This is a genomic window from Streptococcus sp. 2018WUSS126, from assembly GCF_044427425.1.
In the GTDB taxonomy this organism is placed as follows: Bacteria; Bacillota; Bacilli; order Lactobacillales; family Streptococcaceae; genus Streptococcus; species Streptococcus hashimotonensis.
On sequence record NZ_JAOTGB010000017.1, the window covers coordinates 1 to 57,671 of the forward strand.

The 57,671-nt window shown below is 37.7% G+C and carries 45 protein-coding genes, 1 tRNA gene, 1 other RNA gene and 2 pseudogenes (1 of these 49 running past the window's edge); 39 read left to right on the top strand and 10 right to left on the bottom strand.

The annotated features are described in order from the left end of the window. Positions 1-153 precede the first annotated feature (153 nt). Positions 154-617, top strand: a pseudogene (gene tnpA / locus ODU34_RS07300) (IS200/IS605 family transposase). A gap of 139 nt (positions 618-756) precedes the next feature. On the opposite strand, the gene ODU34_RS07305 reads toward tnpA, so the two are convergent. Continuing rightward, positions 757-1,350 carry a TVP38/TMEM64 family protein gene (locus tag ODU34_RS07305; protein ID WP_024385388.1) on the bottom strand — a complete coding sequence of 198 codons (594 nt, stop codon included), beginning with the start codon at positions 1,348-1,350 and terminating at the stop codon, positions 757-759. A gap of 109 nt (positions 1,351-1,459) precedes the next feature. Between ODU34_RS07305 and ssrA the strand changes: the two genes are divergently transcribed. The 3 genes from ssrA to add all read left to right on the top strand — a co-directional run bounded on the left by ssrA (position 1,460) and on the right by add (position 3,056). Beyond that, positions 1,460-1,807, top strand: a transfer-messenger RNA (tmRNA) gene (gene ssrA, locus ODU34_RS07310). Positions 1,808-1,809: 2 nt separating this feature from the next. Then, a tRNA-Ser gene (locus tag ODU34_RS07315) sits at positions 1,810-1,897 on the top strand. 157 nt (positions 1,898-2,054) lie between these two features. Next, complete coding sequence (gene add / locus ODU34_RS07320; RefSeq protein WP_192874233.1) at positions 2,055-3,056, top strand: adenosine deaminase; 1,002 nt, start codon at positions 2,055-2,057, stop codon at positions 3,054-3,056. Positions 3,057-3,100: 44 nt separating this feature from the next. Here add and ODU34_RS07325 read toward each other — a convergent pair whose 3' ends face one another. The 3 genes from ODU34_RS07325 to ODU34_RS07335 are packed head-to-tail and all read right to left on the bottom strand — an operon-like array spanning position 3,101 to position 4,974. Continuing rightward, on the bottom strand, positions 3,101-3,883 hold the full coding sequence (locus tag ODU34_RS07325; RefSeq protein ID WP_105179092.1) for an ABC transporter permease: 783 nt from the start codon (positions 3,881-3,883) through the stop codon (positions 3,101-3,103). A gap of 16 nt (positions 3,884-3,899) precedes the next feature. After that, positions 3,900-4,607, bottom strand: coding sequence for an ABC transporter ATP-binding protein (locus ODU34_RS07330; RefSeq protein ID WP_398578432.1), 708 nt, complete (start codon positions 4,605-4,607; stop codon positions 3,900-3,902). Then, positions 4,600-4,974, bottom strand: a complete 375-nt coding sequence (locus ODU34_RS07335; protein ID WP_002935537.1) for a GntR family transcriptional regulator — start codon at positions 4,972-4,974, stop codon at positions 4,600-4,602. The genes ODU34_RS07330 and ODU34_RS07335 overlap by 8 nt, the downstream gene beginning before the upstream one ends. A 157-nt stretch (positions 4,975-5,131) precedes the next feature. Between ODU34_RS07335 and ODU34_RS07340 the strand changes: the two genes are divergently transcribed. From ODU34_RS07340 to ide-Ssuis, 4 genes are all read left to right on the top strand, one after another. Further along, positions 5,132-8,242 carry a DNA polymerase III subunit alpha gene (locus ODU34_RS07340; RefSeq protein ID WP_205015092.1) on the top strand — a complete coding sequence of 1,037 codons (3,111 nt, stop codon included), beginning with the start codon at positions 5,132-5,134 and terminating at the stop codon, positions 8,240-8,242. An 84-nt stretch (positions 8,243-8,326) separates the two neighbouring features. Further along, positions 8,327-9,337 (top strand): 6-phosphofructokinase, encoded by a 1,011-nt coding sequence (gene pfkA, locus ODU34_RS07345; protein WP_024381452.1) that lies wholly within the window; start codon positions 8,327-8,329, stop codon positions 9,335-9,337. A gap of 66 nt (positions 9,338-9,403) precedes the next feature. After that, complete coding sequence (gene pyk / locus ODU34_RS07350) at positions 9,404-10,909, top strand: pyruvate kinase (protein WP_044754844.1); 1,506 nt, start codon at positions 9,404-9,406, stop codon at positions 10,907-10,909. A 160-nt stretch (positions 10,910-11,069) separates the two neighbouring features. Then, positions 11,070-14,252, top strand: coding sequence for a host-specific IgM cysteine endopeptidase Ide-Ssuis (gene ide-Ssuis, locus ODU34_RS07355; protein WP_398578433.1), 3,183 nt, complete (start codon positions 11,070-11,072; stop codon positions 14,250-14,252). Positions 14,253-14,470: 218 nt separating this feature from the next. Here ide-Ssuis and ODU34_RS07360 read toward each other — a convergent pair whose 3' ends face one another. Beyond that, positions 14,471-15,580, bottom strand: a complete 1,110-nt coding sequence (locus ODU34_RS07360) for an FAD-binding oxidoreductase (RefSeq protein WP_105179088.1) — start codon at positions 15,578-15,580, stop codon at positions 14,471-14,473. Positions 15,581-15,664: 84 nt separating this feature from the next. On the opposite strand from ODU34_RS07360, the gene ODU34_RS07365 reads away from it, so the two are divergent. The 7 genes and pseudogenes from ODU34_RS07365 to ODU34_RS07395 all read left to right on the top strand — a co-directional run. Beyond that, positions 15,665-16,282, top strand: a complete 618-nt coding sequence (locus ODU34_RS07365; RefSeq protein WP_205015094.1) for a GDSL-type esterase/lipase family protein — start codon at positions 15,665-15,667, stop codon at positions 16,280-16,282. Positions 16,283-16,324: 42 nt separating this feature from the next. Next, positions 16,325-16,867, top strand: a complete 543-nt coding sequence (gene lepB / locus ODU34_RS07370) for a signal peptidase I (protein WP_024401810.1) — start codon at positions 16,325-16,327, stop codon at positions 16,865-16,867. Between the two features lie 293 nt (positions 16,868-17,160). Further along, entirely contained in the window at positions 17,161-18,972 is a 1,812-nt protein-coding gene (glmS, locus tag ODU34_RS07375; RefSeq protein ID WP_024381447.1) for a glutamine--fructose-6-phosphate transaminase (isomerizing), read from the top strand. A 153-nt stretch (positions 18,973-19,125) separates the two neighbouring features. Continuing rightward, on the top strand, positions 19,126-19,767 hold the full coding sequence (locus tag ODU34_RS07380) for an amino acid ABC transporter permease (protein ID WP_002940990.1): 642 nt from the start codon (positions 19,126-19,128) through the stop codon (positions 19,765-19,767). A 9-nt stretch (positions 19,768-19,776) separates the two neighbouring features. Next, complete coding sequence (locus tag ODU34_RS07385) at positions 19,777-20,409, top strand: amino acid ABC transporter ATP-binding protein (protein WP_009909533.1); 633 nt, start codon at positions 19,777-19,779, stop codon at positions 20,407-20,409. Positions 20,410-20,435: 26 nt separating this feature from the next. Then, positions 20,436-21,266, top strand: coding sequence for an amino acid ABC transporter substrate-binding protein (locus tag ODU34_RS07390; RefSeq protein ID WP_192874232.1), 831 nt, complete (start codon positions 20,436-20,438; stop codon positions 21,264-21,266). A 442-nt stretch (positions 21,267-21,708) separates the two neighbouring features. After that, positions 21,709-21,996, top strand: a pseudogene (locus ODU34_RS07395) (ISL3 family transposase); the annotation flags it as partial. Positions 21,997-22,523: 527 nt separating this feature from the next. Here ODU34_RS07395 and ODU34_RS07400 read toward each other — a convergent pair. Next, entirely contained in the window at positions 22,524-23,159 is a 636-nt protein-coding gene (locus ODU34_RS07400; protein WP_053867146.1) for an MBL fold metallo-hydrolase, read from the bottom strand. 107 nt (positions 23,160-23,266) lie between these two features. On the opposite strand from ODU34_RS07400, the gene ODU34_RS07405 reads away from it, so the two are divergent. The 4 genes from ODU34_RS07405 to proC all read left to right on the top strand — a co-directional run bounded on the left by ODU34_RS07405 (position 23,267) and on the right by proC (position 29,328). After that, positions 23,267-25,735, top strand: a complete 2,469-nt coding sequence (locus ODU34_RS07405; protein ID WP_105179086.1) for a bifunctional DnaQ family exonuclease/ATP-dependent helicase — start codon at positions 23,267-23,269, stop codon at positions 25,733-25,735. 418 nt (positions 25,736-26,153) lie between these two features. Continuing rightward, the gene (gene proB, locus ODU34_RS07410; RefSeq protein WP_105178706.1) at positions 26,154-27,230 is read left to right on the top strand and encodes a glutamate 5-kinase; all 1,077 of its coding nucleotides are present in this window, start codon (positions 26,154-26,156) and stop codon (positions 27,228-27,230) included. Between the two features lie 64 nt (positions 27,231-27,294). Continuing rightward, positions 27,295-28,533: a glutamate-5-semialdehyde dehydrogenase gene (locus ODU34_RS07415; protein WP_105178705.1), complete on the top strand. Its 1,239-nt coding sequence runs from the start codon at positions 27,295-27,297 to the stop codon at positions 28,531-28,533. Between the two features lie 9 nt (positions 28,534-28,542). Further along, entirely contained in the window at positions 28,543-29,328 is a 786-nt protein-coding gene (gene proC, locus ODU34_RS07420) for a pyrroline-5-carboxylate reductase (RefSeq protein ID WP_105178704.1), read from the top strand. A 159-nt stretch (positions 29,329-29,487) separates the two neighbouring features. Here proC and ODU34_RS07425 read toward each other — a convergent pair whose 3' ends face one another. Then, positions 29,488-29,892 (bottom strand): TetR/AcrR family transcriptional regulator, encoded by a 405-nt coding sequence (locus tag ODU34_RS07425; protein WP_024411748.1) that lies wholly within the window; start codon positions 29,890-29,892, stop codon positions 29,488-29,490. A gap of 126 nt (positions 29,893-30,018) precedes the next feature. On the opposite strand from ODU34_RS07425, the gene ODU34_RS07430 reads away from it, so the two are divergent. Next, on the top strand, positions 30,019-30,870 hold the full coding sequence (locus ODU34_RS07430; protein ID WP_105150398.1) for a DegV family protein: 852 nt from the start codon (positions 30,019-30,021) through the stop codon (positions 30,868-30,870). Positions 30,871-30,968: 98 nt separating this feature from the next. Here ODU34_RS07430 and ODU34_RS07435 read toward each other — a convergent pair whose 3' ends face one another. Beyond that, on the bottom strand, positions 30,969-32,228 hold the full coding sequence (locus ODU34_RS07435; protein ID WP_172026680.1) for a PLP-dependent aminotransferase family protein: 1,260 nt from the start codon (positions 32,226-32,228) through the stop codon (positions 30,969-30,971). A 122-nt stretch (positions 32,229-32,350) separates the two neighbouring features. Between ODU34_RS07435 and yaaA the strand changes: the two genes are divergently transcribed. The 17 genes from yaaA (at position 32,351) to ODU34_RS07520 (ending at position 51,051) form a co-directional block, all read left to right on the top strand. Beyond that, a complete protein-coding gene (yaaA, locus tag ODU34_RS07440) occupies positions 32,351-33,085 on the top strand; it encodes a peroxide stress protein YaaA (RefSeq protein ID WP_105095317.1) in 735 nt (244 codons plus the stop codon). Between the two features lie 118 nt (positions 33,086-33,203). Continuing rightward, entirely contained in the window at positions 33,204-34,643 is a 1,440-nt protein-coding gene (locus ODU34_RS07445; RefSeq protein ID WP_105178702.1) for an LCP family protein, read from the top strand. Between the two features lie 16 nt (positions 34,644-34,659). Continuing rightward, positions 34,660-35,349 (top strand): YveK family protein, encoded by a 690-nt coding sequence (locus ODU34_RS07450; RefSeq protein WP_105140343.1) that lies wholly within the window; start codon positions 34,660-34,662, stop codon positions 35,347-35,349. Positions 35,350-35,358: 9 nt separating this feature from the next. Then, positions 35,359-36,054 carry a tyrosine-protein kinase gene (locus tag ODU34_RS07455; RefSeq protein WP_024402810.1) on the top strand — a complete coding sequence of 232 codons (696 nt, stop codon included), beginning with the start codon at positions 35,359-35,361 and terminating at the stop codon, positions 36,052-36,054. Between the two features lie 37 nt (positions 36,055-36,091). Beyond that, positions 36,092-36,823, top strand: a complete 732-nt coding sequence (gene cps4B / locus ODU34_RS07460; protein WP_105139285.1) for a capsular polysaccharide biosynthesis protein Cps4B — start codon at positions 36,092-36,094, stop codon at positions 36,821-36,823. Between the two features lie 29 nt (positions 36,824-36,852). Then, the gene (locus ODU34_RS07465; RefSeq protein WP_398578434.1) at positions 36,853-38,679 is read left to right on the top strand and encodes a polysaccharide biosynthesis protein; all 1,827 of its coding nucleotides are present in this window, start codon (positions 36,853-36,855) and stop codon (positions 38,677-38,679) included. 218 nt (positions 38,680-38,897) lie between these two features. After that, positions 38,898-39,497 carry a sugar transferase gene (locus ODU34_RS07470; protein ID WP_105178700.1) on the top strand — a complete coding sequence of 200 codons (600 nt, stop codon included), beginning with the start codon at positions 38,898-38,900 and terminating at the stop codon, positions 39,495-39,497. A gap of 1 nt (position 39,498) precedes the next feature. Then, positions 39,499-40,356: an NAD-dependent epimerase/dehydratase family protein gene (locus tag ODU34_RS07475; protein ID WP_105178699.1), complete on the top strand. Its 858-nt coding sequence runs from the start codon at positions 39,499-39,501 to the stop codon at positions 40,354-40,356. After that, positions 40,353-41,555, top strand: coding sequence for a glycosyltransferase family 4 protein (locus ODU34_RS07480; protein WP_105178698.1), 1,203 nt, complete (start codon positions 40,353-40,355; stop codon positions 41,553-41,555). Before ODU34_RS07475 ends, ODU34_RS07480 begins: the two co-directional genes overlap by 4 nt. A 342-nt stretch (positions 41,556-41,897) precedes the next feature. Continuing rightward, positions 41,898-43,088 (top strand): glycosyltransferase, encoded by a 1,191-nt coding sequence (locus ODU34_RS07485; RefSeq protein ID WP_105178697.1) that lies wholly within the window; start codon positions 41,898-41,900, stop codon positions 43,086-43,088. A 20-nt stretch (positions 43,089-43,108) separates the two neighbouring features. Further along, positions 43,109-43,936: a glycosyltransferase gene (locus ODU34_RS07490; RefSeq protein ID WP_161498315.1), complete on the top strand. Its 828-nt coding sequence runs from the start codon at positions 43,109-43,111 to the stop codon at positions 43,934-43,936. After that, positions 43,937-44,941, top strand: a complete 1,005-nt coding sequence (locus ODU34_RS07495) for a glycosyltransferase family 2 protein (RefSeq protein ID WP_105178695.1) — start codon at positions 43,937-43,939, stop codon at positions 44,939-44,941. A 23-nt stretch (positions 44,942-44,964) separates the two neighbouring features. Continuing rightward, the gene (locus ODU34_RS07500; protein WP_205015097.1) at positions 44,965-46,320 is read left to right on the top strand and encodes a lipopolysaccharide biosynthesis protein; all 1,356 of its coding nucleotides are present in this window, start codon (positions 44,965-44,967) and stop codon (positions 46,318-46,320) included. Between the two features lies 1 nt (position 46,321). Then, complete coding sequence (locus ODU34_RS07505) at positions 46,322-47,614, top strand: hypothetical protein (protein WP_105178693.1); 1,293 nt, start codon at positions 46,322-46,324, stop codon at positions 47,612-47,614. 10 nt (positions 47,615-47,624) lie between these two features. Beyond that, entirely contained in the window at positions 47,625-48,665 is a 1,041-nt protein-coding gene (locus ODU34_RS07510) for a polysaccharide biosynthesis protein (protein WP_105139273.1), read from the top strand. A gap of 2 nt (positions 48,666-48,667) precedes the next feature. Beyond that, positions 48,668-49,843 (top strand): non-hydrolyzing UDP-N-acetylglucosamine 2-epimerase, encoded by a 1,176-nt coding sequence (gene wecB, locus ODU34_RS07515; protein ID WP_105139272.1) that lies wholly within the window; start codon positions 48,668-48,670, stop codon positions 49,841-49,843. An 11-nt stretch (positions 49,844-49,854) separates the two neighbouring features. Beyond that, positions 49,855-51,051, top strand: coding sequence for an NAD-dependent epimerase/dehydratase family protein (locus tag ODU34_RS07520; protein WP_024399709.1), 1,197 nt, complete (start codon positions 49,855-49,857; stop codon positions 51,049-51,051). 678 nt (positions 51,052-51,729) lie between these two features. Here the strand turns inward: ODU34_RS07520 and ODU34_RS07525 are convergent. Next, positions 51,730-52,626, bottom strand: coding sequence for a tyrosine-type recombinase/integrase (locus tag ODU34_RS07525; RefSeq protein ID WP_105178692.1), 897 nt, complete (start codon positions 52,624-52,626; stop codon positions 51,730-51,732). A 95-nt stretch (positions 52,627-52,721) separates the two neighbouring features. On the opposite strand from ODU34_RS07525, the gene ODU34_RS07530 reads away from it, so the two are divergent. Beyond that, complete coding sequence (locus ODU34_RS07530) at positions 52,722-53,984, top strand: PLP-dependent transferase (RefSeq protein WP_105178732.1); 1,263 nt, start codon at positions 52,722-52,724, stop codon at positions 53,982-53,984. Here the strand turns inward: ODU34_RS07530 and ODU34_RS07535 are convergent. Continuing rightward, on the bottom strand, positions 53,970-56,216 hold the full coding sequence (locus ODU34_RS07535) for a hypothetical protein (RefSeq protein WP_238145899.1): 2,247 nt from the start codon (positions 56,214-56,216) through the stop codon (positions 53,970-53,972). The two genes, ODU34_RS07530 and ODU34_RS07535, sit on opposite strands and share 15 nt — an antisense overlap. 215 nt (positions 56,217-56,431) lie before the next feature. Between ODU34_RS07535 and aroA the strand changes: the two genes are divergently transcribed. Next, a protein-coding gene (gene aroA / locus ODU34_RS07540) for a 3-phosphoshikimate 1-carboxyvinyltransferase (protein ID WP_105178733.1) crosses the window boundary here: on the top strand, positions 56,432-57,671 show its 5' portion. The gene runs 41 nt beyond the window's last position; only the first 1,240 of its 1,281 coding nucleotides appear in the window; it begins with the start codon at positions 56,432-56,434; its stop codon lies beyond the right edge, outside the window.

Here is a 57,671-nt window from a genome sequence, read left to right on the forward strand (position 1 = left end):
GTATTTTTCTATGATGCGGAGCATTATTTTTATCTTTAAGTGCTTGCTTTAATTCTTCGACTTGTGTTTGGGTAAGTTCTTTTGTCATAATACCATTATAACGCTATTTTTGATTTTTGTTAAGTATAAACTAGTCCAGTGGACCAGTTTAGCATGGCTAAAACCAGTTACAGTTTATCACATACCAAATGGATGTGCTCTATCACATCGTTTTCAAACTAAAATATCTCAGTAAGGCGATATACTACAAGGTTCGAGAGGACTTGATACATATTATTCGTCATATACAAAGGCGTGGAAATCATTGAGGGACACATGATACCAGACCATGTTCATATGCTTGTCTTGATACCCCCAAAACTTTCGATTTCCGATTCTATGGGGTATTTGAAAAGTAAAAGTGCTCTAATGATATTTGATAAACACGCTAATTTGAAATATAAGTATGGAAATCGAAAGTTTTGGGCTAGAGGCTACTATGTTAGTACCGTCGGGCTGAACGAAAAGACAGTTGCGAAATACATTTGCGAGCAGGAGAAAAATGACATTGCACTTGATTCTTGAGTGTCAAAGAGTATGAAGATCCATTTTCAGATGGCAGTTTTAGAACGAGATAAAAGCCCGTTTTTACGGGCATTAGTCAAGTAATTATAGCACTAACCTGAACGAAGTTCAGCGAACGTCTTTAGACGTCGCTGGAGAGAAACAGCTTATAGCCGGTGTACAAGCAACCCGTTTTCACGGGTGTTTATCACTTTATCCTAATAATTGCTGCAACCATTGGCTTCCATAGATCCAAAAGAAGCTATAGGCCACAACTGAGAAAGGGCGACAAAGTAAAGTGATAATAATAAATTTCCGATAACTCATGCTTGTTAATCCAGTAATCATCACCACTATGTCAGCTGGAGAAATGGGAGAAAGCATGCAGAGAATAAAGAAAATTTCATAACTACGTTTATTATCAATTTTGCTTTCATATTTGTAAAACGTATCTTCAGACATGAAGAGGAGACAAAATTTCTTTCCATAGCGACGAGCCAACCAGAAAAGGATGATACTACCGATTGAAATTCCAAGATAATTGAGAAAGAATCCCCACCAAAAATGAAATACGAGGAAACCCACAACAGTCGTAACACCGCCTGGAATAATCGGAAATACAACTTGAATAATCTGAATAGCTAAAAAGGAGAGGCTACCTAAAGCACCTTGGCTTTTGATTAAATCGCTCAAGACATTTTGGTCGTTCAAAATGCCAATCTTATAGAGCCAAAACAGAAAAATAGCAGTCCCGATAAGGGTCAAAATACTTAATACTTGAATGGTTTTTTGCCAAAATTTATACATACTTTCATTTTACCATATTTCAAAAATTTTTTAAATTGTAAGGAAAATGTAAAATAATTTTGCTATTTATAAAAAATTCTGCTATAATAATTCCTGTATCAAATCCTACGGGGTTGTTACGGATTCGACAGGCATTATGAGGCTTGTTCTGCAACTCATCGGCAGATGTAAAAATGCCAGTTAAATATAACTGCAAAAAATACAAACACTTACGCATTAGCAGCTTAATAACCTGCCTGCGTGACCAGTCGCGAATTGCTTGTGTTTGCTGATTGGTCTTAAAATAGCAAGCTACGTTGGGATTGAGTCAGGCAGTTCCAAAAGAGATTTACTGACTCGCTTGGTCTAGGTTTGAGTTATGTATCGAGTTCAAGTTAAAGCAAGACATAACCTATGGTTGTAGACGAATAAGTTAGCAGGTGTTTGGACGTGGGTTCGACTCCCACCAGCTCCATATATGGAAGATTACTCAAGAGGCTCAAGAGGCCGTGTTGGAAACGCGGTAGGCGTGTAACAGCGTGCGTGGGTTCGAATCCCATGTCTTCCGTATGTTATTGAAGAACGACTGATAGTCGTTCTTTTTTTGTCTGTGAATGATACAACTGAAAACAAGTGAAAGTTCAGGTTTTATGGTAAAATTCTTGTTTTTCTTCAAAAATATGATATGATAGTTAACAATATACCAGACGGAGGTTGTGTCAACAGTGTTGAATGTAAATGAATTGGTCAAAACAGAGTTGCATTGTCATTTGGATGGCTCATTGTCCCTCGGAGTCATTCGACAATTGGCACAGATGGCTAAAATCACTATTCCTGCAGAAGATGAAGCATTAAGAAAATTAGTTAGTGTTCATGGAAAAGTTGATAGTTTAATGGCTTATTTAAAGTTATTTGATTTTGTTCGCCCACTCTTACAAACTGCATCAGCTTTAGAATTGGCAGCCTATGATCTTGTACGACAAGCTGCAAGAGATAAGATCATTTACATTGAGGTTCGTTTTGCACCAGAACTGTCGACGGATCAAGACTTGACTATTTTACAAGCGGTCTCAGCAGTTTTGGTTGGACTAAACAGGGGGCAGGAAGATTTTGGAGTGGTTGCTAAACTTTTGGTTTGTGGTTTAAAGCAAACGAAACCGAATCAAACGAAGGAACTTTTTTCGGCTATTGCTGATTTGGCACCAAAAGGACTTGTGGGATTTGATTTTGCAGGAAATGAAGCAGACTATCCTACGGAAGAACTTCGGGATATTATTCAATTTACTCAGTCTTTAGGTTATCCCATGACTTTCCATGCCGGAGAATGTGGATGTGTGACCAATGTGATTCAAGCTCTTGAACTTGGGATTAGAAGGATTGGTCATGGCACGGCACTTACTCGCAATCCTGAAGCTATCCAAGCTTTTGTCAATAGCAGAGCAACACTTGAAATGTGTCTAACATCGAATCTTCAAACTGGTGCAGCTGATTCGATTGAACATTTTCCATATCAAGAGCTAGTTGAGGCAGGAGCAAATATCACAATCAACACAGATAATCGTACCGTTTCTAATACTACACTTAATAGAGAATATCAGTTATTTGTAGAATATTTTGGGACTAGCAAAGCTGATTTTTATCGCTTCAATCAAAACGCTATTCAGGCAAGTTTTGCCAGCGAAGTAGAAAAGAAAGTTTTGTTGGAATTCCTAGATCAACAGTATTAAGAAAAAAGCTCTATACCGGTTGATTAGACCAGTAAGGAGCTTTTTTATTGTAGATTTAATTTCTTTGTCATAATGAAGTGGGTTCCAAAGTAGTAAGCAAAAGCTAGGATAATATTGACTAATGCTAAGACTGGACTTGGATAGAGAGAAAATGGTGTAGAATAAGCTACTCCTAGGTTACTTAGGACAAAGAAAGTGCTAAATACTCCAGTAACGATGAGAATGCCGATATAAGTCAAGATTGCAAAGAGGAAGCTATGATCCTTGAATAATTGACCGACAGATATAGAGAAGTAGATCAAAAGGATACCAGTGGTAATTTCAATTAAATAATAGACAAGCTGACTAAGTAAAACTGTCCAGTCGATAGCTTGAACAAAAGTTTGTATTTCTGGCGTAACGGCTTCCTCGCTTGCTGCTAGAATGACTGCAAGGATGATTCCAATTGAAAGTAAGCAAGTAATACCTGCCAAGACATACCAAACAATAGAGGCAAGTAGTTTGCTTAAGATGATCTGATGGCTAGATACCGGCAGGGTCATAGTGAGATAACCTTGTCGACCATAAACATTTTTTCTAAAACGATTGATGACTAGAACAAATGTTGACAAGAAGAGTGCGGCAATCAAAATACCAAAAGTCATAAAGGAGGTTCCCAATAAGACCATCTCTCCACCGCCAGGTTCAGTATTTCCAGCCTGTGTACGTAGGGCCAATGCTTGTAGCCAAAAACCAAGTACTGCTGATAGGGCTACAGCTGCAATATAAATTCCCAAATACCATTTACCTACGGATTGAAATTCGTATTTCAATAATTTTTTAAACATAGCAATCTCCTTCTAACTAAGCCTTAAAATCTTGGCGGAAGAGTTCGTCAATAGATTCTCCGCTTTCAATTCGCAAGTCATCTACATTCCCATGGCGAATAACGCTTCCGTAATGGAGGAAAATAACCTCGTCCAAAATTTGCTCAACATCTGAAATTAAGTGAGTAGAGATAATAACAGAAGCAGTCGGAGAGTAGTTGTTGACGATGGTTTTTAAAATGTAGTCTCGGGCGGCAGGATCAACACCACCGATTGGCTCATCTAAAATATACAGCTGCGCTTGACGGCTCATCACCAGAATGAGCTGGACTTTTTCCTTATTCCCCTTGGAGAGATGTTTCATACGACTGTTTAAATCAATACCCAAATCTTGTAAAAGATGGAGAGCACGCTCCTTATCAAAATCAGCGTAAAAATCTTCAAAAAATGTAATTGCTTCGAGCACTTTCATATGTTCATCAAGATAAGTGGTATCTGGGAGATAAGATACAATTGCCTTGGTTTCTGGCGATGGTGTGCGACCATTGATCAATACTTGACCATATTCTGGCTGCAACAGACCGTTGATCAATTTAATCATGGTTGTTTTACCCGAACCATTTGGTCCCAAAAGTCCTATGATTTTTCCGGCAGCTAACTTCAAATTAACATTATTTAGGGCGACAGCTCCACCATAAGATTTTGAAACTTGCTGTAGCTCAACCAAAGTATATGCGTTACTCATAAGTAACTCCTTTCAAATAATCATCTAACTGGCTAGTGAGTTCATCGTGTCTGAAGCCCAATTCTAACATATTGTTCACGAAGTTCTCTAGTTCCTTTTGGGCTAAATGTAGGCGAGTTTGTGTAATCAATTCCTGATTATCCGTTACAAAACGGCCTGTTGTGCGAACCGAGTAAACAAATCCTTCTGTTTCTAAGTCAGACAAAGCGCGCTGAACGGTATTTGGATTGACGCCAGCAATGTCGGCTAAGTCGCGAACAGTTGGAAGTTTATCTCCAGATTTTAATTGATTGGTCACAATCTGCAATTTAATAGTATTGCTGATTTGAATATAGATGGGGATGTTATTATCAAATTTCCAAGCCATAATCGTTTCCTTTCTAGGATGACACCCGTGTGTATGTCTTATATTAATAATACAATAAATCATATAAATTAGCAAGGGAAATGTTTTGAATTTTTTTAAAATATTTTTTGATGATTATTTGATATAATTTAAGAAGAAACAACAAAAGGAGAATACCATGCTAGCACAATTAGATACAAAGACAGTTTATACCTTTATGGATAGCATGGTGACGATAGAGAGTTATGTAGGCAGGGCTAAAGAGCTCGGTTATCACGCATTGGGGATAATGGATAAAAATAGTCTTTATGCAGCCTATAGTTTTATGGAATTCTGTAACAAAATGGGGCTTCAACCAATTATTGGTTGTGAACTAGACTGGAAATTACAGGGAGAGGAGCAGGACGTCACTACTCAATTGATTGCTCTGACAACCATAGGTTATCGCAATCTATTGAAAATTTCGACTGCTAAGATGACAGGGCAAGATGATTTTGAAACCATTCGTCAATATTTAGTCGACATAGCAGTGGTTGTTCCTTATTTTTCTGGCATTGAGCACCTCGATTTGGGTGTAAACTATTATATTGGAGTGACAGTTGACACACCGGTTCAAGATTTTAAGCAAGCACTCCTTCCAATCCATACTGTTCGTTTTTTTGAAGAGGAACAATTGGAAAGTCTACAGGTTCTCCATGCTATTCGAGATAATATTCCACTTAATCAGGTTTCAGATGTAGATAGTCGGCAAAAACTTTTATCGGCTGATAGCTTAACCAATCTATTTTCGAATCGGTTTCCGCAAGCAGTTGATAATTTACGTGACTTGGTTGCAGGGATTTCTTATCAATTAAATACAGATTTAAAATTGCCGCGCTTTAATCGTGACAGACCTGCAGTGGAAGAATTATACGAGCGCTCCTATCAAGGATTAGAAGAGAAGGGCTTGACTAATTCACTGTATAAGGAACGATTGGAAAAGGAATTATCCATTATTCATCAAATGGGATTTGATGATTATTTCTTGATTGTATGGGACCTACTTCGTTTTGGACGTAGCCAAGGGTACTACATGGGAATGGGGCGCGGTTCAGCTGTTGGAAGCCTAGTTGCCTACGCCTTAAATATCACAGGTATTGATCCAGTTAAGCATAATCTTCTCTTTGAACGCTTTCTCAATGCTGAACGTTATTCAATGCCCGATATTGATATTGATATTCCAGATATTCATCGAGCAGATTTTATTCGTTATGTACGAGATCGTTATGGTTCAACCCATGCTGCTCAAATTGTAACCTACTCGACATTTGGAGCTAAGCAGGCCATTCGTGATGTATTTAAGCGTTTCGGAACACCTGAATATGAGTTAAGTAATATAACCAAGAAAATTTCGTTTAGAGATAGTCTTACTTCTGCCTATCAGCGAAATGCCGCTTTTCGTCAGATTATCAATAGTAAGATAGAGTACCAAAAAGCTTTTGCGATTGCTCAACAAATTGAAGGGCAACCCCGACAGACTTCTATCCATGCAGCAGGGATAGTGATGAGTGATGAGGAATTGACAGATACCATCCCTCTTAAGATAGGGGATGACATGCTGGTAACCCAATATGATGCACATGCTGTTGAGGCGAATGGTCTGTTGAAGATGGATTTCCTTGGCTTACGAAATCTGACCTTTGTGCAAAAAATGGCAGAAGGAGTACGTGAACGTTATCAGCAGGAAATTGATATTGCCAAGATAGATTTAGAAGACAAGAAAACCTTGGAACTTTTTGCTGCTGGTCGGACTAAGGGAATTTTTCAATTTGAACAGCCTGGTGCGATTAGCCTGCTTCGAAGGGTCAAACCTGGTCGATTTGAAGATATAGTTGCAACAACGAGTTTGAATAGACCGGGGGCTAGTGATTATTCGGATAACTTTGTAAAACGCAAGCATGGACAAGAGGCAGTTGATTTGTTGGCCCCAACCATTGCTCCTATTTTACAACCGACTTATGGTATCATGCTTTATCAGGAACAAGTCATGCAGATTGCACAGGTCTATGCAGGATTTACGCTTGGAAAGGCTGATTTACTCCGTAGGGCGATGTCTAAAAAGAATGCCCAGGAAATGCAGGCAATGGAAGCGGAATTTTTACAGGGAGCACTGAAAAACGGACATGCTGAAGAGAATGCAAGGGAAATATTTGGCATGATGGCTAAGTTCGCTGGTTATGGTTTTAACCGTAGCCACGCCTATGCTTATTCAGCCTTAGCCTTTCAAATGGCCTATTTCAAGAGTCACTATACGGATGTCTTTTTTGATGTCATGCTCAATCATTCTAGCAGTGCTTATATTGAAGATGCGATGCAGTTTGACTTTGAGGTAGCTCAACTCACGATTAACAATATTCCTTATCACGATAAGTTTGATAAAAGTAAGGTTTACCTAGGATTAAAAACACTAAAAGGTTTGCCTAAAGATTTAGCTCTATGGATATTGGATCATCGTCCCTATAAGTCTGTAGAAGATTTTATTTTGCGCTTGCCAGATAATTTCAAGAAAAAAGATTTACTGATCCCTCTTATTCAGATTGGTTTATTTGATGATTTTGACGCCAATCGTAAAAAGATTATTGAAAATCTAGACAATCTCTTTGTCTTTGCAGAGGCGATTGGTACATTTTTTGCAGAGGAGAGTTATAGTTGGACAGATGTAGAAGATTACAGTGACAGCGAAAAATTTATGCTAGAGCAGGAATTGCTAGGTGTCGGTATTAGTCCGCATCCTTTAGCCAATATTTGTCGAGAATCTAAGCGTAGTTTTACAGATTTGGCTGATTTAGCGGTTGGCAATCGAGCAACCGTTCTTGTGCAGATTCAAGCTATTCGATTGATTCGTACCAAAAAGACTGGGGAGCAGATGGCATTTCTTCGAGTGACAGATACCAAGAGGACACTTGACGTGACTCTTTTCCCAGAATCTTATCGCCAATACGCTTCTATTTTGGAAGAAGGGGGAATGGGCTACATCACAGGTAGAGTGCAAGAGCGTGATGGACAGTTGCAATTAGTTCTAGAAAAATTAGAGCCTGTCAGTTTGGAGAAATTTTGGATTCTTTTGGAAAATCGAGAACACGATTATGCCGTTGCTCGTATTTTGGATAAATACAGAGGAAGCATTCCAGTAGTACTTCATTATCAAGATAGTAATCAGACAATTCAGGCTGGGCACCACATGGTTATGAAAACGCCTCAATTAGAAGAAGAGTTAAGTGAATTTGTTATGAAAACGATTTTTCGATAAAAAAATAGCAAAAAGTCAAGCAAGTTTAGGTTAAGTATGTTATAATAGGGCAGTTAAAATGAAAAGTTAAAGGAGCATTAACGAATGAAACGTATTGCTGTTTTGACCAGTGGTGGTGACGCCCCTGGTATGAATGCTGCTATTCGTGCAGTTGTTCGTCAAGCAATTTCAGAAGGAATGGAAGTTTATGGAATCAACGAAGGTTACGCAGGTATGGTTGCGGGTGATATCCATGAATTGTCTGCACGTTCTGTAGGTGATATTATTTCACGTGGAGGAACATTCCTTGGTTCAGCTCGTTATCCAGAATTTGCCAAATTAGAAGGGCAACTTAAAGGGATTGAGCAATTGAAAAAACATGGTATTGAAGGTGTAGTTGTTATCGGTGGTGACGGTTCTTACCACGGAGCAATGCGCTTGACGGAGCATGGTTTCCCAGCTATTGGTGTACCTGGTACCATTGACAACGACATCGTGGGGACAGATTTTACAATCGGTTTTGACACAGCTGTAACAACTGCTATGGATGCGATTGATAAGATTCGCGATACTTCATCAAGTCACCGTCGTACTTTCGTCATTGAAGTAATGGGACGTCATGCAGGTGATATCGCTCTTTGGGCTGGTATTGCTTCTGGTGCAGATGTTATTGTTGTTCCAGAAGAAGACTTCAATATCAACGATGTTGTTGACCGTATTAAAGCGGGTTACGATAAAGGTAAGAAACATAGCATCATTGTCTTGGCCGAAGGTGTTATGCCAGCGGCACAGTTTGCTGAAGAATTGAAAGCAGCAGGCGATACAAGTGATCTTCGTGTGACAGAACTTGGTCATATCCAACGTGGTGGTTCTCCAACAGCGCGTGATCGTGTACTTGCTTCTCGTATGGGAGCTCATGCCGTTAAATTGCTTAAAGAAGGCCGTGGTGGTCTTGCGGTAGGTATCCGTAACGAGCAAATGGTTGAAAATCCAATTCTTGGAACTGCAGAAGAAGGTGCCTTGTTTAGCTTGACTACTGATGGCAAGATTGTAGTTAATAATCCACATAAAGCAGATTTGGAGTTGGCTGATTTGAACCGTAACTTGTCAATCTAGGTATCATTGTTTAAAAGTGTTAATTAAGGGTCATATGACCATTGAAATAAAAGGAGTTTTGTTAAGATGAACAAACGTGTTAAAATTGTTGCAACCCTTGGTCCAGCGGTAGAAATCCGCGGTGGTAAAAAATTCGGTGACGATGGTTACTGGGGTGAAAAATTGGATGTTGAGTCATCAGCACAGAAAATTGCTGCTTTGATTACAGAAGGTGCCAATGTTTTCCGTTTCAACTTCTCACACGGTGACCACCAAGAGCAAGGTGATCGTATGGCAACAGTTCGTCGTGCAGAAGAAATCGCTGGTAAAAAAGTAGGTTTCTTGTTGGATACAAAAGGTCCAGAAATCCGTACAGAATTGTTTGAAGATGATGCAAAAGAATACGCATATACAACTGGTGACAAATTGCGTGTTGCTACAAAACAAGGTATCAAATCTACAAAAGAAGTGATTGCCCTGAACGTAGCAGGTGGTTTGGATGTCTTTGATGATGTTGAAGTTGGTAAGCAAATCCTTGTTGATGATGGCAAACTTGGTTTGACAGTTGTTGAAAAAGATGCAGTAAACCGTGAATTTGTTGTTTTGGTTGAAAACGACGGTGTAATTGCTAAACAAAAAGGTGTAAACATCCCTTACACAAAAATTCCTTTCCCAGCTCTTGCAGAGCGTGATAATGCAGATATCCGCTTCGGTCTTGAGCAAGGTTTGAACTTTATTGCTATCTCATTTGTACGTACTGCAAAAGACGTAGAAGTTGTTCGTAACATCTGTAAAGAAACTGGTAACGATCACGTTCAATTGTTTGCGAAAATCGAAAACCAACAAGGTATCGACAACATCGACGAAATCATCGAAGCAGCAGATGGTATCATGATTGCTCGTGGTGACATGGGTATCGAAGTACCATTTGAAATGGTTCCAGTTTACCAAAAAATGATTATCACTAAAGTGAATGCAGCTGGTAAAGCAGTTATCACAGCAACAAACATGTTGGAAACAATGACTGAAAAACCACGTGCAACTCGTTCAGAAGTATCAGACGTATTCAACGCAGTTATCGATGGTACTGACGCAACAATGCTTTCAGGAGAGTCTGCAAACGGTAAATATCCAGTAGAATCAGTTCGTACAATGGCAACTATCGCTAAAAACGCACAGACTCTTCTTAATGAATATGGTCGTTTGAACTCTGATCAGTTTAATCGTGCCTCTAAAACAGAAGTTATTGCTTCTGCAGTAAAAGACGCATGTCACTCAATGGACATCAAACTAGTTGTAACAGTTACAGAAACAGGTTACTCAGCTCGTTCGATCTCTAAATACCGTCCAGATGCGGACATCTTGGCAGTAACATTTACTGAGAAAGTACAAAAATCATTGATGCTTAACTGGGGTGTTATTCCAATTGTAACAAAACGTCCAGATTCAACTGACGATATGTTTGATTTGGCTGAACGTATTGCCAAAGAGCAAGGTCTTGTTGAAGCAGGAGATGATATTATTATCGTTGCTGGTGTGCCTGTAGGTGTTGCAGGTTCAACAAACACTATGCGTGTTCGTACAGTAAAATAATAAAAAGGTCCGCTTGGACCTTTTTATAATAATTAGAGAATAAGTTAAATACGTGCTGTTATAGATTTTTTGTCTCTAAATGATTTTGGGGTGTTGATATAAAAAATAAATAAGAGTAAGAATAACTTGTTCAAAGAATATAAATATAAATGGAGGAAAGATGAGAATTCAAGAACGATTTTCTTTAAGAAAGTCAGCAGTTGGATTGGTTTCTGTATCTTTACTATGTACTGCAATCTATGCACCGACTGTTGTTGCTGACACAGTTACTACAAGAGAAAATCTAACGATTGAGGAATTACAAGAAAAAGAAGAGGCGTCTACTGAATCAGAAAAATTAGGCTCTTTAGATGATTCTAGCTCTGAAATTGTAGAGAAAGTAGTAGATAACATCCCATCATCTATTGGTGCTGAACGAGAAGGTGCGGTAGAGATGAAATCGGACAATGGGGACGAGAATGCAGTTTCTAGAGACGACACAGAAGTTACGACAAATGAGCAAAATCAGATAGAGGTTGCTGAGACAAAAGAAATTTTGAATCAGACCAGTTATAAAACGGAGAGTGGCGAGCAACGACAAATTATATGGGCTCATGGAATTACTCCTCCTGCAATGGAACAAAGCGGTGGTTTTGTAAAGGAGAAGTATGGAGACTATTTAAACTATACAGCACCGTTTGAGGCTGGAAAAGGCTACTATGATACCAATAAAAGTCTAAATGCTTCATTTATTGACCTTAATCTTTGTTTTGCAGCTGTGTCTTCAAACATGGTACATTGGTGGTTGGAACAGAATAGTTCCTATGTTGAGCGATATCTCAAAGAAAAAAAGGGTACAGTAAATGTTGAAGAAAACTACGCAATAACGGACTTACGGCGCTATATTAATTCATTCCAAAATCAACAAAATAGTCGAGTTTTTGATATGTTCAAAACTTACTATGGTTATCGTACAAATGGTTTTGTGTCAGATGCCTTAGTTGACTTGTTTATTAACGGATATAAACCTAAGGCACAGGGCGGTGTCAATCTGGAAGATAGCCAGTTAGTACCAGATAGTAGGGGTGGCTTTTTCTACGACGTTTTCAAAGAGAAAAAACTGACAAATCGTATTTTCAGTGGTAGCTATGAGCGTTTTGGTGAGGATGTTCGAACTGTTTTGGAGAGCAAAGGATTACTCGGCTTAACTTATAGAACATTAGGTTATGCAACGCATATTGTGACGGTATGGGGTGCTGAGTACGACAATCAAGGTAAGATTAAGGCTGTTTATATCACAGATTCTGATGATCAACAAGAACAAATCGGTTTGAAGCGTATGGGAATTACTCGTGATGCTTCCGGAAATCCACGTTTGAATAATCATATGAAAAATAATTCAGCTGGAGCGCTTTTGGATTATGTCCATACAATCCGTCTGGGTCAAGACTTATGGGAAGAATATTTCAATCCGCTTGCAAAAGCCAAAGAAACAGCTAGTCAGACATTAGCCGATACAAAGAAGGCGTTGACTTTGTTTATTCAAGGACAATCTGAATTGCCAGAATCAATGCGGCTGATTTATCTTGAAAAACTAAATAATCTCTATAATCAAGGAATTCTATCTATTCAAAAGGCAGAAAGTTCTGAGACGCTAAGTGGTGCATTGGAAAATGGTTTAAATAGTTTAAAGAGTTTAGATTTTCCTATTTCAGAAGTTGGAAATGCTTTGGCACCAGATTTACCAGTAGGTAATCGTTCAACGGTTTCAGATGTTGATTCTCTATCATCTCAAGAAACAAGTTCCACAAATTTGGAAGCAGACACAGAGAATGCAGGTATTATTGCAGATGGTACCGATCAATTGCATTTTCCAGTGGAGGCCCAAACGACATCTTCTGTAGAGGCTGAGGGAGATAATGTTTTTGCACAAGAGGCAGATACATTACCAATAATTATTGAAAACAAGGATGAATTTGGTTCAGAACTATCAGGAAACATGCAAACGTCAGAAACGGATTCGCTAGTAGTAGCTGTTGAAGAAGATGTAAAAAATGATGAGATAGACCAAGTTGAAGAGCTTCTTGAGTCAGAAAAAGTTGAAAATCAGAATTCGGAACTTCTGTCAGACACCCTAATCGTAGGGGGTGCAAATGACAAAGAAGAAGATAGAGTGGAGGCGGTTGTTTCTGAACAACCAGACTCAATACTACATCAAAATGTAGAAATCTCTCTTGTAGAACCAACGAATGTCGAAACTGAATCTGTGGTCACTCCTATTAATGATGTAGCTACTCCTCATGGTTCCCCGACGTATATAGATAATTCCGTAACTGAATCTGTAGCTACTCCACTTGAAAAAGACTCCATTCAAGCCGGAGAGACAGAAAATGCAGAATCAACCTCGAGCGAATCAACTAGTGTCGAAGCTGAACTTGTCGACAATTCTGAAATTCATTCAGCTACCTCTTCAGTTACTCCCCGTGGTTCCTCGGCATATGCAGATAGTTCCACAACTGAATCTGTAGCCACTCCGCTTGAAAAAGACTCCATTCAGGCTGGAGAGACAGAAAATGCGGAACAAGCTTTGAGCGAACCAACGAATGCCGAAACTGAATCTGTAGCTACTCCGCTTGAAAAAGACTCCATTCAGGCTGGAGAGACAGAAAATGTGGAACAAACTTTGAGCGAACCAACGAATGTCGAAACTGTATCTGTAAACAAACCTGAAATTCATGCAGCTACCTCTCTAACTGCTGTTTCATCAGTTAATCTGGATAATCCAGTGATTGAACCAGTAGCTATCCCCCTTATCGGTTCTAAGAGAGACACGAATGCAGAAGTGGAAGTTTCTTCGTTATCGAAAAGAGAGGTTAGAAAACCAAATACTGAAGGGCCAAGCTCTGTTCAATCAAAAATTCTTAAGAAAGAATTGCTAGAATCAAGCTTAGCAGAAGCAGGGGCTCCATTGCTAGAAGCCACTATCGCTCAGTCTTCAAACTCAAATAGTACTGAGATAGGTATGAGCTATCAGAATACTGTGTTATTAGTGACTAATAATACAGAGCGTCAAGCGTCTAAATCAGAAATTGTTATGGAACACAAGGAGACAGAGTTAGTTGAAACGGTTTCATCTGCTTCTGAGCCTGTAGTGCTCGTAGAAAATAGCTCACAAACCTCAAATAATACTATTGAATCTGGTAAGAATATGGGAGTTCAATCTCAAGCAGGTGCAAAACAAATTTTAGGCGTAGAACAATCTTTGAAAGTAAGTATACCTACTTCAAGACAGATTATGGGAGTCGGTCTATTGACTCTTGTTCTTGGTAGTGCTTTAGGTTTGTTAAAGAAAAGACGTAAGTAAAAGAAATATTTTCAACGAATTAGGTTTTTAAGTGAATCAGTTCCTATAGTTGCTATAACATGCTATAGATAATTCTTTAATAGTTTGAGACTAGAATGGTAGTATTCTAGATAGAAATAAGCAACGAGGTTCCCCCCGTTGCTTATTGTATTGGTTGGATAACAACTAGTCTTAGTATCTACATTTAAAGGGTTAGTAGAATCTAAACTTATTGTATCTTATTTTTTGAGAATATATCTATTTGGAGAATATGGTGTACGGTCAAAGTTTGTTTCTTGATTGAGAATTTCTTTAGCAATTTGCCAACCGATAATTGGGCCATTTGTCAGGCCGGTAGAGCCTAGACCACTAGCTACCCAGACATTAGGCATATCCTCAATATTTCCGTAGAATGGTGAATAAGTTGAAGTATAGGCGCGCGTTCCAATGCGAGTTCTGGCTACAGGATAGTTTGCCAAATCAGGCATGAATTCGGCTATTTTATCATGCATGGCTTGGATTTTTTCAGGGTCTAGTTCTAAATCGTACCCCATATCATCTTCATGAGTTGCACCAATAATGATTTTTCCATTTTCAAATGGTAGGATGTCAATCTCTCCGTAAGGCATACAAACTGGCCAATTATCAGTATCGAATTCTGTATCTAATTCTAACAATTGTCCTTTTTGTGGTCGAACATCCACTTGATAACCAAGAGGTTCAAGAATATGTGGCAACCAGGCCCCTGTGGCTAAGATAATATGGTCAGCAGTAAGCACTTGATTATCTACTTCGACAGTATGGTTGTCAAGCAGTTTTGCTTGTCCGTAGATACGTGTACCACCATTTTTCAAAAATTGTTCCTGAAGAATATCAATCAAACGCCCACCATCAATACGACCGCCACCTTCTAAATGGATACCCAAATAGTCTGGTTTAAGTAGTGGCAGGTACTGGTTAATTTCGGAGCCTACAAGCGGAGTAATTTCGCCAATAGTCGGAGTATCTACGCGACGTTCCTCGGCAATTTTTTGGATTTTATCAAGTAGTTCAGGCTTACTTTTTAGGCCGATGGTTCCAGTCTGTTTGAATGGAATTTCAGTAGCACCCGATTTTTCCAAATCGGCTACCAATTGACGGTAGAAAACAGCACCATCGGAAGTCAGCTTGTACCAGTCTTTATTTTTTTTCTGAGCCATCCATGGGCAGATGATACCTGCGGCAGCTCGTGTGGCTGTTCCAATACCTGAATCAATGAGAGTAAGATTGACTTGTTCTTCTTGGGAGAGATAAAAGGCTGCAGTAGAGCCGACAATTCCTCCGCCTATAATAATAACTTGTTTTTTCATAAGTTAATTATATCACAAATTCAGAAGTTTATTTATTTTTTTCAACATGATACAATAGAAAATAAGAAAAATTGAGGAGTTCGTGTGTCAGATATAATGTATCCTGAGGTCCTAACCGTTGGAAGTGGGGCCGTAAAAGTTGCAACAGTCGGAGATAGTTTGACTTATGGATATGGCTTGGAGAATCGTGAAAAAGATGCCTATCCTTGTATTCTAGCTGAGAAACTTGGGTATCACTATCAAGTTTCAAATTACGGATTGAGTGGGCGTTCACTTCAGTCAACTGCAGATTTTCCTTACTTTAAAGACAAGAATGCCCAACTTTCACTTGAGAGTGAAGCAGATATTGTCATCATCATGATTGGTAGTAACGACAGCCGAGGACCATATTGGAATCGGGAGAGATTTATTCGAGAGTATAGGGAAATGGCAGAGCAGTATATGGCTTTACCAAGCCAGCCGGATGTTTATTTAGTCATCCCGCCTTACGTACCAACCAGTCGTTTTGGATTGAATAATCAAATTATTGAAGATGAATTACAAAAGATTATCCCAGCTATCGGAAATGAACTTGGTTTACCAGTTATTAACCTTTACACTGTGACGGAGGGACATCTTGAATACTATAGCGATGGTCTTCATTTGACACCGCTAGGAAATCAAGTTATCGCTGAAGAGATTTACCAGCATCTCAGACACTAATAGCTCTAAATTGTGGTATAATACTAGTGAAATGGAGAGATTATGGTAAAAAGAGATTTAATAAAACAAATCAGTTTATTGGTCTTATTGATTTTTGGAATCATTGGCCTACGATTTTGGTTACTTGAGCCAGTCACGATTACCCCTGAGATGGCAAATAGTTATTTGAAGGAAAACGACTTTATCATGACGGTGCGAAATGTCCGCCCGATTCATGGAGATTTTATTTTGTATAACCATGAGGGAAAAGAGTATGTGAGTCGTGTGATTGCATTGGAAAATGAGACGGTTACCTATATGGACGATGTTCTCTATCGTAATGATATTATTGTTACAGAGAACTATTTAAAAACGCCTCATTCACAAGAAAGTTATACAGATGACTTTACATTGGAAACCTTGACAAATGGAAAGTACAACGTCATTCCAGAGGGGCACTATTTGGTGTTGAATGATGTACGAACGAATCAACAGGATAGTCGTAGTTTTGGTTTGATTTCTAGTGAGGATATTGTTGGTAGACTGACTTTTCGGATTAGTCCACTTTCAGAATTTGGTTTTATTAAGACAGGGCTGGTTCAGTAGAATCAGCTTTTTTATTGTGTTGATACTCTTCGAAAATCAAAATTATCTGTTGTCAACTTGCCTTGATGAACTCCAGTTCTATCTTCGGCTTCGTTTCCTAGGCTACTTTTGATTTTCATTGAGTATGAGATGACTGGATCTGTATTTTGAAATTAGACTAGACCAATTAAAATGTTGACAAGGACGAAATCTTGTTATATACTGATTTCACTGGTCTTTTTAGATATAAATTAGACTAGACCAATTTTTAAAGAAATGAAAGCCGATGTTAACAAACATCGTAGGTGAACTGTATGTGTGGAATCGTTGGTGTTGTAGGAAATACAAACGCAACTGATATTTTGATTCAAGGACTTGAAAAATTAGAATACCGTGGTTATGATTCAGCAGGTATTTTTGTGACGGGTGGTGAGCAAGCTCATCTTGTGAAAGCTGTTGGTCGCATTGCAGAATTGTCTGCAAAAGTTGGCGATAAGACCGAAGGGACAACAGGGATCGGTCATACTCGTTGGGCAACACACGGGAAACCAACTGAGAACAACGCTCACCCTCACACTTCTCAAACAGCTGGACATATCCTTGTTCACAACGGTGTGATTGAAAACTACGCAGAAATCAAGGAAGAGTATCTTGCAGGTCATGACTTGAAAGGGCAGACAGATACAGAAATTGCTGTACATTTGATTGGTCAATTTGCAGAAGAAGGTTTGTCAACTCTAGAAGCCTTCAAAAAAGCATTGAAGATTATTCAAGGTTCATACGCCTTTGCCTTGATTGATGCTACGGATGCAGATACTATCTACGTTGCCAAAAATAAATCTCCGCTTTTGATTGGTTTGGGCGATGGCTATAACATGGTCTGCTCAGATGCCATGGCTATGATTCGTGAGACAAGTGAATACATGGAAATTCACGATAAGGAATTAGTTATCGTGAAAAAAGATAGTGTTGAAGTCATGGACTATGATGGCAATGCGATTGAACGTGGTAGCTATACAGCTGAGCTTGATTTATCAGATATTGGTAAGGGAACTTATCCATACTACATGCTCAAGGAAATTGATGAGCAACCAACTGTTATGCGTAAATTGATTAGCGCCTATACAAATGAAGCTGGTCAGGTAACAGTTGATGCGGATATTATTAAGGCAGTACAAGAAGCTGACCGTATCTATATCTTGGCTGCTGGAACTTCCTATCACGCAGGATTTGCCGCAAAAGACTTCTTGGAAAAATTGACAGATACACCAGTAGAGTTGGGAATTTCATCTGAGTGGGGTTACAATATGCCACTTTTGAGCAAAAAGCCACTCTTTGTCATGATTAGCCAGTCAGGTGAAACTGCTGATAGCCGTCAGGTATTGGTTAAAGCTAATGAAATGGGCATTCCAAGTTTGACCGTAACCAACGTTCCTGGTTCTACCCTATCACGTGAGGCAACTTACACCATGTTGCTCCATGCAGGACCAGAAATTGCGGTAGCTTCTACAAAAGCCTACACTGCACAGATTGCGACTTTGGCAATCTTGGCTAAGGCTGTCGGTGATGCAAATGGCAATGCCTACGCGAAAGAATTTGACTTGGTGCATGAATTGTCCATCGTAGCTCAATCTATCGAGGCCAGCTTGTCAGAAAAAGATGTGATTGCTGAAAAAGTTGAAAAACTCTTATCAACCACTCGCAACGCATTCTATATCGGTCGTGGTAGTGACTACTACGTTTCTATGGAAGCCAGCTTGAAATTGAAAGAAATTTCATACATCCAATGTGAAGGCTTTGCGGCAGGTGAATTGAAACACGGTACCATTTCCTTGATTGAAGACGGTGTTCCTGTCTTGGCTTTGATTTCAAATCATCCACACCTTGCAAGCCATACTCGAGGCAATATTCAGGAAGTAGTGGCGCGTGGTGCCAATGTCTTGACAATTGTAGATGAAGCAGTAGCTAAGGAAGAAGATGACATCACTGTTACAACAGTTCATCCATTCTTGTCAGCGATTGCTATGGTCGTTCCGACACAGTTGATTGCATACTATGCGACATTGCAACGCGGTTTGGATGTTGATAAACCACGTAACTTGGCTAAGTCTGTTACTGTTGAATAAGAAGAAGGAAGGCATGGATTTCCAGCCTTCTTTTTGCACTGTTGAAAAAATATACAAAATTTTGTTAAATTTATTAAAAATTCTGAAAAATTCTTTGAAATTAAGGATATTTTTTGATATACTAGAACCTAATCATTCTTTTAGGAGAGCTCTATGGATTATGTTTTGGAAGTTCTGCCCAGTCTACTAAATGGTGCAGCAGTCTCCTTGCAAGTATTTTTTCTAGTATTGATATTATCCTTGCCATTAGGAGCTGTTTTCGCTTTTTTAATGCAGATTAAATTTAAACCCTTACAATGGTTATTGCATTTCTATGTATTAATTATGCGAGGAACCCCCTTGCTTTTACAATTAATTTTTGTTTATTACGTTTTACCAAGTGTGGGTATTACATTTGACCGAATGCCTGCAGTGATTTTGGCCTTTACGCTCAACTATGCGGCCTATTTCTCTGAAATTTTCCGTGGTGGTATTGAAGCTATTCCAAAAGGTCAGTATGAAGCGGCTAAGGTATTGAAATTTACCCCTGTTCAGACCATTCGCTACATTGTCTTACCGCAGGTCGTGAAAATTGTCCTGCCAAGTGTTTTCAATGAAGTCATGACTTTGGTAAAGGATACTTCTTTGGTCTATGCACTTGGGGTTAGCGATTTGTTGTTGGCTAGTCGTACTGCTGCCAATCGTGATGCCAGCTTGGCGCCTATGTTTATCGCAGGTGCAATCTACCTATTGATGATCGGTGCGGTAACACTGATTTCGAAACAAGTAGAAAAGAAATTTGATTATTATAGATAGGAGGAAGTCATGTTAGAGTTACGCAATTTGTCAAAACGCTTTGAAGATAAACAGATTTTCTCCAACTATGATTTGGTCATTCCAGAAGGGAAAATTGTTGCCATCGTTGGTCAATCTGGCGGTGGTAAGACAACTCTTTTACGGATGTTGGCTGGTTTAGAGACTATTGATTCAGGAACTTTGATGTATAATGGTCAAGAATTGCCATTAGAGGAGTTGGGAAAACGACATTTGCTGGGCTTTGTCTTCCAGGACTTCCAGCTTTTCCCGCACCTATCCGTATTGGAAAACTTGGTTCTCTCTCCTATGAAAACGCAAAATATGTCGCGTTCAGAGGCGGAAGACAAGGCCCTTAAACTCTTGGATACTCTTGGACTTGCTAACCACGCAACTGCCTACCCATTTTCATTATCGGGCGGACAGAAACAACGTGTGGCTTTGGCGCGTGCGATGATGATTGATCCTGAGATTATCGGCTATGACGAACCAACTTCGGCCCTAGACCCTGAATTAAGAAAAGAAGTTGAGAAACTGATTCTTGAAAATAGGGCTACTGGAATCACGCAAATTGTGGTCACCCATGATATGCAGTTTGCTGAGAATATCGCAGATGAAATCATCAAAATTGAACCGAAACACTAAGAAAAGGAACAAATATGATGATGAATATTAAAAAAATGATGCTTGGAGCTCTTGCTCTTGTAACTTCTTTAACTCTTGCTGCTTGTGGCTCCAATGATTCGGCTACTAAGTCTGATAATTGGACAGCCTACGAGTCTGAAAAATCCGTTACGATTGGCTTTGATAAGACCTTTGTTCCAATGGGATTTGAACAGACAGATGGTTCTTACACTGGTTTCGATATTGACTTGGCTAATGGAGTCTTTGAAAAATATGGAATTACTGTAAAATGGCAACCAATTGACTGGGACTTGAAAGAAACCGAATTGAATAATGGGAATATTGATTTAATTTGGAATGGTTATTCTATTACAGATGAGCGTAAGGAAAAAGTTCTCTTCACAAATCCCTACATGGATAACCAACAAATTATTGTAACTAAAAAATCTTCCAATATTAGCCAAGTATCTGATATGAAGGATAAGATTTTGGGTGCGCAAGCAGGTTCATCTGGTTATTCAGTATTTGAATCACAACCAGCTATTTTGAAAGATATTGTTCAAAATAACGATGCAAGTCAGTATGCGACCTTCAACGAAGCCTTGATTGACTTGAAAAACGACCGCATTGATGGTCTCTTGATTGACCGTGTATATGCAAATTATTACTTGCAACAAGAGGGAATTATCGCAGATTACAACATCATTGATGCAGGTTTTGAAAATGAAGCCTTCGCAGTCGGTGCTCGTAAATCAGATACTACACTCGTAGAAAACATTAATAAGGCGTTTGCTGAATTATATAAAGAAGGTAAATTCCAAGAAATCTCCCAAAAATGGTTTGGTGAGGATGTTGCAACCGATGCAGTAAAAAACTAATAATATAAGCAAAAGTGACTGAACAAGACATCCATGATGGTTGCGCCCTCATCCACAGAATAATGAAAAGAACTCGTGAAAACGGTGGGGGGATACCCCAATATCATTAACTTAAGATTCTACTCCAATATTTGTTGGATAGGATCTTTTTATTATATGATTTTTAGTCCGTCATGATCCGTAAAGTATGTGACAAATAAGCCGAGGATGGGCAAAAAAATGGTCCTATAATTTCTGTAGCGGGTAAAACCACTATGGAGTCTTTTAAATGTAAAAGTCCCATATGACCTATAATGAAAAGCGACAAAACTTACATTAGAAAGAGGCCATATGGAATAAATCAAGAGTTAGGGGAGTGACTTTTGATTCCTGAGCCTAGAAATAGAAAAGCGAAGATCTTATCACAAATTTTCTCGGAATAGAAGACAAAAATATCGCTATCATGACTGAATATGATGTGGAAACTCACTTAGATTGTGTGTCTCCCCAATGTTCTGCCTGAAAGGGACAAATAGTGAAATACGACTTCCAAAGAGCATCTAAAATCCTTTGCTTAGAAGCAGCTGATAATCCTCTCTCCTTATCCATCTTAGAAAGCGTCGGTTCAAGTGTAAAGAATGCGGGAAAATGGTTGTCGCTGAAATTCACTTATTAAAAAAACGACCAAATCTCTGTTGCTATTAACCAGAAAAACACCCAATTACTACTCGTTGAGAATCAAGCAATGAGTAAGCAATGTTCACCTGATACTATTGTCATCAAGGATAGCTTTTTCATCCTGTTCGAAACTATAAAGTAAGAGTTTTTGAAGGAAGGCAGATATTGGTTGCAATGTATTGAAACACTTGTGGTTCCATGGTTTCGAAGGTTACTCTATCTGGCTATATTCTGAACTATGTTATTACACCAGTTTCTGATTATGTAGTGAATTGCTTGTTGGAAAGCTATCAGTAATCTGTGATTTTAGCAGATTTAGTCAGGAGTTTAAAGACAACTTGGAACAGAAGGATAGAACATGGAAGGAGTTAATTAATATAACAAATGGAGATTATTAGCCATGAGGCGAACCATTGAAACTCGTTTTTTTGAATCATACGCTTTGTTTGATATAGAACAACTCTTTGCCAGAGGACTGATCGGATTACAGCTACGGATTGCACAAATCCTACTGACTTATAATCTAAGCTATTTTGACTTTAACTAGTAGCACGGGTAAAAAACCTGTCTGGTTCAATCAGAACTAGGCAGGTTTTCTTGTCATCTAAAAAATGGATTGAAATTTTTCTCATGTCCAACGCTGGTATTTTGACCGTGACCGGGATGGACAGTGTAGTGGTTTGGCAGGGTGAAGATGTGTTCTCTGATACCCACAATCAAGTCGTCAAAATTGCTGGTTGGCAGGTCTGTACGTCCCACAGTTTCGCGGAAAAGTGCGTCTCCAGTGATGACACATTCATCCTCTGGGAAGATAAAGGAAACACCACCAATAGAGTGACCTGGTGTTGGAACTACCTTGAAATGAAAACCGTCAAACTGGTAGTCTTCTTGGTATTGGAAGATTTTTTCAGCAGGTCGGCAGACTACATTTTCCATATCATCATGACGAGGTAGACCTGATAGATTCATCTCTGGTGTATAGAGCCAGCTGGCTTCGCTTTCAGCCACATAGACAGGCGGGAAATTGTAGGTCTCACGCAGAATGTCCAAACTCATAATATGGTCATAGTGAGTGTGAGTCAGGAGAATAGCCGAAATTGGTTTTCCGATTTTTTCGATAGTTGCTTGAATTTTTGTCCAGTCACTCCCAGGGTCAATGATAATCAGATGGGTATCATTTTCAAGGTAGTAGGTATTTTGAAAAGCGACAGGATTGACAGATTTGTGAATAATCATTCTTTTTCCTTTTTCTAACAGTTACTGATGTTACTAGTCTAACAAAAAAACACGCCTTCTTCATGGAATTTGTTTGGAGCTTTTTCCATGAGAGGGAATATGCTATAATGAACAGTATGAAAGAAACAAGAACAAGCAATCGGTATGCCGTTGTAGATTTGGAAGCAACTGGTACAGGTACCGATGCAAAAATCATTCAAATCGGGATTGTTCTCGTTGAAAATGGAGAAATCATTGACAGTTACGCAACGGACATCAATCCCTATGAGCTACTGGATGACCATATCAAGAATCTGACAGGTATCACAGACCAACAGCTAAGTCAAGCTCCAGATTTTGGTCAGGTAGCAAGTACCATTTATGACATGATTGGAGATGCTATATTCGTCGCCCATAATGTCAAGTTTGATGCCAATCTCTTGGCAGAAGCACTCTTTTTTGAAGGCTATGAACTGTTGACGCCACGTGTAGATACGGTGGAATTATCACAGCTATTTTTCCCGACTTTTGAAAAATACAGCTTGGGAAATCTTGCAGAGCATTTGGAACTTGGTTTGGACCAGGCGCACACGGCCATATCAGATGCCATGGCTACGGCGCGCTTGCTCATCAAAATTCAAGAGAAAATAAAGAGCTTACCCAGGTCTATTGTTGAAAAGATTCTTGATTTGGCGGACAATCTGCTCTTTGAATCCCGTCTGGTCATTGATGAAATGGTGCCTGTTCTGTCAGAAAACCTATCATACGATTTAGAATCTATTCATGGCTTGGTCTTGAAAAAGCCAGAAGAAATCAAGTCGGCCTACCGATTATCTGAAGATTTTTCGACCAATATTGCCCTTCTCGGCTTGCATGAACGAAAAAAACAAACTGCATTTGCTCAAGTAGTAGAAAAACGCTTGGCTGACGAAGAAAAAGTGCATTTTATACAGGCACAGGCAGGCTTGGGGAAGACTTACGGTTATCTTTTGCCTTTACTTGCTAAGTCAGACCAGCCTTTATTGGTCACCGTACCGACCAAGCTCCTTCAAGAGCAGATTATGGAAAAGGAAGGGAGCAAGCTTAAAGAGATATTTCGTATTCCCATAGTCTCTCTAAAATCGCCCAAGCATTTTATCAAATTGGATAGCTACTGGGGAACCCTGCAAAGGCAGGATGATAATCGCCTGGTCAATCAATTCAAAATACAGGTGCTTGTCTGGTTATGCGAAACCACGACAGGTGATTTGGATGAGCTTAAGCAAAAACAACGCTATCAAGCTTACTTTGATGAGATTGCCCACGATGGGAAATTGGAGACTGAAAGTCTTTTTTGGGGCTTGGATTTTTGGCAACGGTTGAACCAACAAGCTCTCTCTAGTAGATTGCTCATTACCAACCACGCTTATTTTCTCAACCATCTTAAGGATCAAGACCCTCTCATGGATAAGCGTCTGGTGGTGATTGATGAAGCTCAAAAGTTTCTCTTGGCTGCTGAAAATCTAGCGACGGCTTCGCAAGATTTGACAAGTATGTTACAAGTATTGCAAAGTAAAAAGGACAGAGCGACGACTATTTTGGACCAACGCTTGTATGAGTCTTGCCAGTTTGAACTCAACCATTTTTTGAGTCGTTTTCGTCAGCATGGTCAACGAGAGGTTCAAAAGGTTGAACTTCATCAACTTGGTCAGAACCTGGTGGAGCTTGGAGATGTTGATTTGAACGACTTGCATCAGCTCATAGACTATTACGATACCTTTTGGTTGGAGGAGAAAAATTTAGAAGAAAAGCGGCTTGCCTATTTGCGGGGCTCCAAGGACAGCCTCCTAAATGCGACCAACTACCTGCCTGATACCAAGATTTTCTGCATCAGCGCCACCTTGACCATCAGCAAAAAGGTCAGTCTGGCGGATCTGCTGGGCTTTGAGCAGGTCACCTTGGATTTGATACCGACTCAAACTGTGACCAACCAGCAGTTGCTTTTTCCGACTCATCTCCCCGACATCCTCGCTTGGACCAAGGAGGAGCATGCAGCTTATTTGGCTACTACTTTAGGAGAAATAGCAGAGCTGGGACGACCGATTTTGGTCTTGTTCACATCGATTTCTCTGCTCTTGCAGGTGTCGGACTTGTTAGAAGACAATAACATTCCCCATCTAGCCCAGCACAAGCATGGACAGGAAATGACACTCAAACGCAAATTTGAACGAGGGGAATGCCAAATTTTACTCGGCACAGGCGTATTCTGGGAGGGAGTTGACTTTGCCAGCCAGGACCAATTGATTCAGGTCATTACAAGACTCCCATTCGACAATCCCAAAGACCGTTTTGTCCAGAAAATCAATCACCATCTGCGTGAAGAAGGGAAAAATCCATTTTACGATTACAGCCTGCCTATGATGATGATTAAGCTCAAACAAGCCATCGGGCGTACCAATCGTCATGATAAACAAGATTCGCTAGTCTTGGTTTTGGACCCGCGTGTTCACACCAAACGCTATGGACGGCAAATTCTGTCCTTCTTTGAGAAAGATTATTCAATGATAAGTGTGGATGCGAAAGAAATAGAAGGAGCTATTCAAGATTTTTTTAAATAAGTTGAAAGGGAGTGAGAAAGAACTCGACTGGTCTAAAAAGAGTTCGTCAACAAGTCTTTATTTCTAGTTGTTGAGCTGAAACAGTCTATTCCCAGACTGTTTCACTCCCACCCCCGCATAGCTCCAACAGTCAGAGTAGTGACTGTTGGAGGTTGGAGATGAAGCGAACTTTGTTCGCAACAGTCGTAATGGTCAGATTTGGAGTGTAATACACGAACAAATCTGCCAATCAACCCCTGCGCTGAGATATTGACACTAACTCTGAGTAGTAGCCGCTGGGCTTTTTGCCCAGCCTCTTTGTTTCCAGCGTTTTTTAATGCTACTCATATTCCCTTTCTCCTTGCTGAATAACAGTGATTTTCTTTATACCTAAAATATGGTATAATTTTCCAAATATTAGTTTTTGTGAGAAGAGATTATGACAGAAAAAACGATCGTATTTAAAGTGGGGACGAGTTCTCTGACCCAAGAAAATGGCAGCCTGGATCGGATTAAGATTGCTCGGATTACCAATCAGCTAGCTCAGTTACATCAGAAAGGCTACCAGATTGTACTGGTGACTTCGGGATCCATTGCTGCTGGTTTTCGGAGGTTGGGATTTGACAAGCGACCGACTAAGATTGCGGAAAAGCAAGCTTCGGCAGCAGTGGGTCAGGGCTTGCTGATTGAGGAATACACGCAGAATCTGATGAAGGACGGTATTGTATCGGCTCAGATTTTGCTGACGCAAGATGACTTTGCGGATGCTAGACGTTATCAGAATGCTTCTCAGGCCTTGCAGGTCTTGCTCAAGCAAAGGGCTATTCCCATTATCAATGAAAATGATACCATTGCCATTGAGGAGATTAAGGTCGGAGATAATGATACCCTGTCTGCCCAGGTAGCTTCGCTCTTGAAAGCAGATCTCTTGGTGCTTTTGACGGATGTGGACGGACTTTACACAGCCAATCCCAACAGCGATCCGACTGCCCAGCATTTGTCTGAAATCAAGGAAATTACGGAAGATTTATTTGCCATGGCAGCAGGAGCAGGATCGTCCAACGGAACTGGTGGCATGACCACAAAATTGCAGGCGGCCCAGATTGCGACCAAGTCAGGCGTACCTGTCTTTATCTGCTCTTCAAAAGAGGATACTGCTCTCTTACAAGCAGTCACCCAAGCCAACCGTGGCACCCTCTTTTTAGCAGATGACCATGCTATGAACCAACGCAAGCAGTGGATGGCCTTCTACGCTCGGACAGACGCAGCAGTGGAAGTGGATGCAGGAGCCGTAGATGCCATGTTGCACCAAGGCCGCAGTTTGTTAGCTGCCGGTGTCAAAGCCCTTGAAGGCGACTTTGAAGTGGGGCAGGTTGTGGAAGTTTACAGCCAGGCGGACCACCGTTTGATCGGTAAAGGGCGGGTCAAACTGTCCTCCAAGGACTTGCAGGACCAGTTGGCAAATGGCAGAGCAGAGGGCGTGCTCATTCACCGAAATGATTGGGTGAGCTTATAGTTATTCAGTTTGTCTTGATTATGTTGACGAACGAGCCAACTGAAAGACTAAGTAGGAGAAATTTATGACAACAACACAAGCATTATTAGATAGTTTATTGGCCCACAAGACTTCTATCAACCTTGCAACAACCGAACAGAAAAACCAGGCCTTGTCAGCTATGGCAGACAAGTTGGTTGCTCAGACTGAGGCAATTTTAGCAGGCAATGCCATTGATATGGAAAATGCCCAAGGTAAGATTAGCCAGGTGATGCAGGATAGATTGCTCCTGACTGCTGAACGGATTGAAGCCATGGCAGACGGCATTCGGGCCTTGATTGGCTTGCCAGATCCTGTCGGACTCGTCTTGGAAGAATCCACTCGGGCAGACGGCTTGAACATTCGCAAGAAATCTATTCCTTTTGGCTTGGTAGGAATGATTTACGAAAGCCGTCCAAATGTGACCTCGGATGCCGCTGCCCTTGCAATCAAGAGCGGAAACGCAGTCATTTTGCGTGGAGGCAAGGAGGCCTTTCATTCGGCTCAGGCCATTGTCATAGCCCTCAAGGCTGGTTTGGAACAGGCTGGTCTTTCTCCAAAGGTCATTGAGTTAGTCCAAGATACCAGTCGTGCCTCTGCGACAGAGTTGATGACTGCCAAAGGCAAGATTGACCTCTTGGTGCCACGTGGCGGTGCAGGTTTGATTCAAGCCGTCGTTGAAAATGCGACTGTGCCAGTTATCGAAACAGGCACAGGCATCTGCCATGTCTATGTGGACAAGGATGCGGATTTGGATAAGGCCCTTCAGATTGTGGTCAACGCTAAAACCAGTCGTCCCTCAGTCTGCAATGCGGCGGAAGTCTTGCTAGTTCACGAAGCTATTGCCAGCCAATTCCTACCTCGCTTGGAAGAAGCTCTTTCTGGTCAGATGGAATTACGTGCTGACAGTCAGGCGCAGGCTATTCTCAACCAAGCCACACCAGCAGGCGACCAAGATTTTGACACGGAATTTTTAGACTATATCATGGCTGTCAAAGTCGTTTCAAACGTAGAAGAGGCTATCAGTCACATCGCTCAACACTCGACAGGGCACAGCGAGGCCATCGTGACGGAAAACAGCCAAACGGCTGAACTTTTCACACTCCATGTGGACTCAGCGGCGGTCTATGTCAATGCCTCGACCCGCTTCACAGACGGTGGCGAGTTCGGTCTGGGCTGCGAGTTGGGCATTTCCACTCAGAAGATGCACGCTCGTGGTCCTATGGGCCTGCGTGAGATGACCACCTACAAGTACATCATCACAGGCGACGGCCACATTCGTTAGGAGGACAAGATGAAGATTGGATTTATCGGACTGGGCAACATGGGAGCGGCCCTGGCCCAAGCGGTCAGCCAGCAGCCAGATACCCAGCTCCTTCTCAGCAACCACAACCCAGCAAAAGCCCAAGCTCTTCAAGAGAAGGTGGGCGGTCAGCTTTTTTCTAATGGGGAAATAGCAGAGCAGGCCGAGGTGATTTTCCTTGGGGTCAAGCCTCACCTGATTCAGTCCGTTTTGTCAGGCTTACAGGACCAGATTAGCCAGAATCCGTCTGCTATCTGGATTTCCATGGCAGCGGGAGTGACCATTGACAGCCTGGCAGAATTTGTGTCGGCAGATAAACTCACCCGTATCATGCCCAACACACCGGTCGCTATCGGCCAAGGCATGACGACCTATAGCTTGGTCAATCCAGAGCTCGCTCCGCTATTGGAACAAATCCTAGAAAAATCAGGCAAGGTTCAGCAGGTGCCAGAGAGCCTAATTGACGCAGCGACGGCTATCGCAGGCTGCGGTCCAGCCTTTGTCTATCAGATGATTGAGTCCTTGACGGATGCTGGTGTGCAAAACGGGCTGACGGCTCAAGATGCCAAGATTCTGGCGGCTCAGACCTTGGCTGGAACTGCTCAGATGGTCTTGAATAGCGACAAGCACCCAGCCCAGCTGAGACAGGAAGTGACCTCGCCAGGCGGCTCGACTATCGCAGGCGTGGTAGCTCTTGAAAAAGAAGGTTTCCGCTATGCTATTATTAAGGCAGTCGCCGCCGCCCTCAAAAAGACCAAGAAATTGGGGGAGAAATAAGAGGTAAGTGTAGAAAGATCAAAAAGAGTTCGTCAACAATTCCTCGTTTCAAGTTATAGAGCTGAAACAGTCTATCCCCAGACTGTTTCACTTTTCATAATCTCCTTAAAAACTTGGCTACTTGGTCAAGTTTTTTTGCAAATCAAAAAGCGAAGAAAATTATCCTCGCTGTGTTTTCTCTTTAATCCATTGACTGACATTGGACAGGGCCTTGCTTTGCTCTGCCTTGCGTTTTTGTTCGTGGACAAAATCTGCAAAGCTTTGCTTGACGCCGTCCTTTTGAACCTTATCCTGCAAATCATGCCATTTCTTTTTAAGGTTGCTGGAAGTCCGTTCGTAATAAATCTCTAAAATTTCTTCTTTTGATTTATAATTGCGATAGAAAGCGTTGCGAGAAACTCCCGCTTTACGAACCAATTCAGATACCGAAATTTGCTTGAGCTCCTTTTTCTCTAGGAGAAATAGCAGAGCAGTTTCTATTGATTCCTTAGTCAGTTGATTCGCTTCTTTATTTGATTGATAGAGGTTTTTCAAAGATTGGGGTGAAATTTTACGACCTGCCATAGTTTTCCTTTTCCGAGTGTCACATCTGAAAGAAAATGCTTTCAGATGGGGTAGTTTAATGATATAATTGTAAGTAAATAGAGATTTATTGTCAAATAAAAAAGTAAAATTGGAAATGAGAATATTATGTCAAAATGGAAAATTGTTGCAGATTCGGGCTGCGACTATCGTCAATTAGCTAATCTAGCTCCGGATACTGAATTTATTAGTGTGCCACTTACCATCCAGGTTGGAGAACAAGCATTTGTTGATGATGCAAGCTTGGATATTGATCACATGATGGAGGTGATGGAAGCATCTAAGTCTGCAGCTGGGTCGGCATGTCCAAGTCCGCAGGCTTATCAGGCAGCTTTTGAGGGAGCTGAGAACATTATCGTTGTGACGATTACAGGTGGGCTATCGGGTAGTTTTAATGCGGCACGTGTAGCTAGGGATATGTATATCGAAGAGCATCCGAATGTCAATATCCATTTGATAGATAGTTTGTCAGCCAGTGGGGAGATGGATTTACTTGTAGACGAAATCAATCGCTTAATTGGTTCAGGATTAGATTTTCCACAAGTAGTAGAAGCGATAACTCACTATCGGGAACACAGTAAGCTCCTCTTTGTTTTAGCGAAGGTTGATAATCTTGTTAAGAATGGAAGACTGAGCAAATTGGTAGGCACTGTCGTTGGTCTTCTCAATATCCGTATGGTTGGTGAGGCAAGCGCTGAAGGAAAATTAGAGTTGCTTCAAAAGGCGCGTGGCCATAAGAAATCTGTGACAGCGGCCTTTGAAGAAATGAAAAAAGCAGGCTATGATGGTGGTCGAATTGTCATGGCCCACCGCAACAATGCCAAGTTTTTCCAACAATTCTCAGAGTTGGTAAAAGCAAGTTTTCCAACGGCTGTTATTGACGAAGTTGCAACATCAGGTCTATGCAGTTTTTATGCTGAAGAAGGCGGACTTTTGATGGGCTATGAAGTGAAAGCGTGATTCACAGAGTAACAATTTTGGGATGTAATTTCCACTATAGAATAATCCCCCTCGTCTTTTAAGTTCGAGGGGGATTGTTTGTGTGAGACTATTAGATTTCATTCATTCAAATATCTTACGAATTGCTCCAGTTTATCTGCAAAATCTTGTTCAAAGAAGATCTGTAAGAAATCAGCTTTCTGTCCGCTGAAATAATAACATTTTCCAAACATGTGTTGGATGCTAGGTGAAAGAATCCCCTTGCTTAGCTGAAAAGTTATGCTCCCTTTGGAAATTCGATACGGGATGTTCAAATCGTATTTCTCTAAACAATCTTTTATTTTATTCCACTGAGCGTGATAAATGTGATGAAGATGCTGTGTGTTCCGTGCAAACATACCGTTATCAATGTAGAGCGAGAGAGCTTTTTGCATAATAAGATTGGTATCGTAGTCGATTAGACTCTTATGTTTGATGAAGGTATCACGTAGCTGATTAGGAAGGCTGATTGCACCGATTCGGAGGGCTGGAAAGAGTGTCGGTGTAAAAGATTTTATGTAGATGACACGATTATCTGTATCAAGATAGTGTAACGGTAGGCTATGACTAGAGTCGAAATCCGCCAAATAGTCATCCTCAATGATGTAGACATCGTATTGCTTTGCTAATTTTACGATGGCTGTTTTTGTTGCTATATCATAAGTTGAACCGAGAGGGTTGTGCAAGCGAGGAATTGTGTAGAAAAACTTAATTTTTCCAGTTTGGAAGATACTTTCTAATTCTTCTAGGTCAATTCCATCTAAATCCCGTTCAATTGTTTGATAGGGGATTCCTTGATGTCGAATGAGCTCTATCATTCGTGAGTAAGTAGGGTTCTCTATCAAGATTTCCGTTTTTCCAGCCAAGGTTTCCATTTGTGTGAGAATATATAGAGCTTGTTGACTACCAGCTGTGATAACCAGCTGGTCTTTTTTTGTATAGACATGATAGTCCATTAACAGACTTTGAACGGAGGAAATCAATTCTGCCAATCCCTCTTGCTGGTGATAGTAGTTGAATAGGTAATTTTCCCGCCCAATAAGACTTTCGTTTAGACAAATCCGAAAATCTTCATAGGGTAATTCTTGAAAGTCTGCAGGATTGAGCTCTACAGTATGGTCTTGGAAATCTCTATCTTCTAAGATATAATAACCGCTTTTTTCGACAGCGTAGATCTTATTTTGATACTTTAATTCCAACATAGCCTTTTGGACAGTGTCTTTGCTACAATGATATTGCTCGCTGAGTTGACGGATAGAAGGTAATTTCTCTCCACGTTTGAATCGGTGTTCCTCTATTCCAGTCAAAATATCTTGGATGATAACTTGATATTTTTTCATCTAGGCCCCCTTTTTTATAGACTATGTTACTAGCTAGTATATAGGAAAAGTTGCAGAAATACAATATATGAATAATGGGGTTGAGGCTCAGGAATTAAGCTGCTATATGATATAATTAAGTGATGAAAATAATTATACCTAATGCAAAAGAAGTAAATACAAATCTAGAGAATGCCTCGTTTTATCCCCTGTCTGATCGAAGCAAGCAGGTGCTGGACGCCATAAGTCAATTTGATGTAAAAAAGATGGCTGCCTTTTATAAATTGAATGAAGCAAAGGCTGAGTTAGAAGCTGATCGTTGGTATCGAATCAGGACAGGTCAAGCAAAAACCTATCCAGCCTGGCAGTTATATGATGGTCTCATGTATCGTTATATGGATAGGCGAGGTATAGATTCGAAAGAAGAAAATTACCTACGTGACCACGTTCGTGTTGCGACAGCCTTATACGGGTTGATTCATCCTTTTGAATTCATTTCACCTCACCGCTTAGATTTTCAAGGGAGCTTAAAGATAGGCAATCAATCTTTGAAACAGTACTGGCGACCGTATTATGACCAAGAAGTTGGTGATGATGAACTGATTCTCTCATTGGCTTCGTCAGAATTTGAGCAGGTGTTTTCTCCACAGATTCAGAAAAGATTAGTTAAAATTCTTTTCATGGAAGAAAAAGCAGGTCAGTTAAAAGTTCACTCGACTATATCAAAAAAAGGTAGAGGAAGATTGCTGTCCTGGTTGGCTAAGAACAATATTCAGAAATTATCGGACATTCAAGATTTTAAGGTGGATGGCTTTGAATATTGTACTGAAAAATCAACAGAGAATCAGCTGACTTTCATACGCTCAGTTAAATTATGAAAAAAAGAACAAGATATGAACAAGATAACGTTTTTCATCACTAATATGGCTACGTGGCTAGTAAAATATTGTTTTTTGTGATACAATAGGTGAGTTATAAGTAAAAGGAAGGTTGTTTATGAAGAAGAGAAGCAGATGGAGGAAATCGCCTAAACTTAAGTTGCTAAATTTTGCGCTTTGGGGGCTATATGCCATTATTCTATGTCTGTTCTTAGTGACTATGTATCGCTATAACATCCTAGATTTTCGGTATTTGAACTATATTGTAACAATCCTGTTGATAGGGGTTGCAGTATTGACTGGCTTGTTGATGTGGCGTAAGAAAGCGCGTGTCTTTACAGCACTCTTACTTATTTTTTCACTGGTCATCACTTCTGTCGGAATCTATGGAATGCAAGAAGTTGTAAAATTTTCAACACGACTAAATTCAAATTCGACATTTTCAGAATATGAAATGAGCATCCTCGTCCCAGCAAATAGTGAGATTACAGATGTTCGACAGGTCACTAATGTACTTGCTCCGGCTGAATACGATCAAGACAACATCACTGCTTTATTAAATAATATTTTCAAAATGGAGTCTACTCAATTAACTACAAGTCCGACGACCTCTTATCTAACAGCCTACCAAGCTATGCTAAATGGTGAGAGTCAAGCAATGATTTTCAACGGAGTTTTCACCAATATTTTAGAAAATGAGGATTCAGACTTCTCTTCAAAAGTGAGGAAAATATATAGTTTTAAGGTGACTCGGACTGTTGATACAGCTACTAAGCAGGTGAGTGGAGACAGTTTTAATATCTATATCAGCGGCATTGATACATATGGTCCAATTTCGTCTGTTTCGCGTTCAGATGTTAATATTATTATGACTATTAATCGTGCTACACATAAAATTTTATTGACAACTACTCCACGAGATTCTTATGTTGCTATCGCAGATGGTGGACAAAATCAATACGACAAATTAACTCATGCTGGTATTTATGGTGTCAATGCCTCTGTGCATACCTTGGAAAATCTTTATGGTATTGATATTAGCAACTATATTCGTCTCAACTTTACATCCTTCCTACAGTTGATTGATGTGGTTGGAGGTATCGATGTAGAAAACACCCAAGAGTTCACAAGTGGTGAGCATACTTTCCCGGTGGGAACAGTACACTTAGATGCAGAGCAAGCGCTAATCTTTGTTCGTGAGCGGTATTCGTTGGCTAATGGTGATAATGACCGTGGTAAAAACCAAGAAAAAGTCATTGCAGCACTTATAAAAAAATTGAGCTCACCAGAGAATTTACGTAATTATCAAGCTATTTTAAATAGTTTAGAAGGATCTATTCAAACGGATCTAAGTATTGAAACAATTATAGGCTTAGTTAATACGCAATTAGAAGCCGGCACACAGTTTACAGTGGAGTCACAAGCGCTAGTTGGAAATGGGCGAACAGATTTGCCTTCTTATGCTATGCCGGATTCACAACTTTATATGTTGGAAATAAACCAAGAAAGTTTGGAACAAACAAAGGCTGCTATTCAGTCAGTATTGGATGGAAATTAAAAAATAGGGAGAAAACATGAATAATCAAGAAATGAATGTAATCGAAATTGATATTTTACTCTTACTGAAAACGATTTGGAGAAAAAAAATCTTTATCCTTCTGCTGGGACTATTAGGTACAGGGTTAGCTTTTGCTTATAGTAGTTTTTTGGTAACGCCGCAATATGATTCGACGACTCGTATCTATGTAGTTGGGCAACATGCTGAAGCTGGCGCGGGATTGACAAATCAGGATTTACAAGCGGGGTCTTATTTGGTAAAAGACTATCAAGAAATCATCCTATCACAAGATGTACTGACACAGGTGGCTACAGAGTTGAATTTGAATGGAAACCTAAAAGAAAAGGTTACAGTTTCTATTCCTGTTGATACTCGTATTGTTTCTATCTCCGTGCGTGATGCGGACCCAAATGAAGCAGCTCGCATTGCAAATAGTCTCCGTACTTTCGCATCACAAAAAATCATCGAAGTTACAAAAGTGAGTGATGTGACAACACTTGAAGAGGCTGTCCCAGCAGAGGAGCCATCAACTCCTAATACCAAACGCAATATCTTGCTTGGTTTATTAGCCGGCAGTATCTTGGCAACAGGTCTCGTGTTGGTTATGGAAATTTTGGATGACCGTGTAAAACGTCCTCAGGATATCGAAGAGGTAATGGGATTGACATTGCTAGGTGTAGTGCCAGATTCGAAGAAATTGAAATAGGAGAAAAATATGGCGACATTAGAAATTGCACGTACTAAGAAAGAATTAGTAAATAAGACGGAAGAATATTTTAACGCTATCCGTACGAATATTCAACTCAGTGGGGAAGATATTAAAGTGGTTGGCATAACTTCTGTCCAATCAAATGAAGGAAAGAGTACAACAGCAGCCAGTCTTGCTATTGCCTATGCTCGTTCTGGCTACAAGACGGTCCTGGTTGATGCCGATATTCGAAACTCAGTGATGTCAGGTTTCTTTAAGCCAATTACGAAAATTACTGGTTTAACTGATTATTTAGCAGGAACTACTGATTTATCTCGAGGGCTATGTGAAACAAATATTCCGAATTTAACAGTTATCGAGTCTGGTAAAATATCACCAAACCCAACTGCCCTTCTACAAAGTAAGAATTTTGAGAACTTATTAGCTACTCTTCGTCGGTATTTTGACTATGTGATTGTTGACTGCCCCCCTCTAGGGATGGTAATTGATGCTGCAATTATTGCTCAGAAGTGTGATGCAATGGTTTTAGTAGCAGAGGCAGGAAATGTCAAACGTTCAGCCGTGAAAAAAGTAAAGGAACAGTTGGAGCAAACTGGAACACCGTTCTTAGGCGTTATCTTGAACAAGTATGATATTGCAACTGAGAAATATGGTGATTATGGAAATTATGGTAACTATGGAAATTACGGTAAAAAAGCTTGATTTTTATTATATGAGCTTTGATTAAGTAGGTGTTAGTATGATTGATGTTCATTCGCATATTATATTTGGTGTGGATGATGGTCCAAAGACAATTGAAGAGAGTCTAGATTTGATAGGAGAAGCTTATCGTCAGGGGGTTCGCTTCATAGTTGCTACTTCTCATAGACGAAAAGGGATGTTTGAAACTCCTGAGAAAATTATTATGACTAATTTTGTTCAAGTAAAAGAGAGAGTTAAAGTAGCTTATCCAGAAATGACTTTATGTTATGGAGCGGAACTTTACTATAATAAGGATATCCTAAGTAAACTCGAAAAAAAGGAAGTTCCAACTCTTAATGGAACGCGCTATATTCTCCTAGAATTTAGTAAGAATACTCCTTGGAAAGAAATCCAAGAGGCTGTGAATGAAGTAATGTTACTTGGACTGACTCCACTACTTGCCCATATAGAGCGTTATGATGCTCTGGCATTTCAGTCAGAGCGAGTAGAAGAGTTAATCGACAAGGGGTGTTATACTCAAATTAATAGCAACCATGTGTTAAAACCAGGTTTAATTGGTGATCGAGCAAAAGAGTTTAAGAAACGGGCACGGTACTTTTTAGAGCAGGATTTGGTGCACTGTGTGGCTAGTGATATGCATAATTTATCAAATAGACCTCCGTTTATGAGAGAGGCTTATAAGTTAATAACAGAGGGATTTGGGGAAGATAGAGCAAAAGCTTTATTGAAAAAGAACCCTCTTATGTTATTAAAAAACCAGGTGATTTAAGCTGGTTACTCTAGATTTTGGAGAAAAAAATGGATTTAGGAACTGTTACCGATAAACTGTTAGAGCGCAATAGCAAAAGATTGATACTTATATGCATGGATACTTTTCTTATTGTAGTGTCCATGAATTTGAGTAGACTGTTCTTGGATATTATTATTGACATTCCAGATAAACGTTTCATTCTTGCAGTTTTATTTGTATTGATATTCTATCTGATTATTTCAGTTAGATTAAAGGTTTTTTCGTTAATTACGAGGTATACCGGTTATCAGAGTTATGTAACAATAGGGTTGAGCTTGATATCTGCTTATTCATTATTTTTAATTATCTCAACGATTTTATGGCAGAGTTTTAGTTATCGCTTCATCTTAGTATCCTTATTTTTGTCATATGTATTACTCATTACCCCAAGGATTGTTTGGAAAGTCTTGCATGAGACACGAAAAAATGCTATTCGTAAGACGGATAGCTCACTGCGAATTTTGGTGGTAGGTGCTGGAGATGGTGGAAATATTTTTATCAATACCGTCGAAGATCGAAAATTGAATTTTGAAATTGTCGGCATAGTCGATCGTGATCCAAATAAACTTGGAACATTTATCCGTAACACCAAAGTTTTAGGAAACCGCAATGATATTCCACGCTTAGTAGAAGAATTGGCAGTTGATCAAGTAACGATTGCTATCCCTTCCTTAAATGGTAAGGAGCGAGAGAAGATTGTTGAAATCTGTAATACTACAGGAGTGACTGTCAATAATATGCCTAGTATTGAAGATATTATGGCGGGAAACATGTCTGTTAGTGCCTTTCAGGAAATTGACGTAGCAGATCTTCTTGGTCGACCAGAGGTTGTTTTGGATCAGGATGAGTTGAATCAGTTTTTCAAAGGAAAAACAATTCTTGTCACAGGAGCAGGCGGCTCGATTGGTTCAGAGTTATGTCGTCAAATTGCTAAGTTTACGCCTCAACGATTGTTGTTGCTTGGACATGGGGAAAATTCAATTTACCTCATTCATCGAGAGTTACTAGAGAAATATCGAGGTAAGATTGAGTTCGTCCCTCTCATCGCAGATATTCAAGACAGAGAGTTGATTTTTGGTATAATGTCTGAGTATCAACCTGATGTTGTTTATCATGCTGCAGCACATAAGCATGTTCCTCTAATGGAATATAATCCACATGAAGCAGTAAAGAATAATATTTTTGGAACCAAGAATGTGGCTGAAGCGGCTAAAGCAGCTAGGGTTGAAAAATTTGTAATGGTTTCGACCGATAAGGCAGTCAATCCACCAAATGTTATGGGGGCGACTAAGCGGGTAGCAGAAATGATTGTTACTGGCTTAAATGAAACAGGACAAACACAATTTGCTGCAGTAAGGTTCGGAAATGTTTTAGGTAGTCGTGGAAGTGTTGTTCCTCTATTTAAGGAACAAATCAAAAAAGGTGGTCCAGTTACCGTTACTGACTTTAGGATGACTCGTTACTTCATGACTATCCCAGAAGCCAGTCGTTTGGTTATCCAAGCAGGACATTTGGCAAAAGGCGGAGAAATCTTTGTCTTGGATATGGGTGAGCCTGTACAAATTCTGGAATTGGCAAGAAAAGTTATTCTGCTGAGTGGTCATACTGAGGAAGAAATTGGAATTGTTGAATCAGGTATTCGTCCTGGGGAAAAACTCTACGAGGAATTACTATCAACAGAAGAACGTATCAGCGAACAGATTTATGAAAAAATATTTGTAGGTCGCGTTACAAATAAACAATCGGACATTGTCAATTCATTTATCAATGGATTACTCCAAAAAGATAGAAATGAATTAAAAGATAAGTTGATTGAATTTGCTAAACAAGAATAAGAAAGTAAAAAAATATTTTTACTTTCCTAGAGTTTAAACGATGTTTAGGCTCTAGGATGGTTGAAATACTTAATGAATATAATATTGGAGAGTCGGTTCCAAGATATTTAAAATTTAGTAAATTTGCTTTACATTATTAGGAGACTATCGGCTTTTATGGATATGAATGAGTTGATATGAATGAGTTGATAAGAATAAAATTAAAAATGGAGATGAAAATGTATCCAATTTGTAAGCGCATTTTAGCAATCATTATTTCAGGAAGTGCTATTGTTATTCTAAGTCCAATCTTATTATTGATTGCATTGGCAATTAAATTAGATTCTAGAGGTCCAGTACTATTTAAACAAAAACGAGTTGGTAAGAATAAAAAACACTTCATGATTTATAAATTCCGCTCTATGTATGTAGATGCTCCAAGCGATATGCCAACCCATCTTTTGAAGGATCCTACAGCGATGATTACAAAAGTAGGAGCTTTTCTACGAAAGACTAGTCTCGATGAATTACCTCAGCTATTCAATATTTTCAAAGGAGAAATGGCCATTGTTGGTCCACGTCCAGCCCTATGGAATCAATACGATTTGATTGAGGAGCGAGATAAATATAGAGCAAATGACATTCGTCCAGGTCTGACTGGTTGGGCTCAAATTAATGGTCGTGACGAATTGGAAATAGAAGATAAGGCGCGCTTGGATGGTTACTATGTTCAAAATAGGAGTTTTGGCCTGGATGTGAAATGCTTCTTTGGAACGTTTCTCAGCGTTGCCAAGAGCGAAGGTGTTGTCGAAGGCGGAACAGGACAAAGGGAGAAATAAGGTGAAAAAAATTCTCATTACAGGAGCAGGGAGCTATATAGGAGAGAGTTTTCAAAGATTTAGTGAGGAGCATACAGATTTTGTCATTGCGGAATTAGATGTGAAAAATTCAAATTGGACAAAATTTGATTTTTCCACTTATGATGTAGTAGTTCATGTCGCAGGAATTGCGCATATTAATGAAAAAAAGATTTCTGAAAAAATATATGATGAGGTTAATCGAAAATTAGCACTAGATGTTGCGACTATAGCAAAAAAATCTGGTGTTGGGCATTTCATTTTTATGAGTTCAATGAGCGTCTATGGCCTCAATACGGGACACATTACAGGTAATACTATTCCGAACCCAAATACTAAATACGGTATATCAAAATGGAAAGCCGAGCTAGAACTACTTAAGTTGACTTCAGAAGATTTCATATTGTCAATTATTAGACCTCCAATGGTATACGGTAAAGAAAGTCGGGGTAATTTTTCTAAATTGCTTAAATTGGTTCAGCGTGTATCTATTTTTCCAAAAATTCAGAATCAGAGAAGTATGATTCATATTGTTAATTTATCAAATTTTATTTCGCTTGTTATTCAGAATAAAATAAACGGAATTTTATTTCCGCAGAATACAGAATATGTATCTACGGTGGAGATGGTCGAAATAATTTCAAATGTTCTAGGGAAATCGATTTACTTTGTAAAACTGCCTCTTAACAGTTCTTTGATCAATAGAGTACCGATTGTAAATAAGGTGTTTGGTTCATTAACCTACGATAAATCGATGTCCACTATTCAATCTTCAAGTGGAAAAAATATTGATTATTGCTTACGAAATTTTAAGGATAGTTTGAGGGAGTCTGTGCTTTGAAAAAAGATATTTTATTCTTGTGCCAATATTTCTATCCCGAGTATGTTACTTCTGCTCTTCTACCGTATCAGACAGCAAAAGAGCTGGTAGATAATAATATAAGTGTAGATGTACTGTGTGGTTATCCGAAAGAATACCATTCAAAAAATAATTCAACTGTTCCAAAGACAGAAGTAGCAGATGGAATAACTATTAAGCGTGTTAATTATTTACAATTAAACAGGGGAAACGCCTTATTTAGATTAATAAATTATTTTTCATTCGTTTTTTCTTGCTTTTTAAGATTCGCAACCCTTAGAAATTATAAGCTGATTTATGTATATTCAAATCCGCCAATACTACCCTTACTTACAGTGTTAGCTAATATGCTCTTCAAGACAAAATTTGTTTTTGTAGCTTATGATATATATCCAGATATTGCAATTAAAACAAATATACTATCTGAGAAAAATCCTATTAGTTTAATAACCAATTTAATCAGCGCACAAGTATTTCGTAGAGCAGAAAAGATTGTAGCATTGTCAAAAGAAATGAAAGAGTACCTTGTTACACAAAAACAAGTAGATGAAGACAAAATACAGGTTATACCTAATTGGGCTACTGAGAAAGAAAGGGAAGTTTTACCAAAGGATAATCCTTCTGAAGAAATCATAATATCGTATCTTGGAAATATGGGAATTCCTCAGGATTTTGATAGGATTGAAGAAATTATTTCAAATGAAGTCATCAGGACTTTACCGATTCAATTTATATTTGCTGGACATGGAAGTCGCAAAGATAAGCTGAAAGAATTTGTAGTGTCTAATAAATTATCTAATGTTATAGTGTACGATTATCTTCAAGGACAAGATTATGATGAGATTCTGCAAAAATCAGACTATCACATGCTTTCACTAAATTCTGATTTACAAGGTTTAGCGGTTCCTAGCAAGTTTTATTCCTACATTAACAATGAAAAACCAGTGATTGCACTTATACATGAGGGTAGCGATATTGCGAAAGATATTCAACGCTATGACTTAGGTTATGTCATTGCAAGGGGTGAGTTGATGGCTGCGGTTGAAGTCTTCACAAAACTTGTTCAGAGTGAGAAGGTACATAAAGTAAAACAACATAAGGTACATTTCTCGAAAGAAATCCAACTAGGAAAATATGTTAATCTGACACTAGAAATGTTGGATCAGGAAAAGAAAGTTTAAAAAAAGTTCTATTTGAGTATTGGTAGGATAAATTCGTTAACAAGCAGAGGCTACTCCATATGACTTTGTTAATGTTGACATTCCTTGCTTAAAAGGGGTGTTTGCTATGATGGGTATCGGGGAATCTATACTGACAAGAATTTCCGATTTAGTTTAATTAAGTAGAAGCAGAGCTGTGCAGGGTGGAACAATAATATTCTGAATATCCTCAAGTGAAGAAGAACCCTTTGTAGCAAATGCGCTGCATTATAGTGTAGCGTACTTCAATAGAGAGTGTTTATTGGATGAATTGGAGAAATGACATTAAAATAGTAAATAGTTTGAAGAATAGAGACTAAAATTATGAAAATTTTACAGATAAATACGGTAATCTCATATGGTTCTACGGGGATTATTTGTCAAAATATAGCGCGAGGTCTGATTGCGAACGGGCACGATTGTTTGACGGTATATGGACGTGGAAATGATGTTGAAGATATTCCTACAAAGAAAATTGGGAATAAGTTTGAGCAAGGACTTCATTATTTACGTAGTCATTTTTTGGATCAACATGGGTTAGGTTCTCGTTTTGCAACACGGCAGTTAATACAAATTATCAGAGATTACCAACCAAATGTTATTCATTTGCATAATATTCACGGTTATTATGTAAACTATAGGATTTTATTTGAAGAATTGCGCGCATTGGCTATTCCAGTTGTTTGGTTATTACATGATCAATGGGCAATTTCTGGAGGTGCGGCCTATATTGAGAATAATATCCAGATTGTGGATGGAAAGCCTATAAAGAGAGTTAGAACACAAGAAGAAAAGAAGCAGTACCCATCTGTAGCACGAATATCATTTAGTCGTTTTGAACAAAATATTCGTGATAAATATCAGGTTATTACTGCAATGACTAATTTGACTCTTGTAACACCTTCTTGTTGGTTGACTCGCTTTGTTGAAGATTCATTTCTTAAAAAATTTCAGGTGTTGACCATCTACAATGGTATGGATACAAGACAGTTTAGCGTTGATTTACCCAGTAAAACAGGAAAAATCAATATTTTAGGAGCGGCCAGTGTTTGGGATGAAAGAAAAGGACTGAAATATTTTTGTCAGCTAGCTGAAGACCTTGGTGATAATTTTCAGATTACACTGATAGGTGTCGATGATAGCACCTCCCTGCCATCCAATATTATAAAAGTTGGTAGACTAAACAGTTCTCAGATGGTTCACTATTATAATCAAGCGGATGTTTTTGTGAATCCGACATTGGGTGACAATTTTCCATCTGTTAATGTGGAGGCTCAATTATGCGGGACACCAGTTATCACCTTTGATACTGGTGGAAGTGGCGAGAGCATATGCAGGGAGACAGGGAAAGTCATAAAAAAAGGGGATTACAAACTTCTGTTACAAAGTTTGCTTTCTATAAAAAACAAGGATTATCAAACAGCCAAAACGACTCGAAAACATGCTGAGAAATTTAGCACAGATGTAATGGTTAATGAATATATAAAACTATTTAATTTGATTTATGAAGCTTAATAAAAATATGGAGAAATATTTTGATAGAAAGAAAAAATAGTGTTTTAGCCTTAATAACTTCTTATAATCCTGATGAAAGATTGGAGCAGTTAGTTTTATCTGTTTTGAAAGATCCAGTAGTTTCTAGGGTCTTGATATATGATAATAATAGTATGACAGGGAAGTTGGTACTACAAAAAATTAGAGATAACCTAGATCGTGTTATTGTTCACTATTCCTCTACCAATGATGGATTAGGAAGAGCTTTCAATACATTGATTAATGACTATTGGCTTGGAGAAAATTTTATCATTACTTTTGATCAAGATTCTAAGATACAGTCAAATTGCATTACTCAATTACAAAAAACACTAAGCATAGAGCATTTAAAAAATCCTAGAATAGTCTCAATTGGCCCAAGAATTCTTGCGGAGAATACAAAAGAAGAGAGGAAGGAAGGAAATCAAAAACTTAGGAGAAAAACAATCTTGATTACTTCCGGAAATTTATTTTTGTACGATGCTTACAAAGAGGTACTGGGGTTTGATGAAACATATTTTATAGATTGTTTAGATTATGAGTTTTGCTTAAGGCTAAGAAGTCATGGATATAAACTTATTCAAGACAGAAATATTTTTTTGTACCAAGATATTGGAGAAGAAAAGTTAGGGATACGAACACATTCAAATTTCAGGATGTATTATATGTTTAGAAATCATATTAGATTGACTAAAACATATTTTTTAAAATTCCCCATATATATAACGTTGGAGAATTTATTATTTTTAAACTATTTTAACAAATGGAGAAAGCATAATTCTAAGGAAGATGTGAGAATAATTATGCGAAAGGCAATTAAGGAGGCTTAGATGTATTTATCAATTTGTATACCATCATACAATAGACCAAATGAATTGAAACGATTAATTCAGAGTATAGACTGTCAGTTTTATGACTTAGAGATTTGTATTTGCGAAGATGCTTCACCGAAAAGAACACAAATTAGAGAAGTTATTAATTCATTACAGAAAGAAAGTTCTTTCCCAATAAATTATTATGAAAATAGTTCTAATCTAGGCTATGATAGAAACTTGAGAGAACTAATTTTAAAAGCAAAAGGTAAATGGATTATTTTTATGGGAGATGACGATGTCTTTATTCCAGGGGAACTTCAAAAATATATCAGCTTTTTAAAACAAAATGAAACAGTAGCATATGTACTAAGGTCGTATGAAAATGTGTATCTTGACGGAAGTTCAGAGAAATTCAGATATTTTGAAGAGGATTGTTTTTTCGATAAAGGAGAACAAGCTTATCTCACTTTATTTAGAAAGAGCACATTTATATCTGGATTCACTTTTCAACGTGAACTAGCCTTAGATACTTTAACAGAGCGATTTGATTCCACACTTTTATATCAGTTATATATTGTAGCAGAGCTAACACTAAATTATCCATCTGCTTACTACTCTACTCCCTTTACTAGAGCATATGAGGGAGGAGAATTTTATTTTGGATCCAGTGAAGTGGAAAAAGAGTTTTTCAAGCCTAATGTAATTGATGTAGAAGGTCAAATATATTTTATCTCCAGTTATTTTAAGATTACGAAATTTATTGATGAGAAATATAAGTTAGATTCTACCAGTCAAATAAAAAGAGAGATGTCGAAATATTCTTATCCGATTTTGGCATTTGTAAGGAATAGTGGTTTACATACATTTAGACAATTTAAAAAAGCATTAGAAGAAATAGGTTTAAATACGAGTGGCTTATTTTATGTTTACTACTATTCACTGCTCTTTTTAGGGACTAAGTTTACTAAAAAGATAATTATTTTGATAAAAAGAATATTGGGAAGGACTCCACAGCTATAATGAATTCAAAAGTCAAACAGCTCATGAGCACTACATTAATATTTGCAGTTGGAAATATTCTGGGTAAATTTTTTCAGTATTTACTACTAATATTGATTACTTATAAATTAACAACTACTGAATATGGAGCGGTTGACTTGATAACGCAAACTTACTCAATTTTATTTCCGGTAGTTGGTTTAGGAATGAGTGAAGCTATACTCAGGTTCTCTTTAAATAAGTACTATGATAATACCAAAATAATAAATACAGCTTTATCAATAAACTTTATTGGAATAATACTGTTCTCAATATTGGCATTGGTTGGAAACTTTATCATAGCAACTTCTCACAGGTATTGGTATGTAGTTCTTTTGACGATCGTACATGTTTTTTACTGGACTTTTCGCGAGTACACACGCGGTCTGGAAATGTACAAATCATATTCTTTTGGGGCTGTTTTTGGAACACTTATACAAGTTGGCTGTTGCTACCTATTTGTTTTTATATTGGATTTTGGATTAAATGGATATATTTACTCCATTATAATTTCAATTTTACTTGAGTTGATATTTTATATAGTTGTTACAAAATCATTTGAGATTATTAATTTAAAAAAAATAGATAGAAGCTACATGAAAGATTTACTATCATATAGCATTCCGTTAATTCCAAATTCAATTATGTGGTGGCTTACCTCATCCTCTGATCGATTTATCCTTACTTTTTTAGAAGGGGAGTCAGCAAATGGCGTATATGCGGTAGCAAGTAAGTTTCCTGCTATGTTAACGTTATTATCGACTTTTTTCATTCAATCTTGGCAAACTAGCTCAATTAAAGCAGTTAATGATGGAGACTCAAAACATTTCTTTAATTTGGTTTTTGAATACCTTATTATTTTCTTAGTTGCTGTAGGTACAATATTGATGTTTTCAAAACCAATCTTACTTTTTATGCTACCCCAAAATTACATAGAAGCTTATTATTATGTTCCAATATTAATAATTGCTGCAATCTTTAATATCTTACAAAGTTTTCTTACAAGTATTCTTATGGCAAACAATAAAACTAAGTCAATACTAACAACTACCTTTTTAACTACAATATTTAATATTTTGTTAAGTTTTATGCTGATAAATAACTACGGTATATATGGAGCGTGTATATCAACACTGGTTTCTTACGTATTGCTTACAGGATTACGATTAGCATTATTACGTGATAGTATTTCTTATAGAGTTTATTGGAAATATTTTTTTCCAATAATATTATTATTTTTACAAATGTTACTTGCGACAGGTCATGAAAATTCGATTTTTATGGTTATTATTGCAATGATTATTATAGGAACTTTGGGACATTCAGGAATAAAGTTAAGAAGAAAGTTAGGGAAGTATTGAAATGAAGGTTGTTTTTGATAATAGGGAATTTGGGATAAAATTAGTTTATCTTTTACTTACCTCTATTTTTATATCCGTAGCTTTTCTCTTCCCTCCATATACAAATGATTTATTAGCTATATTGTTAATAGTCACTAATCTATTTATGATATTTGTGACACGGAGAAATCAGATTAGTTTATTTATTTCTTTTATTATGATGTTTTTTAATCTGTCGATTTCTTTAAGCGATTATACATTTCATATAAATCAAATAACGTGGAATTCATTAGTCTATTATAATAATGGATATTACTATCGAGAAGCTTTAATTATGCTACTTGTTTTCAATATTATTTTTTTATTAACGATTAATACAGAAGAGTATAGATATAAACCAATATTTGTACAGAAAAAAAGTCCAGTATTATTTTGGATATTCTACTTAATTGTTATTCTAATATTGATATTCGGTATCAATAGAAGTGCGGCTGGAATAGGTTACGAGGTTCGTATAACTCCAATATTTGAGTATTCAATAATTTTCTTTTTGATGTGCTATATATTTTCTAATAAAACCAGTAAATTTCATTCAGGCTTAATTATTATATTAGCAATACTGTTTATTATTCAAGATGCACTATATGGAGGGAGGATTACCTCAATTCAATTATTTATTTTTTTAGGGTTTAATTATTTTTCTAATGTTATTAATATAAGAAATTTGACTTTCTTCTTCATTTTTGCAATATTAATTTTTACATTTATTGGACGTCTCAGAGGAGGAGATGATGTTAGTTTAGTGTCAATACTTGAAGGTTTTATAAATGATACTGCACCTTTTGCGTATGGCTCTTCAACAACGCATCTATTTGCAGCAGATCAGACTAGCTGGAGTACAAGAATGATGAGTTTACTCTATTTTATCCTGTCTTTTGTATTTCCTTTATCAAACGATGCAAATGTTTTATCAAATGTTACTATGTATTCTCAAAGATTTCATATAAATATTGGAGGAGGAATCATTTTTTCACACTTATATTTTTGGGGAGGCTATCCGTTATTAATATTGTTTACTATTATTTTTAACAGATTTTTAAATAAAAGAGAACAAAGTATAGGGAATCTTGATAGAGGAATGTTACTATTGTTAGTAAGCTATTTTCCAAGAATATACTTATATAGTCCTAAAACTGGTTTGAGAGCAGCATTGGTTTTATTTCCTCTTTTGTGGCTGATATTTAGTAAACTTGATATAAATATTGGACATAAAAATAACCCAATCTATACAAATGAGCAAAATCAAAGAAGGTAGAGGAGAAAAAATGTCATTATTTTCAGGAAAAACACTATTAATTACAGGTGGAACAGGTTCTTTCGGGAATGCTGTGTTAAATCGCTTTTTGGCGACAGATATTGCAGAAATTCGTGTTTTTTCTCGCGATGAGAAAAAACAGGATGATATGCGCCATGAATTTCAGGCTAAAATGCCCGAAGTTGCACATAAAATTAGTTTCTACTTGGGAGATGTCCGTGATTTGCAATCGGTTAAAAATGCCATGCACGATGTGGACTACGTATTTCATGCGGCTGCTTTGAAGCAGGTGCCATCTTGTGAATTTTTCCCTATTGAAGCAGTGAAGACAAATGTGATTGGAACGGAGAATGTGCTGACAGCGGCTATTGACGCAGGTGTTGAAAGTGTTATCTGTTTGTCAACGGACAAAGCTGCATATCCAGTGAATGCTATGGGAACTTCTAAAGCGATGATGGAAAAAGTTGTTGTGGCTAAGAGTCGAACAACTACAAAAACGAAAATCTGTTGTACTCGTTATGGAAATGTTATGTGTTCACGTGGTTCCGTTATTCCTCTCTGGATTGATCAGATTAAATCAGGTCAGTCACTGACAATCACAGATGGTAGCATGACACGTTTTATCATGAGCCTGGAAGAAGCTGTGGATTTGGTCCTTTTTGCTTTTGAAAATGGGGAACCAGGAGATATTCTTGTTCAGAAGGCTCCTGCTTGTACGATTCAAACACAAGCAGAAGCAGTGTGTGAGTTGTTTGGAGGAGATAAAGAAGCGATTCGTGTCATTGGGGTTCGTCATGGGGAAAAAATGTATGAAACCTTATTGACAAATGAAGAATGCGCCAATGCAATTGATTTAGGTGATTTCTATCGAGTTCCTTGCGACAATCGCAATTTGAATTATGATAAATATTTCAATCAAGGAGATGTTGATCGTAATCCACTGACAGAATTTAATAGCAATAATACAGAGTTGTTATCAGTAGAACAAACCAAGGAAAAAATTGCTTCCCTGGCCTACATTCAAGAAGAAATGGCAAAGTTAGGAAAATAGGAATGACAAAATATACAGAAGTAAATTGGAAAAACAATGGCAAGTTAAAACTCTTGATTATTGTTGGAACTCGGCCAGAAATCATTCGCCTATCAGAGGTTATTAAGAAAACTCGTCGTTATTTTGATGTAGTTCTAGCCCATACTGGTCAAAACTATGATTACAATTTAAATGGTATTTTCTTTCACGATTTGAATTTGGAAGATCCAGAGGTCTATCTGAATGCGGTAGGTAGTGATTTGGGTGAGACCATGGGAAATATTATTGCAGAAAGCTATAAGCTAATGGTTGCGATTCAACCAGATGCAGTACTTGTTCTAGGTGATACCAACTCTTGTCTTTCTGTTATTGGTGCTAAACGCCTGCATATTCCTATCTTCCACATGGAAGCTGGAAACAGAAGTAAGGATGAGTGTTTACCTGAAGAGACCAATCGCCGTATCGTAGATATTATTTCTGATGTCAATATGGCTTACTCTGAGCATGCCCGTCGTTATCTGGCTGACAATGGCTTACCTAAGGAGAGAACCTATGTAACAGGTTCGCCGATGGCTGAGGTTTTGAGGGTGAATTTAGAAAAAATTGAGTCTTCGGATATCCATCAGCGTTTGGGTCTTGAAAAAGGGCGCTATATTCTGTTGTCTGCGCACCGTGAAGAAAATATTGATACCGACAAGAACTTCATCAGTTTGTTCACTGCTGTAAATAAGATGGCTGAGAAATACGATATGCCAATTCTGTATTCTTGCCATCCACGCAGTAAAAACAAGCTGGAATCATCAGGTTTTGTTTTGGATAAACGTGTTATCCAGCATGAGCCGTTAGGATTCCATGACTATAATTGTTTACAGATGAATGCTTATGCTGTCGTTTCTGATTCAGGAACTCTACCAGAAGAATCGAGTTTCTTAACTTCAGTTGGCAAGCCTTTCCCGGCAGTTTGTATTCGGACCAGTACAGAGCGCCCAGAAGCCTTAGATAAGGCAGATTTCATCCTTTCTGGAATTGATGAAATTGGTCTTCTGCAGGCAGTTGATGTGGCTGTAGCTATGAATGAGCACAAACATTTAGGGTTGCCAGTACCTGATTATGTGGATGAAAATGTTTCAGATAAGGTTGTAAAAATCATTCAGTCCTACACTAGCATCGTCAATAAGATGGTTTGGCGCAAATACTAAGGAGACTTCCTATGAAAATTTTAGTAACGGGCGCAAAGGGAATGGTTGGAACAGCATTGGTAAATCACTTGAAGACGATTCAAAGTGGAAAAAACAGAACGCGACCCAATATCCATATCCAGTCCATTTTTGAATATGATATAGACTCGACGATTGAGGAATTAGAGCAATATTGCCAAGAGGCGGACTTTGTTTTTAATCTTGCGGGTGTGAATCGTCCAGAGAATATCGAAGAATTTATGCAGGGCAATTTTGGCTTTACCAGCCAGCTATTGGAACAGCTCAAAAAGTACAATAGTAAGGCCCCTATCATGTTATCTTCTTCTATCCAGGCAACCTTAATTGGGCGCTATGCTGAGGGAGAATATGGGAAAAGCAAGCTGGCAGGAGAGGAATTATTCTTTCAACATGGCCAGGAACAGGGAGTAAAAGTAGCAGTTTACCGTTTCCCAAATTTGATGGGGCATTCCAGACCCAATTATAATTCGGCTGTATCAACATTTTGTTGGGCGATTGCTAATGATCAACCTTATTCTGTTTCAGATCCCAAGGCGGAAGTCGAACTGCTCTACATTGATGATTTAGTAGATGGTATGTTGGATTTGTTGGAGGGCAAGGAAGTTTATTGTAACTATGAGGGGCTAACTCCAGTTGAGGATACTAATGGCAAATATGCTTGGATTCCAACCACTCATCGTGTTACCTTGGGAGAAATTATTGCTCTCTTGCAATCCTTCAAGCAACAACCATTGACTTTAATGATGCCTAAGATACCAGCCGATTCCTTTGCGAAAAAACTATTTTCACTCTATCTGACTTACTTGCCGACAGAAAAGTTCAAGTATGGTCTAAAAATGAATGTGGATGATAGAGGTTCTTTCACGGAGTTGTTACACACAGCTGATTGTGGTCAGGTTAGTATCAATATTAGCAAGCCAGGTATTACCAAGGGGCAACATTGGCACAGTAGCAAGTGGGAGCAATTTATAGTAGTTAGTGGCAGAGGTCTGATTCAGCAGAGAAATATTGTCACAGGTGAATTTGTGGAATTTGAAGTATCTGGAGACACTATTGAATCCATTTACATGATTCCTGGTTGGACTCATAATATTATTAATCTATCAGATACAGAAAATTTAGTTACAGTCATGACCTGTAATGAGATTTTTGATCCAAATCGACCAGATACCTTTTTTGAAGAAGTTTAATAAAGTGACAGTTTTCTTGAATATATAGTAAAATTCTCCTAATTATGGAACATAACTACGATTAATAATTTCTATGTGGTGTTTGGAATAGTTCTTTTCCAACTCTTTATCAAGAATGATATGTTTTGGTAGTCTGGAATGTTTTCAGAATAAGTATTGAAGAATCAGCTAGAATATGAGGGTTAATTGTATTTTTTGAAGTTTTACTATAATCACAATTGTTATTTTTAATGGATTCATTTTATATCTTAGATAGGCAAGGGTTGTGGAGATGTTTTAAGAGTAGCACTGATAAATGGTTGCATATTTTGTAACCGCCCAATAACGGAGTATATTGAAAAACGTTCCAAAGCATAAAACTCTGGAACGTTTTTAATGGTAACTGCCTAATAACAAGGCATCTATCCAATCACTCCCTCCTCCAGTATACTGTTATAAAAAACAAAACTGGAGGATTTTTTATGTCACACCCCATCGTCCCATTGACTGTTCCCCAATCTCGCCACTTTGAGAAGAAAGGCAGAAATGATATTCTGATAAAAATTCGTCTCAGAAAAGTGGAAGTCACATTCTTTCACTCTATCAACTAAGAAATATTAGAAACAATCTTGGAGAAGGTACTGTTCTATGACAATCCGTCTCAGTGATTTAGGTCAAGTCTACTTGGTTTGCGGTTACTTATGTACGAAGTAGTGGTGTGATTTGGTTAAGAGGATTATGCTCACTTAGAATTTCTACCTGCTTGCTTTGAGAGACATGAGTGTAGATTTGTGTCACATTGATGTTACTGTGACCCAGTAAATGTTGTATTTGTCGAATATCAACACCATTATCAAGTAACATAGTTGCAAAACTATGTCGAAACATATGTGGAGTGATATGTTTTTTCAGTTGTAGCGAGTGAGAAATATTTTTCAGAATTAAGCGCACACTTTGTTCTTTAAGATGATCATCGTTTCTCACACCGGTAAATAGATAGCTAGAATGACTGCAATGATGCGTTATATAGTCCTCAAGTAATGAAAATGTTTCATCGTTTCCAATATAGAGTAATCGCTCTTTCTTTCCTTTTCCGAGTATATGAATGGTTCTATTTTCCAAATTGATATTATCAAGCTTTAAACTACATAATTCAGAGATGCGTAGCCCAGTTGATAAAAGTAGCGAGATAAGGAGTAGATTTCGCATAGCTTTCCGCTTAGAATGCTTATTTTTAGAATTTTCTATTTGTTGGTGGGCGAAACAATATATTTTTTGTAAATCTTTCAAGGAAATCGTTTTAGGAAGCTTTTTCTCTTCCTTGTAGTGGAGTCGAAGCTGATGGAAGGGATTTTTTGAAATTAGTTTTTCTTCTTCCAGAAATTTATAGTATGATTTAAGACTAGCAATCTTACGTTTTAGCGTGCTAGTCTTTTTTATATGTTGGTTGAGAAAAGTAAGATAGGACCTAATATCATTGGTCCCAAAGTTATAATACTGATGTAAATCAGATTTGTATGCTCGGATAGTATGAGAACTAAGTCGTCTTTGAATAGCACAAAAGTCAAGATATCTCTGGATAGTGTCGTAATTCATAATATAATCTCCTTAATATGTCGTAATAAAGCTATTATATACGATAATTTATCAATTTACTAATGATAATAAATTGTTATCGGTAGGAGAAAGTTATGAGTACATTACATAAATTTGAACAATTATATAATGAAGCAGTATTTAAATACCAGCATCAACTTCCTCTGTGTGCTGCTGAGAATGTTGTATCACCTTTTTCTAAAATTATGCTTTCTTCATCACTACAAGAAAAATATCTTTTAGGAGCAAGTTCGAACTATTACGAAAATAATTTTTTAGGAAGCGAGAAACTTTTTGAATTTAATATCTTATTAAATCAACTATGCCTTGAATTATATGGTGCAAAATATGCTGATGCACGTACATTATCTGGGATTAACGCTGTTACCTCATTATTGATGTCATTGTTTGAAATAGGGGATACTGTGTACATTTCAAGTGATGAATATGGAGGACACACCTCAATAAAGAAAATATGTCGGCGATTAGGGATAAAGACAAAATATATTCCTTATGACTACAATAAGTTGGATATTGATTATGATCAATTAAACAAAGCGCTGACAAAAGAAAATGTAAAAGGAATTTTGATTTGTCTCTCTGACATACTCTTTCAACCTCAATTAGAAAAGATTGATTTACCTAAAGACTGTATACTATTGTATGACGCAACTCAAACCTTAGGTTTGATTGCAGGAAAAGAAAATAAAAATCCTTTTGATTATTTCAATAGTAGCGACAACAATTTTATTATGTTTGGTGCTGCACATAAAACTCTTCCTGGAGCAACATGTGGTCTTATCCTGACAAATAATCCCAATTTACTCCAAAAGTATGAAAACATCAATCCAGACTATTTAAGAAATACTCACTTCCATCATATCCTTAGTTTAATCACAACTTTAATTGAGTTTGAAAGATTTGGTCAAGCTTATTCTCAAAATATTCAATACATGGTTAAAAGACTTTCTAAAAAGTTACTACAGAATGGATTTAGCCTCATTAGTGGTGAACGATATTCTGAAACTCATCAAATATGGCTCTCTTTTCCTAATAAAATTGAATTAAATACTTTTTTTGAGGCATGTTGTCACTATGGAATTTCTGTGACAAAACGGGAAAAGAAAGTTTATAATGACTTTGGAATTAGGATTGGATTACAGGAAATCGCGCGTTATAATTGGGAAATAGATATTATTGATACCATAACCAATATACTTACTGCAATCAAAAATAACATGCCTAGCGAAGAAATCACTAAGCATGTTGATAGCTTTTTAAATACAAAGCGAACTTTAAACTATACTTTTTCAGAAGCGCAGGTTAATCAATTCAAGCAAAATTTACATGACTGTTAGAGGTATAAAACAAGAATGTTGTTCCGATAGACTTTTGGCAATATTAGCTGTATCAAAATACTCTAACTGATTAGCGTATTTAGAAAGTTTTGCAAGCATGTCATAATCATGTGTAAGATAAGAATAAACTAGTTGGAATTGCACTTTATTCAGCATAGACTCTGTTTGAGTTGCTCGAAGAATAAAATTCAAATCTTTCTGTTTAACTTTTGAATGCTGTTTCTTTAATAATATCTTTCCAATTGTGGCACTGTGATATAAATTGGTATCTCCAACATTTTTTGAAAATGCAATAGCTTTTTCATAGAAATCATAACTCGTTTTGTAGTTCTGTTTGGAAGGATGTAAATAGAAACTTTCACGGTATAGTTCCCCAGCTTCAAAATAATAATCATATAAAATTCTTAATTTACTATTCTCCAGGCTCTTAATATTTTTTATTAAGAGTCTTTCTGCTTTTTCTAAATCATTGCAATATTTACGATAAAAAATAATATAATGTCTCTGAGCGAATAATAATATCTCACTACTAGGATGTAAACTATCTATCTTATTTTTCATCTCTTCAAACTTTCTTTTTAAGTGATTTTTTCCTTGAAACATATCAATTGAAAAAGCTGAATATAACGAACGAATTTTATAATAAATATCTTGACTATTATCAGAAAGTTTACGAAATTCCTTAGAGGTTTGACTTAAATCATTACCGATATGTCTTTTACAGTGTAAGATTAAATAGTTACAGCGTTCTTGTTGTATTGAGGAGAGTGTACTAGTTGCCATTAGTACTTCTAAATTATCAATAGCCTCTTGAAATGAATTGGTTAAGTGTAATAGATCACAATAATTTATCTTATAAGGAATCGCTTCTGTCTGGATATTTCTATAAACTAGTCCACTATCAAAAATATTGCTTCTAGTTATTTTAGTAATCATATCATTTGCATAGTTGTAATCTCCTATTTTTAATAAAGAAGAAATAAAGCAATCAAAAAAACAATCAATAATTTTATCAAAATCAAAAAAAGGTTGAATATCGTTTCGTAAAATTATCTCTCCCAAATATAGCAAATATTGGTATTCTCCATCGTTGTACAACTGTTTTAATATTTGAATAAAGTCGGAATAATCATTTTTTATTTCGACAGGCACTCGTAGTGACAATTCTAAAAAGTTTTCAAGCCTGTGTATTTTATAGTATTCTAGTAATTTTACGAATACATTTTCATTCTTTAAGTGCAATAGGTACTGCTCAGCAATGAGTGAGTTTAATTCAATATTCTTTGTAGTTTGTTCAAATTGAATCAACCCTTTTGATGACAAGGATATTATTAGACCAATATCAAAAGAGGAGAAAAGTCTTTCTGTAAGATCATAATATAGAACTCTATTCAAAGCAATTGACTGCAAGACATCTTTCTCTGCGGCAGAACAATTTGCTAATTGAAATGATATGACATCCATGAGTTCATAGTTAATCGATTGACTATTCGTTTTAAAAAGATGATCTACATATACAGGGATACCTTGAGTTAAGGTAAAGACTCTTGAAAGATTATCTTCATCTATATCCAATCTGCGTAACTCTGCTAGCTCGGCAACTTGTTCGGCATCAAAATTCTTTATTTCTATTTGAGAAGATTGCTTAGGATTAATATAGTTTAATCCCATTATAATCTTATATCGATTGTGAATGTTATCTAGAAAAAAATTAATTATATCGGCATATTGTGCTGGTGCAATATTATCTAGGATAATCAAGCATTTTTTACGACCAAGGAGACTTTTCAGCCAATTATAAAAATCAAATGGATTGGTTATTTTTATCTCTGTTATTCTTTCCAGTTCTTCAAATAAATTTTTCTTTTCTAAATCAATATACAATGAAAATTGAAGAAATTTTTCATTTTTATCGATTATACTATCATGTAGTTTTTTTAGTATAATTGTCTTGCCACGCCCTAGAGCACCATATACAATTGTCATTTTTTGTTCTTTAACAAGTTCTTGAATAATTTCTTGGATTTCCAATTCTCGCTTTAAATAATATCTATCCTGTATGTATTGCTTTTTCTTGAAAATTTCCTGGCGTTTTTTATATTTTTGTAAACATTTTTGTGGAATCTTGAATAGGAATAACATGACCGATAATATAATTGATAAAATTATTGGTATGAAAATTTGATAAAAATTGGAATATTGGGCTAAAAAATCTTCTATTTTTTGCAACAATTCATTTCTCCTACCGATAACAATTTATTATCATTAGTATACCATAATCTACATTTGTTTTATAGATTTTATTAAAATTTTTATAGTAAATATTTTTAATTTTTTGTTTTCCAAAATGTAATAGAGATTGATTTTTTACAAGTAATTGTCATAAAAATCAGAAAATATTTTATAAATATGATAAAATAGTAGTGATACTAGTTTGAGGTAAGGATATGAAATTAAGAAGAAGCGTAGAAAAACTACAGGGAACGATTCGTGTCCCAGGAGATAAATCAATTAGTCATCGCTCTATTATTTTTGGTTCCCTTGCAAAAGGTGTTACCCGTGTCCACGATATTTTACGTGGGGAAGATGTCTTGTCAACCATGCAGATCTTTCGTGATTTGGGTGTAAAAATTGAAGACAATGGTGATATTGTTGAAGTACACGGTGTTGGCTTTGATGGTCTTCAAGCACCCAAAAATGATTTGGATATGGGAAATTCTGGAACCTCGATTCGTTTGATTTCAGGCGTTTTAGCAGGTCAAGATTTTGAAGCGACTATGTTTGGTGATGATTCCTTATCCAAACGTCCTATGGACCGAGTAACTATTCCACTCAGTCAAATGGGAGTAGAGATTTCTGGACAAACTGAACGTGACCTACCTCCGTTGACCATCAAAGGGAATAAGAATTTAAAACCAATTCGCTACCAACTCCCTGTAGCCTCTGCCCAAGTAAAATCAGCTTTGATTTTTGCTGCCTTGCAGGCTGAGGGAGAGTCGGTCATCGTAGAAAAAGAGTTGACTCGAAACCATACAGAAGATATGATTGTCCAGTTTGGTGGACAGTTGGAAGTCAATGGCAAGGAAATCCGCATCCAAGGTGGTCAGGAGTTTATTGCCCAAGAGATTACCGTTCCAGGAGATATTTCAAGTGCTGCCTTTTGGTTGGTTGCTGGCTTAATCGTACCAGGTTCAAAAATTATCCTTGAAAATGTGGGAATCAATGAAACTCGGACTGGTATCTTAGATGTCATTAAAGCTATGGGCGGTAAAATGACTCTTTCTAACATAGATGAACTTGCAAAATCTGCTACCATTACAGTTGAAACGTCGGAATTGAAGGCTACGGAGATTGCAGGCGAATTGATTCCTCGTTTGATTGATGAGTTGCCAATTATTACCTTACTAGCGACTCAAGCACATGGAACAACGATTATTCGTGATGCTGAGGAGTTGAAAGTTAAAGAAACGGATCGTATTCAGGTTGTTGCAGATGCTCTAAATAGTATGGGAGCAACTATTGAACCAACAGAAGATGGTATGATTATTCACGGACCAACTGCTTTACATGGTGCTGAAATCAATACATTTGGTGACCACCGTATCGGTATGATGACTGCCATTGCCGCCTTGTTGGCCAAAGATGGAGAAGTTGTATTGGAAAGAGCAGAAGCTATCAATACTAGCT

Coding starts and splice junctions, on each gene's coding strand:
- pyk (WP_044754844.1), top strand. CDS start 9,404: ATGAACAAACGTGTTAAAATTGTTGCAACCCTTGGTCCAGCGGTAGAA.
- glmS (WP_024381447.1), top strand. CDS start 17,161: ATGTGTGGAATCGTTGGTGTTGTAGGAAATACAAACGCAACTGATATT.
- ODU34_RS07495 (WP_105178695.1), top strand. CDS start 43,937: ATGTATTTATCAATTTGTATACCATCATACAATAGACCAAATGAATTG.
- ODU34_RS07520 (WP_024399709.1), top strand. CDS start 49,855: ATGAAAATTTTAGTAACGGGCGCAAAGGGAATGGTTGGAACAGCATTG.
- ODU34_RS07485 (WP_105178697.1), top strand. CDS start 41,898: ATGAAAATTTTACAGATAAATACGGTAATCTCATATGGTTCTACGGGG.
- ODU34_RS07335 (WP_002935537.1), bottom strand. CDS start 4,974: ATGGCTTGGAAATTTGATAATAACATCCCCATCTATATTCAAATCAGC.
- ODU34_RS07415 (WP_105178705.1), top strand. CDS start 27,295: ATGACAACAACACAAGCATTATTAGATAGTTTATTGGCCCACAAGACT.
- pfkA (WP_024381452.1), top strand. CDS start 8,327: ATGAAACGTATTGCTGTTTTGACCAGTGGTGGTGACGCCCCTGGTATG.
- ODU34_RS07340 (WP_205015092.1), top strand. CDS start 5,132: ATGCTAGCACAATTAGATACAAAGACAGTTTATACCTTTATGGATAGC.
- ODU34_RS07505 (WP_105178693.1), top strand. CDS start 46,322: ATGAAGGTTGTTTTTGATAATAGGGAATTTGGGATAAAATTAGTTTAT.
- ODU34_RS07455 (WP_024402810.1), top strand. CDS start 35,359: ATGGCGACATTAGAAATTGCACGTACTAAGAAAGAATTAGTAAATAAG.
- ODU34_RS07385 (WP_009909533.1), top strand. CDS start 19,777: ATGTTAGAGTTACGCAATTTGTCAAAACGCTTTGAAGATAAACAGATT.
- ODU34_RS07510 (WP_105139273.1), top strand. CDS start 47,625: ATGTCATTATTTTCAGGAAAAACACTATTAATTACAGGTGGAACAGGT.
- ODU34_RS07450 (WP_105140343.1), top strand. CDS start 34,660: ATGAATAATCAAGAAATGAATGTAATCGAAATTGATATTTTACTCTTA.
- ODU34_RS07435 (WP_172026680.1), bottom strand. CDS start 32,228: ATGAAAAAATATCAAGTTATCATCCAAGATATTTTGACTGGAATAGAG.
- cps4B (WP_105139285.1), top strand. CDS start 36,092: ATGATTGATGTTCATTCGCATATTATATTTGGTGTGGATGATGGTCCA.
- ODU34_RS07445 (WP_105178702.1), top strand. CDS start 33,204: ATGAAGAAGAGAAGCAGATGGAGGAAATCGCCTAAACTTAAGTTGCTA.
- ODU34_RS07465 (WP_398578434.1), top strand. CDS start 36,853: ATGGATTTAGGAACTGTTACCGATAAACTGTTAGAGCGCAATAGCAAA.
- yaaA (WP_105095317.1), top strand. CDS start 32,351: ATGAAAATAATTATACCTAATGCAAAAGAAGTAAATACAAATCTAGAG.
- proB (WP_105178706.1), top strand. CDS start 26,154: ATGACAGAAAAAACGATCGTATTTAAAGTGGGGACGAGTTCTCTGACC.
- ODU34_RS07525 (WP_105178692.1), bottom strand. CDS start 52,626: ATGAATTACGACACTATCCAGAGATATCTTGACTTTTGTGCTATTCAA.
- ODU34_RS07405 (WP_105179086.1), top strand. CDS start 23,267: ATGAACAGTATGAAAGAAACAAGAACAAGCAATCGGTATGCCGTTGTA.
- ODU34_RS07500 (WP_205015097.1), top strand. CDS start 44,965: ATGAGCACTACATTAATATTTGCAGTTGGAAATATTCTGGGTAAATTT.
- wecB (WP_105139272.1), top strand. CDS start 48,668: ATGACAAAATATACAGAAGTAAATTGGAAAAACAATGGCAAGTTAAAA.
- ODU34_RS07305 (WP_024385388.1), bottom strand. CDS start 1,350: ATGTATAAATTTTGGCAAAAAACCATTCAAGTATTAAGTATTTTGACC.
- ODU34_RS07425 (WP_024411748.1), bottom strand. CDS start 29,892: ATGGCAGGTCGTAAAATTTCACCCCAATCTTTGAAAAACCTCTATCAA.
- ODU34_RS07330 (WP_398578432.1), bottom strand. CDS start 4,607: ATGAGTAACGCATATACTTTGGTTGAGCTACAGCAAGTTTCAAAATCT.
- ODU34_RS07325 (WP_105179092.1), bottom strand. CDS start 3,883: ATGTTTAAAAAATTATTGAAATACGAATTTCAATCCGTAGGTAAATGG.
- ODU34_RS07400 (WP_053867146.1), bottom strand. CDS start 23,159: ATGATTATTCACAAATCTGTCAATCCTGTCGCTTTTCAAAATACCTAC.
- ODU34_RS07430 (WP_105150398.1), top strand. CDS start 30,019: ATGTCAAAATGGAAAATTGTTGCAGATTCGGGCTGCGACTATCGTCAA.
- ODU34_RS07360 (WP_105179088.1), bottom strand. CDS start 15,580: ATGAAAAAACAAGTTATTATTATAGGCGGAGGAATTGTCGGCTCTACT.
- proC (WP_105178704.1), top strand. CDS start 28,543: ATGAAGATTGGATTTATCGGACTGGGCAACATGGGAGCGGCCCTGGCC.
- lepB (WP_024401810.1), top strand. CDS start 16,325: ATGGTAAAAAGAGATTTAATAAAACAAATCAGTTTATTGGTCTTATTG.
- ODU34_RS07530 (WP_105178732.1), top strand. CDS start 52,722: ATGAGTACATTACATAAATTTGAACAATTATATAATGAAGCAGTATTT.
- ODU34_RS07380 (WP_002940990.1), top strand. CDS start 19,126: ATGGATTATGTTTTGGAAGTTCTGCCCAGTCTACTAAATGGTGCAGCA.
- ide-Ssuis (WP_398578433.1), top strand. CDS start 11,070: ATGAGAATTCAAGAACGATTTTCTTTAAGAAAGTCAGCAGTTGGATTG.
- ODU34_RS07470 (WP_105178700.1), top strand. CDS start 38,898: ATGTATCCAATTTGTAAGCGCATTTTAGCAATCATTATTTCAGGAAGT.